57 protein-coding genes and 2 pseudogenes are annotated in these 57,537 nt (G+C 51.0%); 33 read left to right on the top strand and 26 right to left on the bottom strand.

Going from position 1 to position 57,537, the window contains the following annotated elements; genetic code table 11:
• From lapB to yciH, 3 genes are all read left to right on the top strand, one after another.
• Positions 1–1,031: lipopolysaccharide assembly protein LapB (gene lapB, locus QZF50_RS04470; RefSeq protein WP_290388828.1), on the top strand; the 1,031-nt coding region annotated here is incomplete at its 5' end.
• Positions 1,032–1,223: 192 nt separating this feature from the next.
• Positions 1,224–1,961 (top strand): orotidine-5'-phosphate decarboxylase, encoded by a 738-nt coding sequence (pyrF, locus tag QZF50_RS04465; protein ID WP_000176278.1) that lies wholly within the window; start codon positions 1,224–1,226, stop codon positions 1,959–1,961.
• Positions 1,961–2,287, top strand: a complete 327-nt coding sequence (yciH, locus tag QZF50_RS04460) for a stress response translation initiation inhibitor YciH (protein ID WP_001295580.1) — start codon at positions 1,961–1,963, stop codon at positions 2,285–2,287. Before pyrF ends, yciH begins: the two co-directional genes overlap by 1 nt.
• A gap of 125 nt (positions 2,288–2,412) precedes the next feature.
• Here yciH and osmB read toward each other — a convergent pair whose 3' ends face one another.
• The 3 genes from osmB to yciZ all read right to left on the bottom strand — a co-directional run bounded on the left by osmB (position 2,413) and on the right by yciZ (position 3,912).
• Entirely contained in the window at positions 2,413–2,631 is a 219-nt protein-coding gene (osmB, locus tag QZF50_RS04455; protein ID WP_000498253.1) for an osmotically-inducible lipoprotein OsmB, read from the bottom strand.
• Between the two features lie 268 nt (positions 2,632–2,899).
• Positions 2,900–3,649, bottom strand: a complete 750-nt coding sequence (locus tag QZF50_RS04450; protein ID WP_001088621.1) for a DNA-binding transcriptional regulator YciT — start codon at positions 3,647–3,649, stop codon at positions 2,900–2,902.
• Between the two features lie 89 nt (positions 3,650–3,738).
• A complete protein-coding gene (yciZ, locus tag QZF50_RS04445; RefSeq protein ID WP_001288368.1) occupies positions 3,739–3,912 on the bottom strand; it encodes a protein YciZ in 174 nt (57 codons plus the stop codon).
• Between the two features lie 36 nt (positions 3,913–3,948).
• Between yciZ and ymiD the strand changes: the two genes are divergently transcribed.
• Positions 3,949–4,077 (top strand): protein YmiD, encoded by a 129-nt coding sequence (gene ymiD / locus QZF50_RS04440; protein ID WP_211180493.1) that lies wholly within the window; start codon positions 3,949–3,951, stop codon positions 4,075–4,077.
• On the opposite strand, the gene pdeR is transcribed toward ymiD, so the two are convergent.
• Positions 4,059–6,044 carry a cyclic di-GMP phosphodiesterase gene (gene pdeR, locus QZF50_RS04435; RefSeq protein WP_000859953.1) on the bottom strand — a complete coding sequence of 662 codons (1,986 nt, stop codon included), beginning with the start codon at positions 6,042–6,044 and terminating at the stop codon, positions 4,059–4,061. The two genes, ymiD and pdeR, sit on opposite strands and share 19 nt — an antisense overlap.
• Before the next feature lie 53 nt (positions 6,045–6,097).
• Here pdeR and QZF50_RS04430 point away from each other — a divergent pair, with 53 nt between their 5' ends.
• Complete coding sequence (locus QZF50_RS04430; protein WP_000221855.1) at positions 6,098–6,202, top strand: hypothetical protein; 105 nt, start codon at positions 6,098–6,100, stop codon at positions 6,200–6,202.
• 77 nt (positions 6,203–6,279) lie between these two features.
• Here QZF50_RS04430 and rnb read toward each other — a convergent pair whose 3' ends face one another.
• From rnb to puuA, 13 genes are all read right to left on the bottom strand, one after another.
• Positions 6,280–8,214, bottom strand: coding sequence for an exoribonuclease II (gene rnb, locus QZF50_RS04425; RefSeq protein WP_000484982.1), 1,935 nt, complete (start codon positions 8,212–8,214; stop codon positions 6,280–6,282).
• A 67-nt stretch (positions 8,215–8,281) separates the two neighbouring features.
• A complete protein-coding gene (locus tag QZF50_RS04420; RefSeq protein WP_000437858.1) occupies positions 8,282–9,409 on the bottom strand; it encodes a CMD domain-containing protein in 1,128 nt (375 codons plus the stop codon).
• Between the two features lie 144 nt (positions 9,410–9,553).
• Complete coding sequence (gene fabI / locus QZF50_RS04415; RefSeq protein ID WP_000506490.1) at positions 9,554–10,342, bottom strand: enoyl-ACP reductase FabI; 789 nt, start codon at positions 10,340–10,342, stop codon at positions 9,554–9,556.
• A 367-nt stretch (positions 10,343–10,709) separates the two neighbouring features.
• A complete protein-coding gene (locus tag QZF50_RS04410) occupies positions 10,710–11,063 on the bottom strand; it encodes a DUF559 domain-containing protein (protein WP_000968850.1) in 354 nt (117 codons plus the stop codon).
• Between the two features lie 67 nt (positions 11,064–11,130).
• Positions 11,131–11,937: a peptide ABC transporter ATP-binding protein SapF gene (sapF, locus tag QZF50_RS04405; RefSeq protein WP_000573407.1), complete on the bottom strand. Its 807-nt coding sequence runs from the start codon at positions 11,935–11,937 to the stop codon at positions 11,131–11,133.
• Between the two features lies 1 nt (position 11,938).
• Positions 11,939–12,931: a peptide ABC transporter ATP-binding protein SapD gene (gene sapD, locus QZF50_RS04400; RefSeq protein ID WP_001128858.1), complete on the bottom strand. Its 993-nt coding sequence runs from the start codon at positions 12,929–12,931 to the stop codon at positions 11,939–11,941.
• Positions 12,931–13,821, bottom strand: a complete 891-nt coding sequence (gene sapC, locus QZF50_RS04395) for a peptide ABC transporter permease SapC (RefSeq protein ID WP_001146163.1) — start codon at positions 13,819–13,821, stop codon at positions 12,931–12,933. Before sapC ends, sapD begins: the two co-directional genes overlap by 1 nt.
• Positions 13,808–14,773, bottom strand: a complete 966-nt coding sequence (gene sapB, locus QZF50_RS04390) for a putrescine export ABC transporter permease SapB (RefSeq protein WP_000583277.1) — start codon at positions 14,771–14,773, stop codon at positions 13,808–13,810. Before sapB ends, sapC begins: the two co-directional genes overlap by 14 nt.
• Positions 14,770–16,413, bottom strand: coding sequence for an ABC transporter substrate-binding protein SapA (sapA, locus tag QZF50_RS04385; RefSeq protein WP_001250208.1), 1,644 nt, complete (start codon positions 16,411–16,413; stop codon positions 14,770–14,772). Before sapA ends, sapB begins: the two co-directional genes overlap by 4 nt.
• Before the next feature lie 312 nt (positions 16,414–16,725).
• Entirely contained in the window at positions 16,726–16,971 is a 246-nt protein-coding gene (locus QZF50_RS04380; RefSeq protein WP_001015099.1) for a DUF2543 family protein, read from the bottom strand.
• Between the two features lie 133 nt (positions 16,972–17,104).
• On the bottom strand, positions 17,105–18,490 hold the full coding sequence (puuP, locus tag QZF50_RS04375; protein ID WP_000996861.1) for a putrescine/proton symporter PuuP: 1,386 nt from the start codon (positions 18,488–18,490) through the stop codon (positions 17,105–17,107).
• On the bottom strand, positions 18,480–18,644 hold the full coding sequence (locus QZF50_RS04370) for a hypothetical protein (protein WP_122985272.1): 165 nt from the start codon (positions 18,642–18,644) through the stop codon (positions 18,480–18,482). The genes puuP and QZF50_RS04370 overlap by 11 nt, the downstream gene beginning before the upstream one ends.
• Positions 18,645–18,792: 148 nt before the next feature.
• On the bottom strand, positions 18,793–20,211 hold the full coding sequence (gene puuA, locus QZF50_RS04365; RefSeq protein WP_001296746.1) for a glutamate-putrescine ligase: 1,419 nt from the start codon (positions 20,209–20,211) through the stop codon (positions 18,793–18,795).
• 211 nt (positions 20,212–20,422) lie between these two features.
• On the opposite strand from puuA, the gene puuD reads away from it, so the two are divergent.
• The 5 genes from puuD to puuE all read left to right on the top strand — a co-directional run bounded on the left by puuD (position 20,423) and on the right by puuE (position 26,118).
• Positions 20,423–21,187, top strand: a complete 765-nt coding sequence (gene puuD / locus QZF50_RS04360) for a gamma-glutamyl-gamma-aminobutyrate hydrolase (protein WP_001307158.1) — start codon at positions 20,423–20,425, stop codon at positions 21,185–21,187.
• A 26-nt stretch (positions 21,188–21,213) separates the two neighbouring features.
• The gene (gene puuR / locus QZF50_RS04355) at positions 21,214–21,771 is read left to right on the top strand and encodes an HTH-type transcriptional regulator PuuR (RefSeq protein ID WP_001278727.1); all 558 of its coding nucleotides are present in this window, start codon (positions 21,214–21,216) and stop codon (positions 21,769–21,771) included.
• A gap of 274 nt (positions 21,772–22,045) precedes the next feature.
• Positions 22,046–23,533, top strand: a complete 1,488-nt coding sequence (gene puuC / locus QZF50_RS04350; protein ID WP_001471486.1) for an aldehyde dehydrogenase PuuC — start codon at positions 22,046–22,048, stop codon at positions 23,531–23,533.
• A gap of 1 nt (position 23,534) precedes the next feature.
• Complete coding sequence (gene puuB, locus QZF50_RS04345) at positions 23,535–24,815, top strand: gamma-glutamylputrescine oxidase (protein ID WP_001748318.1); 1,281 nt, start codon at positions 23,535–23,537, stop codon at positions 24,813–24,815.
• A 37-nt stretch (positions 24,816–24,852) separates the two neighbouring features.
• A complete protein-coding gene (gene puuE, locus QZF50_RS04340; RefSeq protein WP_000069229.1) occupies positions 24,853–26,118 on the top strand; it encodes a 4-aminobutyrate transaminase in 1,266 nt (421 codons plus the stop codon).
• A 119-nt stretch (positions 26,119–26,237) separates the two neighbouring features.
• On the opposite strand, the gene pspF is transcribed toward puuE, so the two are convergent.
• Positions 26,238–27,215 (bottom strand): phage shock protein operon transcriptional activator, encoded by a 978-nt coding sequence (pspF, locus tag QZF50_RS04335; RefSeq protein WP_000852835.1) that lies wholly within the window; start codon positions 27,213–27,215, stop codon positions 26,238–26,240.
• Between the two features lie 166 nt (positions 27,216–27,381).
• Between pspF and pspA the strand changes: the two genes are divergently transcribed.
• The 16 genes and pseudogenes from pspA to ompG all read left to right on the top strand — a co-directional run bounded on the left by pspA (position 27,382) and on the right by ompG (position 42,156).
• Positions 27,382–28,050: a phage shock protein PspA gene (gene pspA, locus QZF50_RS04330; RefSeq protein ID WP_000511025.1), complete on the top strand. Its 669-nt coding sequence runs from the start codon at positions 27,382–27,384 to the stop codon at positions 28,048–28,050.
• A gap of 53 nt (positions 28,051–28,103) precedes the next feature.
• Positions 28,104–28,328: an envelope stress response membrane protein PspB gene (gene pspB / locus QZF50_RS04325; protein WP_000501046.1), complete on the top strand. Its 225-nt coding sequence runs from the start codon at positions 28,104–28,106 to the stop codon at positions 28,326–28,328.
• Positions 28,328–28,687 carry an envelope stress response membrane protein PspC gene (pspC, locus tag QZF50_RS04320; protein WP_000907387.1) on the top strand — a complete coding sequence of 120 codons (360 nt, stop codon included), beginning with the start codon at positions 28,328–28,330 and terminating at the stop codon, positions 28,685–28,687. Before pspB ends, pspC begins: the two co-directional genes overlap by 1 nt.
• Positions 28,688–28,695: 8 nt before the next feature.
• Positions 28,696–28,917: a phage shock protein PspD gene (gene pspD, locus QZF50_RS04315; protein WP_001295585.1), complete on the top strand. Its 222-nt coding sequence runs from the start codon at positions 28,696–28,698 to the stop codon at positions 28,915–28,917.
• 74 nt (positions 28,918–28,991) lie between these two features.
• Complete coding sequence (pspE, locus tag QZF50_RS04310) at positions 28,992–29,306, top strand: thiosulfate sulfurtransferase PspE (RefSeq protein ID WP_000473109.1); 315 nt, start codon at positions 28,992–28,994, stop codon at positions 29,304–29,306.
• 212 nt (positions 29,307–29,518) lie between these two features.
• Positions 29,519–31,199, top strand: a pseudogene (gene ycjM, locus QZF50_RS04305) (glucosylglycerate phosphorylase).
• A 13-nt stretch (positions 31,200–31,212) separates the two neighbouring features.
• The gene (locus QZF50_RS04300) at positions 31,213–32,505 is read left to right on the top strand and encodes an ABC transporter substrate-binding protein (RefSeq protein ID WP_000597458.1); all 1,293 of its coding nucleotides are present in this window, start codon (positions 31,213–31,215) and stop codon (positions 32,503–32,505) included.
• 20 nt (positions 32,506–32,525) lie between these two features.
• Positions 32,526–33,407 carry a sugar ABC transporter permease gene (locus QZF50_RS04295; RefSeq protein WP_001080790.1) on the top strand — a complete coding sequence of 294 codons (882 nt, stop codon included), beginning with the start codon at positions 32,526–32,528 and terminating at the stop codon, positions 33,405–33,407.
• Complete coding sequence (locus tag QZF50_RS04290; RefSeq protein ID WP_061892265.1) at positions 33,394–34,236, top strand: carbohydrate ABC transporter permease; 843 nt, start codon at positions 33,394–33,396, stop codon at positions 34,234–34,236. The genes QZF50_RS04295 and QZF50_RS04290 overlap by 14 nt, the downstream gene beginning before the upstream one ends.
• A gap of 30 nt (positions 34,237–34,266) precedes the next feature.
• Positions 34,267–35,319: a zinc-binding alcohol dehydrogenase gene (locus QZF50_RS04285; RefSeq protein WP_000737347.1), complete on the top strand. Its 1,053-nt coding sequence runs from the start codon at positions 34,267–34,269 to the stop codon at positions 35,317–35,319.
• Positions 35,320–35,336: 17 nt separating this feature from the next.
• The gene (locus QZF50_RS04280; RefSeq protein WP_000690238.1) at positions 35,337–36,125 is read left to right on the top strand and encodes a sugar phosphate isomerase/epimerase; all 789 of its coding nucleotides are present in this window, start codon (positions 35,337–35,339) and stop codon (positions 36,123–36,125) included.
• A gap of 9 nt (positions 36,126–36,134) precedes the next feature.
• Positions 36,135–37,190 carry a Gfo/Idh/MocA family oxidoreductase gene (locus QZF50_RS04275; protein ID WP_001299974.1) on the top strand — a complete coding sequence of 352 codons (1,056 nt, stop codon included), beginning with the start codon at positions 36,135–36,137 and terminating at the stop codon, positions 37,188–37,190.
• The gene (gene ycjT / locus QZF50_RS04270; protein WP_061892266.1) at positions 37,187–39,454 is read left to right on the top strand and encodes a kojibiose phosphorylase; all 2,268 of its coding nucleotides are present in this window, start codon (positions 37,187–37,189) and stop codon (positions 39,452–39,454) included. Before QZF50_RS04275 ends, ycjT begins: the two co-directional genes overlap by 4 nt.
• On the top strand, positions 39,451–40,110 hold the full coding sequence (pgmB, locus tag QZF50_RS04265) for a beta-phosphoglucomutase (RefSeq protein ID WP_000775799.1): 660 nt from the start codon (positions 39,451–39,453) through the stop codon (positions 40,108–40,110). Before ycjT ends, pgmB begins: the two co-directional genes overlap by 4 nt.
• Before the next feature lie 13 nt (positions 40,111–40,123).
• On the top strand, positions 40,124–41,206 hold the full coding sequence (locus tag QZF50_RS04260) for an ABC transporter ATP-binding protein (RefSeq protein WP_061892267.1): 1,083 nt from the start codon (positions 40,124–40,126) through the stop codon (positions 41,204–41,206).
• Between the two features lie 44 nt (positions 41,207–41,250).
• On the top strand, positions 41,251–42,156 hold the full coding sequence (gene ompG, locus QZF50_RS04255; RefSeq protein WP_061892268.1) for a monomeric porin OmpG: 906 nt from the start codon (positions 41,251–41,253) through the stop codon (positions 42,154–42,156).
• Between the two features lie 110 nt (positions 42,157–42,266).
• Here ompG and QZF50_RS04250 read toward each other — a convergent pair.
• Positions 42,267–43,265: pseudogene (locus tag QZF50_RS04250) on the bottom strand (LacI family DNA-binding transcriptional regulator).
• Positions 43,266–43,419: 154 nt separating this feature from the next.
• Here QZF50_RS04250 and QZF50_RS04245 point away from each other — a divergent pair.
• The 3 genes from QZF50_RS04245 (at position 43,420) to tyrR (ending at position 47,564) form a co-directional block, all read left to right on the top strand.
• Entirely contained in the window at positions 43,420–44,817 is a 1,398-nt protein-coding gene (locus QZF50_RS04245; RefSeq protein WP_000825784.1) for a YcjX family protein, read from the top strand.
• Entirely contained in the window at positions 44,814–45,875 is a 1,062-nt protein-coding gene (locus QZF50_RS04240) for a YcjF family protein (protein ID WP_000138717.1), read from the top strand. Before QZF50_RS04245 ends, QZF50_RS04240 begins: the two co-directional genes overlap by 4 nt.
• Positions 45,876–46,022: 147 nt before the next feature.
• Positions 46,023–47,564 (top strand): transcriptional regulator TyrR, encoded by a 1,542-nt coding sequence (gene tyrR, locus QZF50_RS04235; protein WP_001296763.1) that lies wholly within the window; start codon positions 46,023–46,025, stop codon positions 47,562–47,564.
• A 43-nt stretch (positions 47,565–47,607) separates the two neighbouring features.
• On the opposite strand, the gene tpx is transcribed toward tyrR, so the two are convergent.
• Positions 47,608–48,114, bottom strand: a complete 507-nt coding sequence (gene tpx / locus QZF50_RS04230; protein ID WP_000084384.1) for a thiol peroxidase — start codon at positions 48,112–48,114, stop codon at positions 47,608–47,610.
• Between the two features lie 118 nt (positions 48,115–48,232).
• Here tpx and ycjG point away from each other — a divergent pair, with 118 nt between their 5' ends.
• Positions 48,233–49,198, top strand: a complete 966-nt coding sequence (gene ycjG / locus QZF50_RS04225) for an L-Ala-D/L-Glu epimerase (protein WP_290388827.1) — start codon at positions 48,233–48,235, stop codon at positions 49,196–49,198.
• Here ycjG and mpaA read toward each other — a convergent pair.
• The 4 genes from mpaA to QZF50_RS04205 all read right to left on the bottom strand — a co-directional run bounded on the left by mpaA (position 49,173) and on the right by QZF50_RS04205 (position 52,700).
• Positions 49,173–49,901 (bottom strand): murein tripeptide amidase MpaA, encoded by a 729-nt coding sequence (gene mpaA, locus QZF50_RS04220; RefSeq protein ID WP_000217817.1) that lies wholly within the window; start codon positions 49,899–49,901, stop codon positions 49,173–49,175. The genes ycjG and mpaA overlap by 26 nt on opposite strands.
• Positions 49,902–50,191: 290 nt before the next feature.
• A complete protein-coding gene (locus tag QZF50_RS04215; RefSeq protein WP_000800177.1) occupies positions 50,192–50,830 on the bottom strand; it encodes an SDR family oxidoreductase in 639 nt (212 codons plus the stop codon).
• A 17-nt stretch (positions 50,831–50,847) separates the two neighbouring features.
• A complete protein-coding gene (locus tag QZF50_RS04210) occupies positions 50,848–51,780 on the bottom strand; it encodes an alpha/beta hydrolase (RefSeq protein ID WP_000680602.1) in 933 nt (310 codons plus the stop codon).
• Positions 51,780–52,700 (bottom strand): alpha/beta hydrolase, encoded by a 921-nt coding sequence (locus QZF50_RS04205; RefSeq protein ID WP_001296755.1) that lies wholly within the window; start codon positions 52,698–52,700, stop codon positions 51,780–51,782. The genes QZF50_RS04210 and QZF50_RS04205 overlap by 1 nt, the downstream gene beginning before the upstream one ends.
• Before the next feature lie 137 nt (positions 52,701–52,837).
• Between QZF50_RS04205 and pgrR the strand changes: the two genes are divergently transcribed.
• Positions 52,838–53,737 carry a DNA-binding transcriptional regulator PgrR gene (pgrR, locus tag QZF50_RS04200; protein ID WP_000817693.1) on the top strand — a complete coding sequence of 300 codons (900 nt, stop codon included), beginning with the start codon at positions 52,838–52,840 and terminating at the stop codon, positions 53,735–53,737.
• Positions 53,738–54,073: 336 nt separating this feature from the next.
• Positions 54,074–55,687, top strand: coding sequence for a murein tripeptide ABC transporter substrate-binding protein MppA (mppA, locus tag QZF50_RS04195; RefSeq protein WP_237897910.1), 1,614 nt, complete (start codon positions 54,074–54,076; stop codon positions 55,685–55,687).
• Between the two features lie 50 nt (positions 55,688–55,737).
• Here mppA and ynaI read toward each other — a convergent pair whose 3' ends face one another.
• A complete protein-coding gene (gene ynaI / locus QZF50_RS04190; RefSeq protein ID WP_290388826.1) occupies positions 55,738–56,769 on the bottom strand; it encodes a low conductance mechanosensitive channel YnaI in 1,032 nt (343 codons plus the stop codon).
• A 243-nt stretch (positions 56,770–57,012) separates the two neighbouring features.
• On the opposite strand from ynaI, the gene QZF50_RS04185 reads away from it, so the two are divergent.
• Positions 57,013–57,270, top strand: coding sequence for a DUF2534 family protein (locus QZF50_RS04185; RefSeq protein WP_000605090.1), 258 nt, complete (start codon positions 57,013–57,015; stop codon positions 57,268–57,270).
• A 49-nt stretch (positions 57,271–57,319) separates the two neighbouring features.
• Here QZF50_RS04185 and QZF50_RS04180 read toward each other — a convergent pair.
• Positions 57,320–57,537 (bottom strand): universal stress protein (locus tag QZF50_RS04180; RefSeq protein WP_290388825.1); only part of this gene is annotated, 218 nt, incomplete at its 5' end.

Raw genomic sequence — 57,537 nt, 5'->3', positions numbered from 1 at the left:
TTAGTAATCAACAGGATAAAGCGGTAGACCTGTTTCTCGATATGCTTAAAGAGGATACAGGCACCGTTGAAGCCCACCTTACGCTCGGAAACCTGTTCCGTTCGCGTGGCGAAGTTGATCGCGCTATTCGCATCCATCAGACCCTAATGGAAAGCGCCTCGCTGACCTATGAACAGCGTCTGTTGGCGATTCAACAACTAGGGCGTGATTACATGGCCGCCGGGTTATACGACCGCGCGGAAGACATGTTCAATCAGCTGACCGATGAAACTGACTTCCGCATTGGCGCTCTGCAACAGTTGCTACAAATCTACCAGGCTACCAGTGAGTGGCAGAAAGCAATTGATGTTGCCGAACGCCTGGTGAAGCTGGGTAAAGATAAACAGCGCGTCGAAATTGCCCATTTCTACTGTGAGTTAGCCCTGCAGCATATGGCCAGCGACGATCTCGATCGTGCCATGACCTTGCTAAAAAAAGGGGCGGCGGCAGATAAAAACAGCGCCCGCGTATCCATCATGATGGGACGCGTGTTTATGGCGAAAGGAGAATACGCCAAAGCCGTCGAAAGTTTGCAACGCGTGATATCCCAGGACAGAGAACTGGTCAGCGAAACGCTGGAAATGTTGCAAACCTGCTATCAGCAGTTGGGTAAAACTGCCGAATGGGCAGAATTCCTGCAACGCGCGGTGGAAGAGAACACCGGTGCCGATGCTGAATTGATGCTTGCTGATATCATCGAAGCGCGCGACGGTAGTGAGGCCGCACAGGTCTATATTACGCGCCAGCTTCAGCGTCATCCGACCATGCGTGTGTTCCATAAGTTAATGGATTACCACTTAAATGAAGCGGAAGAAGGGCGTGCCAAAGAGAGCCTGATGGTGCTGCGTGACATGGTTGGCGAAAAGGTACGTAGTAAGCCTCGTTATCGCTGCCAGAAATGTGGTTTTACCGCATACACCCTCTACTGGCATTGTCCGTCTTGTCGGGCCTGGTCAACCATTAAACCGATTCGCGGTCTTGATGGCCTGTAATTTTTAAAAAAATCCTACTTTAGTTACAACATACTAGTTATTGATGTTCCATTGTGCTCCGGCAACGACGGCGCAGAAAAAGCCTGCCAGGGGAAAAATCGCAACTGTTAATTTTTTATTTCCACGGGTAGAATGCTCGCCGTTTACCTGTTTCGCGCCACTTCCGGTGCCCATCATCAAGAAGGTCTGGTCATGACGTTAACTGCTTCATCTTCTTCCCGCGCTGTTACGAATTCTCCTGTGGTTGTTGCCCTTGATTATCATAATCGTGATGACGCGCTGTCCTTTGTCGACAAGATCGACCCACGCGATTGTCGTCTGAAGGTCGGCAAAGAGATGTTTACATTGTTTGGGCCACAGTTTGTGCGCGAACTTCAACAGCGTGGTTTTGATATCTTTCTTGACCTGAAATTCCACGATATTCCTAACACTGCTGCGCACGCTGTCGCTGCTGCAGCTGACTTAGGCGTGTGGATGGTGAATGTTCATGCCTCTGGTGGGGCGCGTATGATGACCGCAGCGCGTGAGGCACTGGTTCCGTTTGGCAAAGATGCACCGCTTTTGATTGCTGTGACAGTGTTGACCAGCATGGAAGCCAGCGACCTGGTCGATCTTGGCATGACACTGTCACCTGCAGATTATGCAGAACGTCTGGCGGCACTGACGCAAAAATGTGGCCTTGATGGTGTGGTGTGTTCTGCTCAGGAAGCTGTGCGCTTTAAACAGGTATTCGGTCAGGAGTTCAAACTGGTTACGCCGGGCATTCGTCCGCAGGGGAGTGAAGCTGGTGACCAGCGCCGCATTATGACGCCAGAACAGGCGTTGTCGGCTGGTGTTGATTATATGGTGATTGGTCGCCCGGTAACGCAATCGGTAGATCCAGCGCAGACGCTGAAAGCGATCAACGCCTCTTTACAGCGGAGTGCATGATGAGTGATTCCAACAGCCGTCTGGTCTACTCAACGGAAACCGGACGTATTGATGAGCCCAAAGCGGCCCCTGTACGCCCTAAAGGCGACGGTGTGGTGCGTATTCAGCGTCAGACCAGTGGACGTAAAGGTAAGGGCGTTTGCCTGATTACCGGTGTCGATCTCGATGATGCCGAACTGACAAAACTTGCAGCGGAACTGAAGAAAAAATGCGGCTGCGGCGGAGCAGTTAAAGATGGAGTTATTGAAATCCAGGGCGATAAGCGTGATTTATTAAAATCACTACTTGAAGCGAAAGGGATGAAGGTAAAACTCGCAGGTGGTTAACATAAAAAGCCACGGATATATCCGTGGCTTTCGAATATTTTACCGTGTGTATTATTCAGTTATTTCGTACTGAACAGAATCAAGCGTATTATAATTGCGAGTCGATAATCGACATTTATTTACGATTATTTACCGACCTGGTGACCAATAACACCACCGACAGCTGCACCACCTAATGTACCCAACGTACTGCCATCGGTCAGTACTGCACCGCCTAATGCCCCTGCACCCGCGCCGATTGCGGTGTTGCGGTCCCGTTTAGACCAGTTAGAACAGGCACTCAGAGACATTGCCAGGGTAATTGCCAGAACAGCCGCGGTCATTTTTTTGCTCGTTACAAACATAATACTCTCTCCTGAATTTATGATTCACGGAAGTAAGCTCTCTATAACTATAATAGCTAAGAATAAGCCTGGTGAAATTATTCCGTGAAATCTGCTCGCGCGCAGGGTTATATCACGCAGGTGATAATGACTTCCTGTTATATCGCTGATAATAATTTTATATCTTGAGAGTGTTAATAACAGGTAAATAGTCTTAATTATCAACCAGGAATCATCTTAGAGCGGATGATTTGCCAAACTGCAAATCATCCGTAGAGAAGGGAAATGGTTAAATGTCAACGACGTGAACGGTGAGTTTACTGTGCTCAAGATGCATCAGATCGCTGGCGCGTATTTTCGAATCGGTAATCACGCGATTGAATCGCTCAACGGGACCGATGGAGTATGAATGTACAGCACCAAATTTCGAGCTGTCAGTCAGGACTATCGCTTCGCACTCTTTTTCCAGCACGGCATTGACCACATCGGTACGCATCATATCGCGACCGGTGAATCCAGTTTCAGGTTGCCAGCCATCAATACCAATAAATGCTTTGCTGAAATGTACTTGCTGGATGCACTGGCGTGTCAAAGGGCCAACCATACTTTCGCTTTTTTTCTGGTACACGCCACCGAGCAAAATGACTTCACAAGGCGCGTCTTTCAGCAAATGCGCAATGTAGCTGCTGACTGTGATGATAGTGACATTTTTCTTCTGTTCGCCCAGAGTCCGGGCGAGCAGGGCATTGCTGCTACCATTTTCGATAAAGATGGTTTCGCCCGGTTGAACCAGTGACGCGGCAAACTCGGCGAGTTCACGCTTCAGCGTATAGTTGCTCATCATACGGGTTTCGACGTCATCACTATCAAGCGAAACTGCAAAGCCATGTGCACGGCGGAGGTAACTCAGTTTTTCGAGGGTGTTGAGATCCTGGCGAATGGTAACTTCAGAAACTCCAGTGGCTTTTGCCAGATCGGTTACGCTAACCTGACCCTGGTCAATGACCATCTGTAGAATAGTTTGTTGTCGGGAATTCATCGCTGTAATTCTTATAACGTTATAATACTAAATAAAAAAATACTGACGCGCCGGGCATCCTCAAATAGGAAAACCTGAAGGCACGATTGTTAAATCTCCCACGGTGCCTTCGGGATGTCTGGCGTAGATTCAGCAACCTGGCGCAAGAGTTCTGCTTTAAGTATCTCGAGATTATGGATCGCAGAGTGGTAATCGCCTGCCACAAGGATATCTAACACAATATCAATACGTTCGGCAACGCGCTGGGCATCAAATTCAGACATCAAGGACATCCTTATAGCAAAAGTGGAAAATGAATAATGCAAAAATTGCCGCTAAAAGAGAAGTGTTTAACAGCAACGGCTAATTATCATCCAGGAATACGATATATAATGACGGGATATAGCGCTAAGTATATATATTCATCTACTTATGCGCGCTTCAGATAGCGTTTATACCAGCGTTCGAAGGCGACGGCGGGCATCGGTTTGGCAAACAAAAATCCTTGCCGCTCATTGATCCCGTTCTTGGTTAAAAAAGCATCTTCCTTTGCACTCTCTACACCTTCGGCGATCACCTGAAGATTCAATGCCTGGGCCACAGCGACGATCGCCCGGACCAGTGACTGCGAGACAGGTTGTTTGTGAATATCTCGAACAAAAACCTGGTCAAGTTTGATGGCATCGATCGGAAAGCGCGCCAGTTGCGAAAGTGAAGAGTAGCCGGTACCAAAATCATCCAGATGCACTTGCGCACCTAGTTGGCTAAATTGTTGAATAACAGACAGTGCCAGTTCATCATTCTCAATCAGACAACTCTCTGTCAGTTCAACATCTATAGGGCAGTATTCAAAATTGAGTTCCTGGAGAACCTGTTTCAGGGCGGTGAAAATGGTTTGATCGGCGAGCTGACGTGCAGAAATATTTACCGCCACTCGCAGGTTAATACCTTTATCCCGCCACTTCGCCACCTGGCGTACGACATCGAGAATCACCCAACGGCCTAAAGGCACAATTAGCCCTGACTCTTCGGCGTAGGAAATGAAGTCCAACGGTGGAATCAACCCACGTTCAGGTGACTGCCAACGTACTAGTGCTTCCAGACTGCGCACTTCGCCACGCCAGGTGATTTTCGGTTGATAGTGAATAACCAACTGATCGTTTTCCAGTGCTTTACGCAAGTTGGTATCCAGCCAGAGATATTCAAATACCCGTTGATTCATTTCTGGGGTAAAAACGCAAAATTGTCCTCGTCCGCCTTCCTTCGCTGTGTACATTGCTGTGTCGGCGTGACGAATAATAGCCGTGCTGTCTGAACCATGTTCGGGAGAGAGTGCAATACCTACTGAACAGCTGGTATAAACTTCAATTAAACCAATGCGAAAGGGGAGCCGTAAGCGGGTCAAAATTCGTGATGCCATTGCTTCCAGCGCGCTTTGTGAGGTGTTGGATGCCAGTACCAGAAACTCATCGCCACCTGGACGCGCCAACACCTGGTCATGTTCGAGACAGCTTAAAATAGCCAATGACACGTCGCGTAATAACTGGTCACCAAACAAATGCCCATAGGCGTCGTTGACCTTTTTGAAATTATCCAAATCAAGATACACAACCCCAACTTTATTGTTATCTGCATGATTAATAGCGTGATCGATTAAATCCTGCATTGCGTTACGATTCGGCAGTCCGGTGATACTGTCGGTATTTGCCAGAATACGCAGTCGCTCCTGAGCGCGGCGCTCTTCGGTAATGTCGGTGCCGGAACAGATTAAAAAAATCTCGTTTTTGCCACTGCCGCTGTGGACAAATTTATTGCGAAACAGAAACAGCCGCTGGCCTTTACGTGTTGGTATCCACAGTTCGACTTCATATGCATTGCCGCTTCGAAAAAATACACGGTTATTGCGCCTGGATGCCGCAGCTTCACGACGGCTCATAAACAGTTTAAACACGCTTTGGCCAATGACGTCGTGTTCTTTCAACCCAGTGTAATCTTCACATAACCGATTGAAGCGTTGGATATTCCCCCGGCTGTCGAGAATCACTATTGCGGAATGTGCTTCAGAAACTACCTGCTCAGCAAAGGAAAGCCCGTGTGATAAATCACGAGCAACCGCCGGTGTGTCATGCCATGCAGACGCGTTGCCAGCCCATTCCCGTTTATTGATTTTTCGTCCTACCAGATGCACAGAAAGATCGCTTTCATCGACGGTCAGACTCATCATCAGGCTGGAGGTGATGACCGTCATTTCCCTGATGCGAGCAGCCTGTTCGGCAGATAACTGCAATGTACGATCAGGTTCTGTGGTTTCGGTGGTAGAAAAGCGCAAAACATCGCTGCTTTCCGTCAACCGCCAGTATGGATTGTGCGATCCGAGAAAGTTGTACAACGTTGTGGACTCCCTAACGGTTTTCATGATGCATATCCTCCGGTTAACAGCGGAGTCCGCGGTTAAATAAAAGGAACAACATGACTTACATGAAATTAACGGCGGCTAAACGCATTGTTTTTTTTATATATTTATTTGTAATCCAGTTTTGGAAAAACGCCAGTTTTCAAACGAAAGTCAGTTAAAAAATCTGCCTGGATATAACGAAGGTAGAGCGGGGAAATAAACGGCCCATCCATGAGGAATGGGCCGTGAAAGGAGATTACGCGACCGGGCGCGCAATAATGCTGCGGGTTTCCATGCGGACTTCGGCAATGGTGACGTCAATAACGTCAGTTACTTTGTAAACCGTTTCACCTTTAATTTGTACAGTGCCGTTTTCCTGGCTGCAAACCAGTTCATCGCGCATAGCGTGTAAGAAAGGTGCCGGAATAAAGGCGATAGCGCCGTTATCAACCAAACGCACACGCATGCCGCCACGGCTGATATCGACAATTTCCGCCGCGAAACGGGTGTCGGTCCCGGCTTTGTCTTTCAGGAAGCGTGCGTATAACCAGTCGCCAACATCACGTTCTGCCATCCGGTTGAGACGGCGACGCTCGGCCATTTGGACAGTGATTTCATCCTGTGGGCGCGTCGCAGTTTCGCCTTTGATAACCGCTTTCAGCAGACGGTGGTTGATCATGTCGCCATATTTACGGATCGGCGAAGTCCAGGTGGCGTATGCTTCCAGACCGAGGCCAAAGTGAGGACCGGGTTCAGTGCTAATTTCAGCAAATGACTGGAAGCGACGAATGCGGCTGTCGAGGAAACCAGTTGGTTGCGCATCCAGTTCACGACGCAGTTTGCAGAAACCGTCCAGCGTGAGCACTTCTTCGGCATCGACATGCAGACCGTGCGTTTTCAGCAACGCTGCCAGCGCGTCGGCATTCGCCGGATCAAAGCCCATATGCACGTTATAGATGCCAAAACCGAGCTTATCGCGCAGTACGCGGGCCGCACAAATGTTAGCGGCAATCATCGCTTCTTCGACGATACGGTTGGCAATGCGACGAGGCTCGGCGACGATATCCAGCACTTCACCTTTTTCACCGAGAATAAAGCGGTAATCCGGGCGATCTTTAAACACCAGTGCGTGGTTATGACGCCACTCGCCGCGGCGTTGGCAAATTTGCGCTAGCAAACGGACTTGTTCGGCAATTGCTTCACTTTCAGGCTGCCAGTCACCGGTATTTTCCAGCCAGTCAGAAACCTGGTCATACACCAGCTTTGCTTTGGATTCGATGGTGGCGGCAAAGAATTCGATATTATCTTCAATGGTGCCATCAGCGGAGAGCGTCATGCGGCATGCCAGTACCGGGCGGACTTCATTGGCGCGCAGTGAGCAGAGATCGTCAGAAAGCTCGCGAGGCAGCATAGGGATGTTGAAGCCAGGCAGATAGTTGGTGAATGCGCGAATTTTCGCGGCTTTGTCCAGCTTGCTGCCTTCAGCAATCCACGCGGTTGGATCGGCAATCGCCACAATCAGCTGAAGTTTGTCATCCGGCAACGCCTTAGCGAAAAGGGCGTCATCCATATCTTCTGTGCTGGCACTGTCGATGGTGACAAAATCCAGCGCGGTCAGATCTTCACGAACCAGACCTTCATCGAGCATTTCGGTAGCGACGCCGTCTGGTGCTTCTTTTTCCAGATTATGGCGCGCAAGGGTAACCCACCACGGTACAAAGTGGTCGTCACCAAAAGTGATGTATTGTGTCAGTTCAGCATAGAAAGAACGATCGCCTTTCAGCGGATGACGGCGCATTTCGGCAACCGCCCAGTCGCCTTCTTTAAACTCGTGGTTCAGGCCACGGGCTGCGCGGCAAGGAATGGCGTCTTTTAAGAGTGGATGATCAGGAACGATGGCCAGACGGTCATTTTTGCCCTGAACTTTACCCACGAAACGAGTCAGGAACGGTTCAACCAGTTCTTCTGGCTCTGCGGATTCACGTTCTTTTTCACTGTGGATCACCGCGATAATTCGGTCGCCATGCATGACTTTTTTCATCTGCGGCGGCGGAATGAAATAACTTTTTTGCGCGTCGACTTCCAGGAAGCCAAAGCCTTTTTCTGTGGCTTTTACCACCCCTTCAGCGCGTGGCGTCTGGGAATGCAGTTGCTGTTTAAGCTGCGCTAGCAGCGGGTTGTCCTGAAACATAATTGTCTATTTTGGTGGCCATTAGAGCGGCTGACAGTTTTACGCGAATCTGTCTGACGCGGCAAGGTTAATATGTCTCACCCAACGCGATTTTTAAGCGATTTATCCAGCCACACAGCCCGCTCCATACCAGCAGATTAATAATCTGCGTTGATGATTTTTCGTGTTCGAGTAAAGGGCTGAACTGGGCGGCGCTAAAGCGATCGGGTGCTCGGGTCAGCCATTGTATCGCCTGAACGGTAGCGTGCTCAACAGAATGACGGTCAGCCCATTGGTTAATTTCATTTTCGCCCTTGCGCAGAAGGGGGCTGATTTTTTTATATTCATTTGATGAATCCATACAGGCGGCAAAACAAGCAGGACTGCCATTTATCCGCGCGCATAACAACGCCGCAAGCTTATTATCCGGCTGTGTATTAACCCGTGTACTGTTTAACAACCTTTCGAGAAGGGAAAGTGAAATAGGGTGGAGAGAGAGTGTTTCGGCCAGTTGGCAAAGTTCTGCTGTTGAACTTTTTGTGTACTCTTCAGGTAGTTTTTCCACCTCATAGCTGCTTCGCCAGCGTATTGATTCATCAGCAAACAGTGACGCGTCGGCGTAGTTTTGTATTTCCAGACCGGGTAACCAGCGTACCGGGTGCCCGAGATAAGCCTGAAATGTCGCAATGGTCCGCGCCTGAAAGCCAATAAAACCAATGATTTGGTTAATGATCACACAGTCCCCGGCAGTAAGACCGACGTCATTCAGATGCTGGCGCGATCGGTTGTCGATAATAGAAGGCGAGCTAGCCAGTTGGCGGGCATATTGCGTGATTTGTGCCAACCTATGATTGCTTTCCCTGGAGGAATCAGGCCCGGGGAGCGGCGTAAGTCGCGCCGAATAGTAGTTACATAACCGCTGGACGCCGCAAACCTGAGCAACCGTCAGGGCCGTAGACAAGCGTTCATAAGCGGTGAAGGTCTGTGAACGGGTCACGGTAAGCTGGTCAGGGAACAATTCCACTGCAAGAACGCGCGCAGGGACCAGCCATGAAAGGAAGGGAGCCAGCGTTTCTTCATCAAGGATCACGTCGAGCAGAAAGGGATCGCTGACCTTTGCGGCTTCCGGGACCAGAGGCAGAACGTCATACTCCGCAGTACTGGATTGCGTTTCATGATACCAGTGGCTTTTGCCGGTGATGTGGCGTTGTTCCATGGGCGCTCCTTGGTCGTAAAGGAAATCGTTATCCTGACGCAAGGCGGGAAGGGGAGAAAGACGGATCGGCGATAACAAATATCAGAAAGGTATAACAGAGATAACGGGCGGCAGAACGCCGCCCAATATTTACCAACAGAATGATTATTTCAATTCGAGTTCGTTCATTGCAGCGATGCTGAAACCGCCGTCAACGTGGACCACTTCACCGGAGATACCGGCAGAGAGATCGGAGCACAGGAATGCCGCGGAGTTACCCACATCTTCAATAGTAACGGTACGGCGAATCGGGGTAACGGCTTCGCAATGAGCCAGCATTTTGCGGAAGTCTTTGATACCGGAGGCCGCCAGAGTACGGATCGGACCAGCAGAGATGGCGTTAACACGCACACCTTCCGGACCCATCGCGTTCGCCATATAGCGCACGTTCGCTTCCAGAGACGCTTTTGCCAGACCCATAACGTTGTAGTTCGGGATAGCGCGCTCAGCGCCAAGGTAGGAAAGGGTCAGCAGGGCAGAACCCGGATTCAGCATGGAGCGGCAAGCTTTTGCCATTGCAACGAAGCTGTAGGAGCTGATGTCGTGGGCAATTTTGAAGCCTTCACGGGTAACGGCGTTAACATAGTCACCATCCAGCTGATCGCCAGGTGCAAAACCAATAGAGTGTACGAAACCGTCAAATTTCGGCCAAACTTTCCCCAGTTCAGCGAACATGGTGTCGATGCTGGCATCTTCTGCAACATCGCACTGCAGAACGATGTCAGAACCCAATTGAGCGGCAAATTCTTCTACGCGGCCTTTCAGTTTGTCGTTCTGGTAGGTGAATGCCAGTTCAGCTCCTTCGCGGTGCATCGCCTGAGCGATACCGTAGGCGATGGATAGTTTGCTGGCAACACCGGTTACCAGAATGCGCTTACCGGAAAGAAAACCCATAGCTTTAATCCTTATTGTTGATGCTTGTTGTGCCTGAAAATCAGGCGATTCGTCGTTTTAGTAAACAGTACGAACAGATAAACGGTTATTATAATCAACCTGGCTGTGAGTAGCTATAGTTGCCAGGTCCGACCGGAGCAGGCTGCGGCAGGGTGGGCGCTTTTCCCCTTACCCTAACCCTCTCCCCAGAGGGGCGAGGGGACCATATTGTGCAAATATTGTTACCCCAGCAACAAACAGGCTCATACAGCCCCTAACCCTTTTATGGCGATGGCTGGGATGGTTCAGACCTTGCCGAATATTCTCCAGCACTGTCTCCATGTTTTCACCACAACAGCTATTCGGCTCGGTCGGCCCCCTCGCCCTTTCAGGGTGAGGGTGACCGGCGGTTCAGTTCCTGCAGAATAATCTCCAGCACCGCCTCCTCATTACAATCAATCTCGTTATGCCAGAAACGCAGCACGGTCCAGCTCTGCGACTCAAGCCAGCTAGTGCGCCTGGTATCATAGGCAACTGCCAAATCATGCTGCCCACCATCCAGCTCAACGACTACGCGCGCCGAGCAGCAAGCAAAATCGAGAATGTAGCTCCCCACCGGATGTTGACGGCGAAATTTGAAATCACCAAAACGTCGGCTGCGAAGATATCGCCAGAGCTTTCGTTCCTGCAAAGTGAGATTGCGTCTTAAATCACGCGCATTTGATTTTATTTTATCCATCACCTCATTCTGACAAGATTTAATCTCTTGTCAGAATGAGGTGGATAATCTGGAAGGAGGATTCAGAAAATTAGCGATCTTTACGCCACGCATCCGCTGTCAATGCTTCGCCAAAGTGCCCGGCAATCAGCCGTTTGGTGAGTTCATGCAGCGGCGATGCCAGCACATCCGCGGTGCTGCCTCGCTCGACAACCTCGCCCTGATGCATCACCAGCACCTGGTCGCTAATGTGCTTCATCATTCCGATATGCTGGGTAACATAAATATACGAAATGCCCTGTTTTTCCTGTAATTCCAGCATCAGATTAATCAACTGCGAACGCATCGACATATCCAGTGAAGCGAGGGCTTCATCGGCAATAATGACTTTTGGGCGCAATATCAGCGCGCGCGCCAGACCCAGACGCTGTTTTTGTCCGGGTGCCAACATATGCGGATAGTAACTGACGTGATCCGGTAGCAGCCCAACCATACGCATCGTTTCAATAATCTGTTTGCGACGCTGTTCCGGTTCCAGGTCGGTGTTCAGGCGCAGTGGAAAATCCAGAATTTGCGAGATACGTTGACGGGGATTCAACGAGGTCGAAGGATCCTGAAAAATCATGCGAATACGCTGACTGCGGAAGGAATAATCGCCAAAATGCAGTGGATGATCGTCAATCAATAACTCGCCGCTGGTAGGCTCTATCATTCCCGCCAGCATTTTTGCCAGCGTGGATTTACCCGAACCATTCTCGCCAATAATCGCCAGTGTCTGGCCTTCACGTAGCGTAAAGCTCAAGGGTTTTACCGCTTCTACGGTCTGACGACGAAACCAGCCGGTCCGGTAGCGGAACGTTTTACTTAAATTACGCACTTCAAGCAGCGTTTCGATCATCTCACTCTTTCTCCATGTTCAGCGGGAAATGACAGGCATAGAGATGATTTTTCGCCCCCGTCAAACGTGGCGTCACAATGCATTCTCGTTGTGCATACGGGCAACGTGGCCCCAGACGACAACCAATCGGTAACTGTTCCAGCAGTGGGATAGCGCCGGGCAGCGTATTGAGGCGACTTTTATGCGGCATCGCGCTGCCGAAGTCTGGTATCGCGCGGATCAGCGCCTGGGTATAAGGATGATGTGGCATCGTCACCAACTCCTTACTCGGCGCGGTTTCCACTGTTTGACCGCAGTAAAGCACGTTAATTTTATCCGCCCATTGGCTAAGCATTTGTAAGTCATGGCTGATAAGCAAAATAGTGGTATTGCTGTTTTGGTTGAGACGCGTCAGCAGGCGAAAGATTTGCGCCTGGGTTGTTGGCTCCATTGAGTTGGTCGGTTCGTCAGCAATCAGCAGACGCGGTTGATTCGCCAGTGCAATGGCTATCATCACTTTCTGACATTCACCTTCGGTCAACTCATAGGGAAAACTGCGCATCGCATCTTTGTGATCTTTAATCCCCACGCGGTGCAGCAGTTCAATGGCACGGCGTTTGCGCCAGCCAAAACGCTGCCACCAACGGCCTTTATAGGTCCAGGCTGGGATGTTTTGCATCAACTGGCGACCCACACGTTCTGAAGGGTCAAGACACGACTGCGGTTCCTGGAAAATCATCGACACGTTATGGCCAACCAGTTTGCGCCGTTCGCGTGCGGAGAGACGCAGCAAATCGATATCATCAAAACGCATACGGTCAGCAGTAACACGCCAGTTATCTTTATTCACCCCACAAATCGCTTTCGCAATCAAACTCTTGCCGGAACCGGATTCACCAACAAGACCGCGGATTTCACCTTCGGTTAAGGTCATACTTACCCGGTCGACGGCTTTAACCCACTCATCACCGGTTTTAAATTCAATGGTCAGGTTACGAATATCGAGTAATGGCATTATTCCACCCCCGCAATAATCGCACGACGAACGCCATCGCCAAGGAGGTTAACCAACAACACGCTAATCATAATTGCCGCACCTGGCAGCATGACAGTCCACGGGGCGACATAAATCAGTTCCAGCGCATCACCGAGCATCGCTCCCCATTCAGGCGAGGGGAGTTGTGCGCCGAGATCGAGAAAGCCCAGCGCGGCGATATCGAGAATTGCCATCGACAGTGCGCGGGTGATCTCGGTGACCAGCCCGGCGGTGATGTTTGGCATCACAGCAAACCAGAGAATATTCAGCGTTGATGCGCCATCCAGACGGGCGGCGATAACGTACTCTTTTTCCAGTTCGTCATGCACCATGCTGTAAATCGAACGTACCATACGCGGCAGCAATGCCAGCCAGACAGCAAACATAGCGTGGGACAAACTCGGTCCGGCAAACGCTACAACGATAATTGCCAACAGCAGCGAAGGGATCGCCAGTAAGGTATCCAGAATATGGTTAAGCACCGCTGAGCGTAGGCCGTGCGTCGCCCCGGCGAAGGTGCCCAGTACCAGGCCACAGATCGTCGCGGCAAGCGTCACCACAAATGCGCCACCCACGGTTGGCGCAGCTCCGCTCAGTAAACGGCTTAAAACATCGCGTCCGAGGTCGTCAGTCCCCAGGAAGAAAGAAACTTCGCCATAGCGCGACCATGACGGCGGCAATAATTGATAACCGAGAAATTGCTGGTCGATGCCGTAAGGCGCAAACCAGCCGCCAAAAATACACAGTACAGCCAGCCCCGCGCAGCCGTACAGGCCGACCATCGCAGAGGCGTCACTATAAAATTTGCGCCAGGCGGTACGCAGCGTGCCCGGCGGGCGCTTTTCGCTGTATACGCTATCGTAAGGCATACCATTCCTTATGTTTCAGAGGGTTAGCCATGGCACCCAAAATATCAGAAATCACGTTAACAATAATGACCAGTGAGCCACACACCATCACTCCGGCGGAAATGGCTGCGTAATCCTGCTGGCGGATGGCGTTAATTAACCAGCGCCCTAAACCCGGCCAGCTAAAAACCATTTCGGTGATCATCGCCAGCGTCAGCATGGTGGAAAACTGTAAGCCCAGGCGAGGAATAACCGGCGGTAACGCGTTATGCAGAACGTGGCGACGCAAAATAGTAAAGCGCGACAAACCGCGGGTCGCCGCCGCTTTTACATAGTTCTGGTCATACACTTCGATAGTGCTGATACGCATCAGGCGGATCACTTCAGTTGTTGGCGCAACCGACAGGGTGATCACGGGCAATATCATATGGCGGATTGCGCTCATGATCATTTCATCCCGCCATGGTGAGTCCGAAAGCCAGGCATCAATCAACGCAAAACCGGTAATCGGTTTCACTTCGTAGAGCAGATCGAAACGCCCTGAAACGGGCAACCAACCTAGCGTGAGTGAACAAAACAGCGTCAACAGAAGCGCCAGCCAGAACACCGGGATTGAAAAGCCCAGTAAGGCGATGGCGTTGATCAAGTTATCCTGCCACTTATGGCGCGTAATCCCGGCAATCATCCCCACGGGGATGCCAACAATCAGCGCAAAACCGAAGGCGAGGATGCACAGTTCCATCGTCGCCGGGAAGACCTCTTTTAACTGTTCGGCAATTGGTTGACCGTTAATGCTGGAAACACCAAAATCCCAGTGGATCAGGCCATTAAACCAGAACACCCAGGCATTCCACAGTGACGCGCCTTGTAACGGCGCGTGTGGAGTGAAATAGCTCAAACTGAAGCCAACGAAGGTCAGCAGGAACAAGGTAACAATCAATAACAAAATGCGGCGTAAGGTGAAGATAATCATGGCTTTTTCACCTCATCCTGTTTCTCGCGATACACCCCAGCAAAGGAGGCGTTACCAAACGGGCTAAGTACCAGACCTTTGATATCGTACCGATAGGCCTGCAAACGCAATGACGACGCCAGCGGCAAAATGGGCAATTCCTGCGCCAGAATACTCTGCGCTTCGTCATAGGCTTCAATACGCGCTGCCAGCTGCTGCGAGGAGAGCGCCTTACGCAACACGCTGTCGAATTTCGGATCGCACCAGTGGGCGAGGTTGGTCTGTGAATGAATTGCCGCGCAGCTCAGTAAAGGACGGAAGAAACTGTCCGGGTCGTTACTGTCCGTCGCCCAACCGGATAACGTCAGATCATGGCTCATATCCATCAACCGCGCCTCCTGAAAGCGACCTTCTACCGGCACAATCACCACTTTTACGCCAACCTGCGCCATATCCGCCTGAATCAGTTCGGCAGTTTTCAGTGGACTGGGGTTCCACGCCTGCGAACGTGTGGGCACCCACAGTTTCAGCGTTAAATTTTCCAGCCCCAACGACTTCAACTGTTCGCGCGATTTCGCCGGATCGTATTCAGTAATTTTAGCCTCGTTGTCATAGGCCCACGAGGCGCGCGGTAAAATAGAGGCCGCCGTTTCAGCCGTACCATAATAGATGGATTGCATCAGGCGCTGGTTATTAATCGCCAGTGCCAGCGCATGGCGGACAGCGGGATTATTTAGCGGCGGTTTGGCGGTGTTAAATGCCAGATAGGCGACGTTCATCCCGGGACGCAGCGTTAAACGCAAGCGCGGGTCGTCACGCAAAATGGATAGCTGGCTGGCAGCAGGCCAGGCCAGAACGTCGCATTCACCAGTCAGGAGTTTCGACAGACGTCCGGTGCCGCCGGAGCCTAAATCCACCACCACCTGCGGCATTAACGGTTTACCGCGCCAGAAGTCATCATGACGTTGTAGGCGAATAAATTGCCCGGCGCGGTATTCCGACAACTGATACGGACCGGTGCCGACCGGTTGACGGTCGAGTTGCTCCTGGCGATCTTCTTTCTCTAACTTCCGGGCATATTCTGCCGACATGACCGAAGCATAATGGGTTGCGAGGTGCCACAAAAAAGAAGCATCCGGCTGGGCGAGTCGGAACTCAACGGTATGATTATCCAGTTTGCGGACGCTTTTCACGTTATCGGCAAATTGCAGGCTGTCGAAGTAGGGGAAGTTGCTGCCGTTGACGTTATGCCACGGGTTGTTGCGGTCAAAAATTCGCTGGAAGGTAAACACCACATCGTCGGCATTCATTTTACGAGTGGGAGTAAACCAGTCGGTTTTTTGAAACGGAACATCGCGACGCAGGTGGAAGCGATAGGTCGCGCCGTTGTCGAGTACTTCCCAGCTTTCGGCAAGTTCCGGCATCAGGCGATAGGTATAGGGATCGACATCCAGCAGTCGATCATAAAACTGGGCGGCAAGGGTATCGACAATTAACCCACTGCTCGCTTTGGATGGGTTAAAGGTGTTGACTTGCCCGCTGACGCAATAGACAAAACCGCTGTCGCGGATATCAGCATGCGGGGGGGATTCAGGCGCGGCGATTGCCTGACCACTCACAAGTCCAGCAATCACCAAAAGAGACGATAATACCTGGCGCATAATATTAAGGGATTTTATGTAAAGAGGCTATCTTACTAATATTTAATGACATTTGCCATTACCGTTTGTGTTCAGGGGTCGTAATGAGGGCCGTGTGGTTGGTCGTTGAACAGGTGGCGTCGCCATCTGTTCAACATTCGTACCCGTGATTTCTCTATAACTATAACTCACAGAACAACTTAGCGAGGAGCAGAGCGGTACGATCGTGAGAAACCCATTAAAGCACGCTGCAGTGCGTGTCATTGTTAGCCGGATGCGGCGTGAACGCTTTATCCGGACAACGATACTGACCGATCGTCTGCAATTAAATAATTACTCATTACCCCATTGATTCAAAAACTCTGCGATCTCATCAATGCGTACGGGATTAATCCCCGCTTCAGCAGCCATTTCATGTTGGGCTTCTTCGCTGATCTCTTCATTGTTCATCAAACGGGTGAGCAGTAACTGGAAGTAGTGGGCCAGCGGTGTGCGTTCAGCGTCTGCGACAGGCTCTGCGCATTCGGTCGCGTACTCATCGGCAATATCAAAATATTTTAGCGGGATATCGTGGTTCATTATTTGCCCCTGGGGTTAATGCGCTAAGCATAAGGGCGGATGATAGCACTCGTGATCCGGGTCATACATCTTTTTATAGTTAATGGCGCGGCGCATTACCCTCAGGCAGGATAATGCGGCGCGCATCCGACTATTACGTTTCGCTCACTGGCGTTCTGTCACCTTCGTACAGCGGCACTTTGCGATAGCGGCGGATCAGATACCACAAATATGCGCCGCCTAACGAAGCCCATACCAGACCCAGCGTCAGCGAGGTGGCTTCGAGGTTAATCCACAGCACGCCCACCGTCAGCGCGCCAACCAGCGGCATTAATAAATAGTGGAAGTGTTCCTTCCAGCTTTTATTCATTCCTTTGCGCCGCCAGAAGTGGTTGAACACCGACAGGTTAACGAAGGTAAACGCTACCAACGCGCCGAAGTTAATTAACGCTGTGGCGGTAACTAAATCGAAGAACAGCGCCGACATCGCGACAATCCCGACCATAATGACGTTCAGTGCCGGAGTCCGCCATTTCGGATGCACATAGCCAAACACGCGCTCCGGAAACACATTGTCGCGCCCCATCACATACAGCAGACGTGACACGCTGGCATGTGAGGCCAGGCCAGACGCTAACGTGTTCACAAACGTGGTGCAAAGGAAAATCGACTGGAACAGCTTACCGCCGACGTAGAGTGCAATTTCAGGCAGTGCGGCGTCCGGGTCTTTAAAGCGGCTGATATCGGGAAAGAACAGCTGCATAAAGAACGACGCCGCGATAAAGATAACGCCGCCGTATACCGCCGTCAGGAAGATGGCTTTCGGGATCACGCGTGCGGCGTCCGGCGTCTCTTCCGAAAGCGTGGTCACCGCATCGAAACCGAGGAACGAGAAACAGACAATCGTCGCACCGGTAATAATCGGGATCAGGTGCGCGTTCTCGCTGATAAACGGCTGAAGTGACCAGACGGTGCCAACGCCTTCTCCTTTATGCAGTCCCTGAACCACCAGGAAGATAAACACCACCATGATGGAGATTTGCACCAGTACAAACAGGGTATTGAAGTTAGCGACCAGGTTGACGCTCTTCAGATTCGCGGCGGTTAAAATGGCGACGAAGGTTACCACCCACACCCACGGCGGCACTTCCGGGAAGAGGGCGGAGAGATAGATTTTCGCCAACAAAACGTTGATCATTGGCAAAAAGAGATAATCCAGCAGTGATGACCAGCCGACCATAAATCCGACGTGCGGATTAATCGACTTTTGCGCGTAGGTATAGGCCGAACCGGCCTCCGGAAACTGGCGAACCAGTTTGCCGTAGCTGATAGCGGTAAACAGCACGCCCGCCAGCGCCAGCAAATAGGACGCCGGAACGTGACCGTCGCTAATGCCGGAGACAATACCAAAAGTATCAAATACGGTCATCGGCGTGAGATAGGCCAGACCCATCATTACCACCTGCCACAATTTCAGTGATTTTCGCAGACGGGTTTTGCCGGGTTGCGCAGCAATATTCAGTGGTGAATTAATAGCCATAATTGCTGCCTCCCCTGCGTAATAAGGTTTGCGGTCGTGTCAACCTGAAATCAAACCTGTTTAGCAAGGGAAGCAAAGGGGGCGGAGTCCAGTCAGTAGCAGGAGGGGCGCATACGCAGCCACCCTCGCCATGCGGGGATTTAATCATCGGCATCATCTCATTTCCTCGTCACAGTCTTAATCGTTAACGGAAGCCCGTTGCCGCCTGCGCTCCATAACGCGACATCCGGGAAATGTCTGGATTACCAGCAAATGTCAGGCCTGGCTCCGCTCAGGCCGATGAAACAACCCCGCATGGGGAATTACGCGTTTTTCAACATCCACTCAATTTCTGTTTCTGTGATGAGGCGCTCAAACTGCAACAGCTCATCATTTTTACAGGCGTGATACACATGGCAAAACCGTTCGCCTAAATAGCGGCGCAGGTGATCATTCTCGATAAACTCACCCAGGGCATCGCTCTGGCGAATCGGGAAGGGTAAGCCTTCCTGTTCCAGCCCGTTGCCTTCGACTTCTTCCTGCAACGGCAGCTCGTTATCAAGGCCATGCAAAATACCGGCAAAAATCGCTGCCATCACCAGATATGGGTTGGCATCGGCACCCGCCACGCGATATTCCACGCGGTGATTATGACGGTCGCCGCACGGAATACGCAGGGCGACGGTGCGGTTGTTATGGCCCCACGACGCCTGCGTCGGCACATACATTCCCGGCTGGAAGCGGCGATACGAGTTCACGTTTGGTGCCAGCAACGCCATTGATGACGGCATCAGGTCAATCATCCCGGCGAGCATCTTTTTCAGCAGCGGCGAATCTTCGCCTTCCGCGTCAGAAAGCACGTTCTCGCCACGGTTATTTTGCATACTGATATGGATATGCATTCCGCTGCCCGCGTGCTCTTCATACGGCTTCGCCATAAAAGTGGCGTGCATCTTATGCTTTTCTGCCATCAGACGCACCAGGCGTTTTAGCGCCAGCGCATCATCGCAGGCTTCCAGCACGTTATCGGTATGGTAAAGGTTGATTTCAAACTGACCCGGCGAGGCTTCGGCGACCGCACCGTCGGCGGGAATTAACTGTAACTGCGCCAGTTCATCAATATCATTGAGCACATCGGCGAAGTGGTTGAGGTTATCAACGGAGTAAACCTGGCTTTGTGTATTGCGGTCATCGGTGCCGGGCGCGCAGGGCGGTTGCAGATACCCTTCAGCGTCGCGCTGACGATCCAGTAAATAGAACTCCAGCTCTACCGCTACAACCGGGAACAATCCGCGCTGGCGTAGCTGCTGCCACAGGCGGTTAAGAACGTTCCGCGGCTCAACGTCAAAGGGAGCGCCATCTTCATCGACCATGGTCAGGAGCATCTGACCGATAAACTCTGGATCGGCGGCAGAAGGGGTTAAGGAACCGAGAACAGGAACACAAGTACGATCCGGCTCGCCCATTTCCTGACCCAGACCCGCTTCTTCTACTACGTTGCCCAGAATATCCATTGCAAACACCGAGGCCGGGAAATAACACCCTTTCTCCAACTTCTTCAGGCTTGAAACAGGGATACGTTTTCCACGGAAGCAACCATTCAAATCAGTAAGTAAAACATCAACATATTGCGTATTCGGGTAGCGCTCCAGGTAGCGTTTCACTTCCTGCGTAAAGGCGCTACCCCGCCTCTCTTCTGACTGCTGAACAAAGTTCTCTACTTCAACGATATTGGTTTCCATGATTCTTCGCCTTTGGTTTGTTTTCCGCTCGTTATCAAAGCGTAAAATATAATGACCACCATTCGAATCTGTATGCAAACTAAATGTTTGTCAAATGTTAAATTGAGTTTGCAAAAATGAAAACCCACTGCTAGATTGAAAAAATATTGAACATAAAGGTCATTTAAACCGCAGTAATGGCGATAATTTAGTCCACTTTGTGAGATTGAGCATGGAAAATATAATGAACAATCCGGTTATCGGTGTCGTAATGTGCAGGAACAGGCTTAAGGGTCATGCGACCCAGACTCTGCAAGAAAAGTACCTGAATGCCATCATCCACGCAGGCGGCTTGCCAATTGCGCTACCACATGCGCTGGCGGAACCGTCATTACTTGAACAACTTTTGCCGAAACTCGATGGCATTTATCTTCCTGGTAGTCCCAGCAATGTGCAGCCGCACCTATATGGTGAAAACGGCGATGAGCCTGACGCCGATCCCGGGCGTGATCTTCTGAGCATGGCGTTAATTAATGCCGCACTCGAAAGGCGCATCCCCATTTTCGCCATCTGCCGGGGTTTACAGGAACTGGTGGTGGCAACCGGTGGTTCGTTGCATCGCAAGCTGTGCGAACAGCCTGAATTGCTGGAACATCGGGAAGATCCCGAACTGCCGGTGGAACAGCAATATGCACCGTCGCATGAAGTTCAGGTTGAAGAGGGGGGATTACTGTCTGCGTTGTTACCTGAATGTAGCAACTTTTGGGTAAACTCTCTGCATGGGCAAGGGGCGAAGGTCGTTAGCCCACGGTTGCGTGTTGAAGCTCGCTCGCCGGATGGCTTAGTTGAGGCGGTTAGCGTCATCAATCATCCTTTTGCGCTGGGCGTACAGTGGCACCCGGAATGGAACAGTAGCGAGTACGCGCTTTCGCGTATATTGTTCGAGGGCTTTATCACCGCTTGTCAGCACCATATCGCTGAAAAACAGCGACTCTGACCACTACAGTTTAAGGAAATGCAAATATGAGTGATGAGGGACTGGCGCCAGGAAAACGCTTGTCGGAAATCCGCCAGCAGCAGGGGCTTTCACAACGTCGTGCCGCCGAACTCTCCGGGCTGACTCACAGTGCTATCAGTACGATAGAACAAGATAAAGTCAGCCCTGCCATCAGTACGCTGCAAAAGCTGCTGAAGGTGTATGGTCTGTCACTCTCGGAATTCTTTTCCGAGCCGGAAAAACCTGATGAGCCGCAGGTCGTCATTAATCAGGACGACTTAATTGAGATGGGCAGTCAGGGTGTGTCAATGAAGCTGGTTCATAACGGTAACCCGAATCGCACGCTGGCGATGATCTTTGAAACGTACCAGCCGGGCACAACCACTGGGGAAAGAATTAAGCATCAGGGTGAGGAAATAGGCACAGTACTGGAAGGTGAAATTGTTCTGACGATTAATGGTCAGGATTACCACCTCGTCGCGGGGCAAAGTTATGCCATTAATACCGGCATACCGCACAGTTTCAGTAATACGTCGGCAGGTATTTGCCGAATTATCAGCGCCCATACGCCCACCACGTTTTAATCTTTTTGTTCTGTAAGCCGGGTAAGCGCAATGCGCCCGGCAATCTATACACAAAATCATTCAAGTTGCATCAAGGCGGCAAGTGAGCGAATCCCGATGAGCTTACTCAGGTAAGTGATTCGGGGGAGCGAACGCAGCCAAGGCAGAGGCGGCTTGAAGGATGAAGTGTATATAAAGAATGTCGCCAGAAATAAACGGGCATACGGCCCGGGGATCTCTGCGCCCTGACGTTCACAAACTGCATATATCTGATAGACGTGAAACAGGAGTCATAATGAATTTTCATCATCTGGCTTACTGGCAGGATAAAGCGTTAAGTCTCGCCATTGAAAACCGCTTATTTATTAACGGTGAATATACTGCTGCGGCGGAAAATGAAACCTTTGAAACCGTTGATCCGGTCACCCAGGCACCGCTGGCGAAAATTGCCCGCGGCAAGAGCGTCGATATCGACCGTGCGGTGAGCGCAGCACGCGGCGTATTTGAACGCGGCGACTGGTCACTCTCTTCTCCGGCTAAACGTAAAGCGGTACTGAATAAACTCGCCGATTTAATGGAAGCCCACGCCGAAGAGCTGGCACTGCTGGAAACTCTCGACACCGGCAAACCGATTCGTCACAGTCTGCGTGATGATATTCCCGGCGCGGCGCGCGCCATTCGCTGGTACGCCGAAGCGATCGACAAAGTGTATGGCGAAGTGGCGACCACCAGTAGCCATGAGCTGGCGATGATCGTGCGTGAACCGGTCGGCGTGATTGCCGCCATCGTGCCGTGGAACTTCCCGCTGTTGCTGACTTGCTGGAAACTCGGCCCGGCGCTGGCGGCGGGAAACAGCGTGATTCTAAAACCGTCTGAAAAATCACCGCTCAGTGCGATTCGTCTCGCGGGGCTGGCGAAAGAAGCAGGCTTGCCGGATGGTGTGTTGAACGTGGTGACGGGTTTTGGTCATGAAGCGGGGCAGGCGCTGTCGCGTCATAACGATATCGACGCCATTGCCTTTACCGGTTCAACCCGTACCGGGAAACAGCTGCTGAAAGATGCGGGCGACAGCAACATGAAACGCGTCTGGCTGGAAGCGGGCGGCAAAAGCGCCAACCTCGTTTTCGCCGATTGTCCGGATCTGCAAAAAGCGGCAAGCGCCACCGCCGCAGGCATCTTCTACAACCAGGGCCAGGTGTGCATCGCCGGAACGCGTTTGTTGCTGGAAGAGAGCATCGCCGATGAATTCTTAGCCCTGTTAAAACAGCAGGCGCAAAACTGGCAGCCGGGCCATCCACTTGATCCCGCAACCACCATGGGCACCTTAATCGACTGCGCCCACGCCGACTCGGTCCATAGCTTTATTCGTGAGGGCGAAGGCAAAGGGCAACTGCTGCTGGATGGTCGTAACGCTGAGCTGGCTGCCGCCATCGGCCCGACCATCTTTGTGGATGTGGACCCTAATGCGTCCTTAAGTCGCGAAGAGATTTTCGGTCCGGTGCTGGTGGTCACGCGTTTCTCATCAGAAGACCAGGCGCTACAGCTTGCCAACGACAGCCAGTACGGCCTTGGCGCGGCGGTATGGACGCGCGACCTCTCCCGCGCCCACCGCATGAGCCGTCGCCTGAAAGCCGGTTCCGTCTTCGTCAATAACTACAACGACGGCGATATGACCGTGCCGTTTGGCGGCTATAAGCAGAGCGGCAACGGTCGAGACAAATCCCTGCATGCCCTTGAAAAATTCACCGAACTGAAAACCATCTGGATAAGCCTGGAGGCCTGAAATGACCGAACATACCAGCAGTTACTACGCCGCCAGTGCGAATAAATACGCGCCATTCGACACGCTGAATGAGTCGATTTCCTGCGACGTTTGCGTGGTCGGCGGCGGCTATACCGGGCTCTCTTCCGCGCTGCATCTGGCGGAAGCGGGCTTTGACGTGGTGGTTCTTGAAGCCTCACGCATCGGCTTCGGCGCAAGCGGACGCAATGGCGGGCAGCTTGTGAACTCCTACAGCCGCGACATCGACGTGATCGAAAAAAACTACGGCATGGACACCGCCCGTATGCTCGGCAGCATGATGTTCGAGGGTGGCGAGATCATCCGCGAACGTATCAAACGTTATCAGATTGACTGCGACTATCGTCCCGGCGGTCTGTTTGTGGCGATGAATGATAAACAACTCGCCACACTCGAAGAGCAGAAAGAGAACTGGGAACGCTACGGCAATAAACAGCTGGAGCTGCTGGACGCCAACGCTATTCGCCGCGAGGTCGCCAGCGATCGCTACACTGGTGCGCTGCTGGATCACAGCGGTGGGCATATTCATCCGCTAAACCTCGCCATTGGCGAAGCGGACGCCATCCGCCTCAACGGCGGGCGCGTGTATGAACTTTCTGCCGTGACGCAGATCCAGCACACCACGCCAGCCGTTGTGCGAACTGCCAAAGGTCAGGTGACGGCGAAGTATGTGATTGTCGCCGGGAATGCGTATCTGGGCGATAAAGTAGAGCCGGAACTGGCGAAACGCAGCATGCCGTGCGGCACGCAGGTGATCACCACCGAACGGCTGTCGGAAGATTTAGCCCGTTCGCTGATCCCGAAAAACTACTGTGTGGAAGACTGTAACTATCTGCTTGATTACTACCGTCTTACCGCCGACAACCGCCTGCTGTACGGCGGCGGCGTGGTCTACGGCGCGCGCGCCCCGGATGACGTTGAGCGCCTTGTGGTGCCGAAACTGCTGAAAACCTTCCCGCAGCTGAAGGGCGTGAAAATTGATTACCGCTGGACGGGCAACTTCCTGCTGACCCTGTCGCGTATGCCGCAGTTTGGTCGCCTCGATACCAACATCTATTACATGCAGGGCTACAGCGGCCACGGCGTGACCTGTACTCATCTAGCCGGACGTTTGATTGCCGAACTGCTGCGCGGCGACGCCGAACGTTTCGATGCCTTCGCCAATCTGCCGCATTACCCGTTCCCCGGCGGGCGCACGCTGCGTGTGCCGTTTACCGCGATGGGCGCGGCGTATTACAGCCTGCGCGATCGTCTGGGCGTTTAATTTCCGATTAACCGTGAAGAGTCAAAAGGTGTGAAACATGAGCAACAATGAATTCCATCAGCGTCGTCTTTCTGCCACCCCGCGCGGGGTTGGCGTGATGTGTAACTTCTTCGCCCAGTCGGCTGAAAACGCCACGCTGAAGGATGTTGAGGGCAACGAGTACATCGATTTCGCCGCAGGCATTGCGGTGCTGAATACCGGACATCGCCACCCTGATCTGGTCGCGGCGGTGGAGCAGCAACTGCAACAGTTTACCCACACCGCGTATCAGATTGTGCCGTATGAAAGCTACGTCACCCTGGCGGAGAAAATCAACGCCCTTGCCCCGGTGAGCGGGCAGGCCAAAACCGCGTTCTTCACCACCGGTGCGGAAGCGGTGGAAAACGCGGTGAAAATTGCTCGCGCCCATACCGGACGCCCTGGCGTGATTGCGTTTAGCGGCGGCTTTCACGGTCGTACGTATATGACCATGGCGCTGACCGGAAAAGTTGCGCCGTACAAAATCGGCTTCGGCCCGTTCCCTGGTTCGGTGTATCACGTACCTTATCCGTCAGATTTACACGGCATTTCAACACAGGACTCCCTCGACGCCATCGAACGCTTGTTTAAATCAGACATCGAAGCGAAGCAGGTGGCGGCGATTATTTTCGAACCGGTGCAGGGCGAGGGCGGTTTCAACGTTGCGCCAAAAGAGCTGGTTGCCGCTATTCGCCGCCTGTGCGACGAGCACGGTATTGTGATGATTGCTGATGAAGTGCAAAGCGGCTTTGCGCGTACCGGTAAGCTGTTTGCCATGGATCATTACGCCGATAAGCCGGATTTAATGACGATGGCGAAAAGCCTCGCGGGCGGGATGCCGCTTTCGGGCGTGGTCGGTAACGCGAATATTATGGACGCACCCGCGCCGGGCGGGCTTGGCGGCACCTACGCCGGTAACCCGCTGGCGGTGGCTGCCGCGCACGCGGTGCTCAATATTATCGACAAAGAATCACTCTGCGAACGCGCGAATCAACTGGGCCAGCGTCTTAAAAACACGTTGATTGATGCCAAAGAAAGCGTTCCGGCCATTGCTGCGGTACGCGGCCTGGGGTCGATGATTGCGGTAGAGTTTAACGATCCGCAAACGGGCGAGCCGTCAGCGGCGATTGCACAGAAAATCCAGCAACGCGCGCTGGCGCAGGGGCTGCTCCTGCTGACCTGTGGCGCATACGGCAACGTGATTCGCTTCCTGTATCCGCTGACCATCCCGGATGCGCAATTCGATGCGGCAATGAAAATTTTGCAGGATGCGCTGAGCGATTAATAGCCCAACGCAATAATGTCTGATGCGCTGCGCTTATCAGGCCTGCAAACGACGTATTGATTATGTATGCCGAATAAAGCATTCACGCCGCATCCGGCAAGTTGTATTGCTCAACTTCGCTAAATCTGGTGCTTTTTCAACAACGCGCGGAACTGATGATAAGTTAACCCCAGTAATTCAGCCGCGCGCTTCTGGTTATATTTCCCTTGTTGCAAACTGAGTTGCAGCAACTCTTTTTCCTGCTGCATCTGAAACTCACGTAAATCCAGCGGCAGTGTTGGAAGCGAGGTGGTTTCTGAAACGGCGATAGCGTCTTCAGGCGGACGCCGTTTAAAGGGATCAATAATGATGTCATCAAGCGGATAATCGCTGGTGCCGTGGCGATACACTGAACGTTCCACCACGTTTTTCAATTCACGAATATTTCCCGGCCAACGATAATTCAGCAATGTTTCTCTGGCGCGCTCCGTAAACCCCGGGAACAGAGGCAGCTTGATTTCCCGACACATCTGGATGGCAAAGTGTTCTGCCATCAACATTATGTCGCTTTCGCGCTCGCGCAGTGGTGGCAGTTGTACAACATCAAAAGCCAGTCGGTCGAGCAGGTCAGCGCGAAAAGTGCCTTCATTGACCATCGCCGGGAGATCGGCATTCGTCGCGCATACCAACCGCACATTCACCTGCAATGGCTGGCTGCCGCCAACGCGCTCCAGTTCACCGTACTCAATCACGCGCAATAATTTCTCCTGCACCATCATCGGTGCCGTAGCGAGTTCATCAAGAAATAGCGTACCGCCGTCGGCACGTTCAAATCTCCCTGGATGACGTTTTTGCGCACCGGTAAACGCCCCCGCTTCGTGACCAAACAGTTCGGAATCCAGCAGATTTTCATTTAACGCCGCGCAGTTAAGGGAAATAAACGGCCCTTGCCAACGGGAGGAGAGATAATGCAGGCGGCTGGCAATCAGCTCTTTACCGGTGCCGCGTTCGCCGATGATGAGCACCGGTTTGTCCAGCGGTGCGAGATGCGAAACCTGTTCCAGCACTTCGAGAAAGCTGTTCGCCTCACCAAGTAAATTATCTTTGTATTCTGCCATGATGAAATTCGCCACTTGTTAGTGTAATTCGCTAACTCATCCTGGCATGTTGCTGTTGATTCTTCAATCAGATCTTTATAAATCAAAAAGATAAAAAATTGGCACGCAAATTGTATTAACAGTTCAGCAGGACAATCCTGAACGCAGAAATCAAGAGGACAACATTATGGGTATTTTTTCTCGCTTTGCCGACATCGTGAATGCCAACATCAACGCTCTGTTAGAGAAAGCGGAAGATCCACAGAAACTGGTTCGTCTGATGATCCAGGAGATGGAAGATACACTGGTTGAAGTACGTTCTACTTCGGCGCGCGCGTTGGCAGAAAAGAAACAGCTGACTCGCCGTATTGAACAAGCGTCGGCGCGTGAAGTTGAATGGCAGGAAAAAGCCGAACTGGCGCTGCTGAAAGAGAGAGAGGATCTGGCACGTGCAGCGTTAATTGAAAAACAGAAACTGACCGATCTGATTAAGTCCCTGGAACATGAAGTGACGCTGGTGGACGATACGCTGGCACGCATGAAGAAAGAGATTGGCGAGCTGGAAAACAAATTGAGCGAAACACGCGCTCGCCAGCAGGCATTGATGTTACGTCATCAGGCGGCAAACTCGTCGCGCGATGTGCGTCGTCAGCTGGACAGTGGCAAACTGGATGAAGCAATGGCTCGTTTCGAATCTTTCGAACGTCGTATTGACCAGATGGAAGCGGAAGCAGAAAGCCACAGCTTCGGTAAACAAAAATCGCTGGACGATCAGTTTGCCGAACTGAAAGCCGATGATGCAATCAGCGAACAACTGGCACAATTAAAAGCCAAAATGAAGCAAGACAATCAATAATAACATCCAGGCGGCGTCCGAACGCGCCGCCGCTCATCGTCTAAGGAGTACTTATGGGCGCGCTATTTCTGGCTATTCCGTTAACCATTTTTGTGCTGTTTGTTTTACCGATCTGGTTATGGCTGCATTACAGCAATCGTTCTGGTCGCAGTGAATTGTCGCAAAGTGAGCAGCAGCGATTAGCGCAACTGGCTGATGAAGCAAAACGGATGCGCGAACGTATTCAGGCGCTGGAATCTATTCTTGATGCAGAACATCCGAACTGGAGGGATCGCTAATGGCGGGCATTAATCTCAATAAAAAATTATGGCGTATTCCACAGCAGGGCATGGTCCGCGGCGTCTGCGCCGGGATTGCCAACTATTTTGATGTACCGGTAAAACTGGTGCGTATCCTGGTGGTGCTGTCGATTTTCTTCGGTCTGGCGCTGTTTACCCTGGTTGCTTACATCATTTTGTCATTTGCGCTTGATCCAATGCCGGACAACATGGCCTTTGGTGAGCAGCTACCTTCCAGCAGCGAATTGCTGGATGAAGTCGACCGTGAACTGGCGGCAAGTGAAACGCGTTTACGCGAGATGGAACGTTATGTCACTTCCGATACTTTCACGTTACGTAGCCGTTTCCGTCAACTGTGAGGAAAGTTATGAATACTCGCTGGCAACAGGCCGGGCAAAAGGTAAAGCCTGGTTTCAAATTAGCAGGCAAGCTGGTACTTCTTACCGCACTGCGCTATGGCCCGGCGGGTGTGGCGGGCTGGGCGATAAAATCAGTTGCTCGCCGACCGCTGAAAATGTTGCTGGCTGTGGCGCTGGAACCGCTGTTAAGTCGGGCTGCTAATAAACTGGCACAGCGTTATAAAAGGTGAGGGGAGTTTCGCAAAAATTGTTAAATCTCAGGCGTATAATGGATGGCAATTTTCATCCATAGAAGGACGCTTACATGTTTAAAAAAGGCTTACTTGCTCTGGCACTGGTGTTTTCACTGCCCGTTTTCGCCGCTGAACACTGGATCGATGTTCGTGTTCCAGAGCAGTATCAGCAAGAGCACGTTCAGGGGGCCATCAATATTCCCCTGAAGGAAGTGAAAGAGCGCATTGCCACCGCCGTTCCGGATAAAAACGACACCGTGAAAGTGTATTGCAATGCCGGACGCCAGTCAGGGCAAGCAAAAGAGATCCTTAGCGAGATGGGATATACCCACGTTGAGAACGCCGGTGGCCTGAAAGACATCGCAATGCCGAAGGTCAAAGGTTAAAAGAATTCACCATGAGCGGCGCTTATGCGCCGTTTTTTTTTCTGTCACACCTTATTTACATCCCCATAGATTATTTGCGTCAGCTCACAAATACGCTTTTTCCCTGGTAAAAAATGATTTTCTGCGTGACTAAAACCCTTGTGCTCAATTGACAGTTTATTTTCTGCGGAGTAGTCTCTCGTTTCATGGGACCGCTACCACGGAAAGGCAACATGAAACAGAAAATTACGGATTACCTGGACGAAATCTACGGTGGAACATTTACCGCAACTCATTTACAGAAACTTGTAACGCGTCTTGAGAGTGCGAAACGATTAATTACACAGCGACGTAAAAAACACTGGGATGAAAGTGATGTCGTGTTAATTACCTATGCCGATCAATTTCACAGCAATGATTTAAAACCATTACCCACATTTAATCATGTTTTACCATCAATGGCTGCAAAGCATTTTTTCACATGTTCATTTGTTGCCGTTTTATCCATGGTCATCTGATGATGGCTTTTCGGTAATTGATTATCATCAGGTCGCCAGTGAAGCGGGGGAGTGGCAGGATATTCAGCAACTCGGTGAATGCAGTCATTTAATGTTTGATTTTGTCTGCAACCATATGTCGGCAAAAAGTGAATGGTTTAAAAACTATTTACAACAGCATCCAGGTTTTGAAGATTTTTTTATTGCCGTTGACCCGCAAACCGATCTCAGCGCCGTCACTCGCCCGCGTGCGTTACCGTTATTAACGCCATTCCAGATGCGCGATCATTCAACGCGCCATTTATGGACCACCTTTAGTGACGATCAAATTGACCTGAATTACCGTAGCCCTGAAGTGTTGCTGGCGATGGTGGATGTTTTACTCTGTTACCTTGCGAAAGGTGCTGAGTATGTCCGCCTGGATGCCGTTGGCTTTATGTGGAAAGAGCCGGGAAAAAGCTGCATCCATCTGGAAAAAACACATCTGATTATCAAACTGTTACGGTCGATTATTGATAACGTTGCGCCAGGTACAGTGATCATTACCGAGACCAATGTTCCGCATAAAGACAACATTGCTTACTTTGGCGCAGGCGATGACGAAGCACATATGGTGTACCAGTTCTCGCTGCCGCCACTGGTGCTGCATGCGGTGCAAAAACAGAACGTTGAGGCGCTTTGTGCGTGGGCGCAAAACCTGACACTACCTTCCAGCAACACCACCTGGTTTAACTTCCTCGCCTCTCACGATGGCATCGGGCTAAACCCGCTACGGGGCTTGTTGCCTGAAAGCGAAATATTAGAGCTGGTCGAGGCGTTACAGCAGGAAGGTGCATTAGTAAACTGGAAAAATAATCCCGACGGTACACGCAGTCCGTATGAAATAAATGTGACCTATATGGATGCGTTAAGCCGCCGTGAGAGTAGCGATGAAGAACGTTGCGCCAGGTTTATTCTCGCCCATGCGATTTTGTTAAGTTTCCCCGGTGTGCCAGCGATATATATTCAAAGTATTCTTGGCTCGCGTAATGATTACGCAGGTGTCGAAAAACTCGGATATAACCGTGCGATTAACCGTAAAAAATATCACAGTAAAGAGATAACCCGAGAACTGAACGATGAAGCTACATTAAGGCATGCGGTATATCATGAGTTGTCGCGTTTAATTACACTTCGTCGCAGCCATAACGAGTTTCATCCGGATAATAATTTTACCATCGATACGATTAATTCATCCGTAATGCGTATTCAAAGAAGTAACGCTGATGGTAATTGTCTGACTGGATTGTTTAATGTCAGTAAAAATATTCAGCATGTAAATATTACTAATCTGCATGGTCGGGATCTGATTAGTGAAGTTGATATATTGGGTAATGAAATAACGCTGCGCCCCTGGCAGGTTATGTGGATTAAATAAAAAGGAACATCTCATGATTAAATCAAAAATCGTGCTGTTATCAGCACTGGTTTCCTGCGCCCTGATTTCAGGCTGTAAAGAAGAAAATAAAACGAATGTATCCATCGAATTTATGCATTCTTCGGTGGAGCAGGAGCGCCAGGCCGTTATCAGTAAATTGATTGCCCGTTTTGAAAAAGAAAACCCTGGCATCACCGTTAAGCAAGTGCCCGTGGAAGAAGATGCCTATAACACTAAAGTCATTACTCTTTCACGTAGCGGTTCGCTGCCGGAAGTGATCGAAACCAGCCATGACTACGCCAAAGTGATGGACAAAGAGCAGCTTATCGATCGCAAAGCGGTTGCCACAGTCATCAGCAACGTTGGTGAAGGCGCGTTTTACGATGGCGTACTGCGTATTGTGCGTACCGAAGATGGTAGCGCATGGACCGGTGTTCCTGTCAGCGCCTGGATTGGCGGTATCTGGTATCGCAAAGATGTGCTGGCAAAAGCGGGGCTTGAGGAGCCGAAAAACTGGCAACAGCTGCTGGACGTTGCACAGAAACTGAATGACCCGGCGAATAAAAAATACGGCATTGCGCTGCCTACAGCAGAAAGCGTGTTGACGGAACAATCCTTCTCCCAGTTTGCGTTATCCAACCAGGCTAACGTCTTTAACGCCGAAGGCAAAATCACCCTTGATACACCAGAGATGATGCAGGCACTGACCTATTACCGCGACCTTGCTGCCAACACTATGCCGGGTTCTAACGACATCATGGAAGTGAAAGACGCCTTTATGAACGGCACCGCGCCGATGGCGATTTACTCCACCTATATCCTTCCGGCTGTGATTAAAGAAGGCGACCCGAAAAACGTCGGTTTCGTGGTGCCAACCGAGAAAAACTCTGCGGTCTACGGCATGTTGACCTCGCTGACCATTACCGCCGGGCAAAAGACCGAAGAGACGGAAGCAGCTGAAAAATTTGTCACCTTTATGGAGCAGGCAGACAACATTGCCGACTGGGTGATGATGTCGCCAGGTGCTGCGCTGCCGGTGAATAAAGCGGTTGTCACTACCGCCACCTGGAAAGACAACGACGTTATTAAGGCGCTGGGTGAACTACCGAATCAGCTAATCGGTGAACTGCCAAATATTCAGGTCTTTGGTGCAGTAGGGGATAAAAACTTTACCCGCATGGGTGATGTGACGGGTTCTGGCGTGGTGAGCTCCATGGTGCATAACGTCACCGTGGGTAAAGCCGATCTCCCTGGCACGCTGCAAGCGAGCCAGAAAAAGCTGGATGAACTGATCGAACAGCACTAAACCCAGGACAGGAATCCGCAATGAACAGGCTTTTTTCAGGTCGTTCCGATATGCCCTTTGCGCTGCTGCTTCTCGCGCCCAGCTTATTACTGCTGGGTGGTCTGGTGGCCTGGCCAATGGTGTCGAATATCGAAATCAGTTTTTTACGTCTGCCGCTCAATCCCAACATCGAGTCAACCTTTGTTGGGGTGAGTAACTATGTGCGTATCCTCTCCGATCCCGGCTTCTGGCACTCGCTGTGGATGACGGTCTGGTATACCGCGCTGGTGGTGGCGGGCAGCACCGTGCTCGGGCTGGCAGTGGCGATGTTTTTCAACCGCGAGTTCCGCCTGCGCAAAACCGCGCGTTCGCTGGTGATCCTCTCCTACGTAACGCCGTCCATTTCGCTGGTGTTTGCCTGGAAATACATGTTCAACAACGGCTACGGCATTGTGAACTACCTCGGCGTCGATCTTCTGCATCTCTATGAGCAGGCACCGCTGTGGTTCGATAATCCGGGCAGTAGCTTTGTGCTGGTGGTGCTGTTCGCCATCTGGCGCTACTTCCCGTATGCCTTTATCTCGTTTCTGGCGATTTTGCAGACCATCGACAAATCGCTGTACGAAGCGGCAGAGATGGATGGCGCTAATGCCTGGCAACGGTTTCGTATCGTCACGCTGCCCGCGATTATGCCGGTCCTGGCGACGGTGGTGACCCTGCGCACCATCTGGATGTTCTACATGTTCGCGGATGTTTATTTGCTGACGACCAAGGTCGATATTCTCGGTGTATATCTCTACAAAACCGCCTTTGCCTTTAATGATTTAGGAAAAGCGGCGGCGATCTCGGTGGTGCTCTTCATCATTATTTTCGCTGTCATTCTGCTGACCAGGAAACGGGTGAACCTCAATGGCAACAAATAAACGCACACTCAGTCGCATCGGTTTTTACTGCGGGCTGGCGCTGTTTCTCATCATCACGCTGTTTCCATTTTTTGTGATGCTGATGACCTCGTTCAAGGGCGCGAAAGAGGCGATCTCACTGCATCCTACGCTGCTGCCGCAGCAGTGGACGCTGGAGCATTACGTCGACATTTTTAACCCGATGATTTTCCCGTTTGTCGACTACTTCCGTAACAGTCTGGTGGTGTCTGTGGTTTCATCCGTGGTGGCGGTATTCCTCGGCATTCTTGGGGCTTACGCGCTTTCCCGCCTGCGCTTTAAAGGTCGGATGACCATCAACGCCAACTTTTACACGGTGTATATGTTCTCTGGCATTTTGCTGGTGGTGCCGCTGTTCAAAATCATCACCGCGCTGGGCATTTACGACACTGAGATGGCGCTGATCATCACCATGGTGACGCAAACTCTGCCCACCGCCGTGTTTATGCTGAAAAGCTACTTCGACACCATCCCCGATGAGATCGAAGAAGCGGCGATGATGGATGGCCTCAACCGTCTGCAAATTATCTTCCGCATCACCGTGCCGTTGGCGATGTCCGGGCTGATATCCGTGTTCGTCTACTGCTTTATGGTGGCGTGGAACGACTATCTGTTTGCGTCGATCTTCCTCTCCAGCGCCAGCAATTTCACCTTACCGGTGGGCCTGAACGCGCTGTTCAGTACGCCAGATTACATCTGGGGACGGATGATGGCGGCCTCACTGGTGACCGCATTGCCGGTGGTGATTATGTATGCGCTTTCGGAACGTTTTATTAAGAGTGGTTTGACCGCCGGTGGCGTGAAGGGCTAAAGCGGCCAGTTTCTTTACAAGGAGTTTTAAATGAAAAAGTTAGTAGCCACAGCACCGCGTGTTGCTGCGCTGGTTGAGTATGAAGATCGGGCGATTTTAGCCAATGAAGTGAAAATCCGCGTGCGTTTCGGCGCACCGAAACACGGAACGGAAGTGGTCGACTTCCGCGCCGCCAGCCCGTTTATCGATGAAGACTTTAACGGCGAATGGCAGATGTTCACTCCGCGTCCGGCAGATGCGCCGCGCGGCATTGAGTTTGGCAAATTCCAGCTTGGCAACATGGTGGTTGGCGACATTATCGAGTGCGGCAGCGACGTTACCGACTACGCGGTGGGCGACAGCGTATGCGGCTACGGCCCGCTCTCCGAGACGGTCATCATTAACGCGGTGAATAACTACAAGCTGCGCAAAATGCCGCAAGGCAGCTCGTGGAAAAACGCCGTTTGTTACGACCCGGCGCAGTTTGCCATGAGCGGCGTGCGCGATGCCAACGTGCGCGTGGGTGATTTTGTTGTGGTGGTAGGGCTTGGCGCGATTGGTCAAATTGCCATTCAACTGGCGAAACGCGCTGGCGCGTCGGTGGTGATTGGCGTCGATCCTATCGCCCATCGCTGTGATATTGCCCGTCGCCACGGCGCGGATTTCTGCCTTAACCCCATTGGCACTGACGTAGGAAAAGAGATCAAAACGCTGACCGGCAAGCAGGGTGCCGATGTGATTATCGAAACCAGCGGTTACGCCGACGCGCTGCAATCGGCGCTGCGTGGCCTTGCTTATGGCGGCACCATCTCTTATGTCGCGTTTGCCAAACCATTTGCTGAAGGTTTTAACCTCGGACGCGAAGCGCATTTCAATAACGCCAAAATTGTTTTCTCCCGCGCGTGCAGCGAACCGAACCCGGATTATCCGCGCTGGAGCCGTAAGCGTATTGAAGAAACCTGCTGGGAACTGCTGATGAACGGTTATCTCAATTGCGAAGATTTAATCGACCCGGTAGTGACCTTTGCCAATAGCCCGGAAAGCTACATGCAGTATGTCGATCAGCATCCGGAACAGAGCATCAAAATGGGCGTTACGTTTTAATTCAAAGGAATGAAAAAATGAAAATAGGCACACAGAATCAGGCATTCTTTCCGGAAAACATTCTGGAGAAATTTCGTTATATCAAAGAGATGGGCTTCGATGGTTTTGAGATTGACGGCAAACTGCTGGTCAACAATCTCGAAGAAGTCAAAGCAGCAATCAAAGAAACCGGTTTACCGGTGACCACCGCCTGCGGTGGCTATGACGGTTGGATTGGCGACTTTATCGAAGAGCGTCGTCTTAATGGCTTAAAGCAGATCGAACGCATTCTCGAAGCGCTGGCAGAAGTGGGGGGTAAAGGTATCGTCGTTCCGGCAGCGTGGGGCATGTTTACCTTCCGCTTACCGCCGATGACCTCGCCGCGTAGCCTGGACGGCGACCGCAAAATGGTGAGTGATTCCCTGCACGTACTGGAACAGGTCGCCGCGCGTACCGGAACCGTGGTGTATCTCGAACCGTTAAACCGCTATCAGGATCATATGATCAACACCCTCGCCGATGCCCGCCGTTACATCGTCGAAAACGATCTTAAACATGTACAGATTATCGGCGATTTCTATCACATGAATATCGAAGAAGATAACCTGGCGCAGGCGCTGCATGACAACCGCGACCTGCTCGGTCATGTGCATATTGCGGATAACCATCGCTACCAGCCGGGCAGCGGCACCCTGGATTTCCACGCGCTGTTTGAACAGCTGCGCGCGGATAACTATCAGGGCTATGTAGTGTACGAAGGGCGTATCCGGGCGGAAGATCCTGCCCAGGCGTACCGTGATTCGTTGGCCTGGTTGCGTACCTGCTAAGAGGTCTTTGTGAAAAGTGCAATGACAAGCTCTCCGCTGCGGGTCGCGATAATAGGCGCAGGCCAGGTGGCGGATAAGGTTCATGCTTCGTACTACTGCACCCGCAACGATCTGGAACTGGTGGCTGTCTGTGACAGCCGCCTTTCCCAGGCGCAGGCGCTGGCAGATAAATACGGTAATGCATCCGTGTGGGACGATCCGCAGGCCATGCTGCTGGCGGTGAAACCTGATGTGGTTAGCGTCTGCTCACCTAACCGTTTTCATTACGAACATACCCTGATGGCACTGGAAGCGGGCTGCCATGTGATGTGCGAAAAACCGCCCGCCATGACGCCAGAACAGGCGCGGGAAATGTGCGATACCGCGCGCAAACTGGGCAAGGTGCTGGCCTACGACTTTCACCACCGTTTTGCGCTCGATACGCAACAGCTGCGTGAACAGGTGACCAACGGCGTTTTGGGAGAGATTTACGTTACCACCGCCCGCGCCCTGCGTCGCTGCGGCGTTCCCGGCTGGGGTGTCTTTACCAATAAAGAACTGCAGGGTGGTGGCCCGCTTATCGACATCGGCATTCATATGCTGGATGCGGCGATGTATGTGCTGGGCTTTCCGGCGGTGAAAAGCGTGAATGCGCATAGCTTTCAAAAGATCGGCACGCAAAAGAGCTGCGGTCAATTTGGCGAGTGGGATCCGGCAACTTACAGCGTCGAAGATTCGTTATTTGGCACCATTGAATTTCATAACGGCGGCATTCTGTGGCTGGAAACGTCATTTGCACTCAACATCCGCGAACAGTCGATTATGAACGTCAGCTTTTGTGGTGATAAAGCCGGTGCGACGCTGTTTCCAGCACATATCTACACCGATAACAACGGTGAATTAATGACGCTGATGCAACGGGAACTGGCAGACGACAACCGCCATTTGCGCAGCATGGAAGCCTTTATCAATCACGTACAGGGCAAGCCCGTGATGATAGCCGACGCCGAGCAGGGGTACATCATCCAGCAACTGGTGGCGGCGTTGTATCAATCCGCAGAAACAGGGACGCGTGTGGAATTATGACCAGGCCAGTAACGTTATCAGAACCCCATTTCAGCCAGCATACCCTGAACAAGTATGCATCGCTGATGGCGCAGGGGAACGGCTATCTTGGGCTTCGCGCCAGCCATGAAGAAGATTACACGCGCCAGACGCGAGGGATGTATCTGGCGGGGCTGTATCATCGGGCGGGAAAAGGTGAAATCAACGAACTGGTGAACCTGCCTGATATCTTGGGGATGGAGATTGCCATAAATGGTGAGGTTTTCTCGTTATCCCGCGAAGCCTGGCAGCGTGAACTTGACTTTGCCAGTGGAGAATTACGCCGTAGCGTTGTCTGGCGTACCAGCAACGGCACAGGTTACACCATCGCCAGCCGTCGCTTTGTTTCGGCAGACCAACTGCCGCTCATTGTGCTGGAAATCACTATTACGCCACTGGACGCCGACGCGTCAGTGCTGATTTCAACAGGTATCGGCGCCACGCAAACCAACCACGGTCGCCAACATCTCGACGAAACCCAGGTGCGGGTGTTTGGTCAGCATCTGATGCAGGGGATCTACACCACCCAGGATGGACGCAGTGATGTGGCCATCAGCTGTTGCTGTATGGTGAGCGGTGATGTGCAGCAATGCTATACCGCCAAAGAGCGCCGTTTGCAGCAACATACCAGTGCGCAGCTTCATGCAGGCGAGACAGTGACGTTGCAAAAACTGGTGTGGATCGACTGGCGGGATGACAGGCAAGCCGTTTTAGACGAGTGGGGCAGCGCGTCGCTTCGCCAGCTTGAAATGTGCGCGCAGCAGAGTTACGACCAACTTCTTGCAGTATCAACAGAAAACTGGCGTCAATGGTGGCAGAAACGTCGTATCACGGTAAATGGCGGCGAAGCGCACGATCAGCAAGCGTTAGATTATGCGCTTTATCATCTGCGCATCATGACGCCTGCCCACGACGAGCGCAGCAGCATTGCGGCAAAAGGCTTAACCGGCGAAGGCTACAAAGGCCACGTTTTCTGGGATACAGAAGTATTTTTGTTACCGTTTCATCTGTTTAGCGATCCGACGGTTGCCCGAAGTTTACTGCGTTATCGCTGGCACAACTTGCCAGGCGCGCAGGAGAAAGCGCGACGCAACGGCTGGCAGGGCGCGCTATTTCCGTGGGAAAGCGCGCGCAGCGGCGAAGAAGAGACGCCGGAATTTGCCGCCATTAACATTCGCACCGGGCTGCGGCAAAAAGTGGCCTCGGCGCAGGCGGAACATCATCTGGTGGCCGATATCGCCTGGGCGGTTATTCAATACTGGCAGACCACGGGGGATGAAAGTTTCATTGCGCATGAAGGCATGGCGCTACTTCTGGAAACTGCAAAGTTCTGGATTAGCCGCGCGGTGAGGGTTAACGACCGTCTGGAAATTCATGATGTTATTGGGCCTGACGAATATACCGAACATGTCAATAATAACGCCTTCACCAGCTATATGGCGTATTACAACGTCCAGCAGGCGCTGAGTATTGCCCGCCAGTTTGGCTGTAGCGACGATGCGTTTATCCATCGCGCCGAAATGTTCCTTAAAGAACTGCGGCTGCCAGAAATTCAGCCCGACGGCGTTTTGCCGCAGGATGATTCGTTTATGGCTAAGCCGGCGATTAATCTGGCGAAATACAAAGCGGCGGCGGGGAAGCAAACCATTCTGCTGGATTATTCACGCGCAGAAGTGAACGAGATGCAAATCCTCAAACAAGCTGATGTGGTGATGCTCAATTACATGCTGCCGGAGCAGTTCTCAGTGGCATCGTGTCTTGCCAATCTGCAATTTTATGAACCGCGCACTATTCACGACTCGTCATTAAGTAAAGCAATCCACGGCATTGTTGCCGCACGCTGTGGCCTGCTGACCCAAAGTTATCAGTTCTGGCGCGAGGGGACTGAAATCGATCTTGGTGCTGATCCGCATAGTTGTGATGATGGTATCCATGCTGCCGCAACTGGCGCTATCTGGCTGGGGGCGATTCAGGGTTTTGCCGGGGTGAGCGTGCGTGACGGTGAATTGCATCTCAATCCGGCGTTACCTGAGCAGTGGCAACAGTTGTCTTTCCCTCTGTTCTGGCAGGGCTGCGAATTACAGGTCACTCTTGACGCGCAGCGTATTGCGATTCGAACTTCTGCGCCCGTTTCACTGCGTTTGAACGGTCAGCTTATATCCGTGGCTGAAGAATCTGTTTTCTGTTTGGGTGATTTTATTTTGCCCTTCAATGGGACCGCTACCACACATCAGGAGGATGAATGAAACTGCAAGGGGTAATTTTCGATCTGGATGGTGTAATCACCGATACCGCGCATCTGCATTTCCAGGCGTGGCAGCAGATTGCCGCTGAAATTGGCATCAGCATTGATGCGCAGTTTAACGAATCCCTAAAAGGGATCAGCCGCGATGAGTCTCTGCGGCGCATTCTGCAACACGGGGGCAAAGAGGGCGACTTTAACTCGCAGGAGAGGGCGCAACTGGCGTATCGCAAAAATCTGCTCTATGTCCACTCACTGCGCGAGTTGACGGTCAGCGCTGTTCTACCCGGCATTCGCTCTTTGCTGGCAGATCTCCGTGCACAGCAGATCCCGGTTGGGCTGGCTTCTGTCTCCCTGAATGCGCCGACGATTTTAGCGGCGCTGGAGCTGCGCGAGTTTTTCACCTTCTGCGCGGATGCTTCCCAACTTAAAAACTCGAAACCGGACCCGGAAATCTTTCTCGCCGCCTGTGCCGGGCTGGGCGTGCCGCCGCAGGCATGTATCGGCATTGAAGATGCGCAGGCGGGCATTGACGCCATTAACGCCAGCGGTATGCGCTCGGTGGGGATCGGCGCGGGCTTAACCGGGGCGCAATTACTGTTGCCTTCAACGGACTCTCTGACCTGGTCGCGGTTATCGGCCTTCTGGCAAAACGTATAGCAAAGGAATCAACATGGCTCAGCTTTCGTTACAACATATTCAAAAAATCTACGATAACCAGGTGCATGTGGTGAAGGACTTCAACCTGGAAATTGCCGATAAAGAGTTCATCGTGTTTGTCGGCCCGTCGGGCTGCGGTAAGTCGACCACCCTGCGCATGATTGCCGGGCTTGAGGAGATCAGCGGCGGCGATCTGTTGATCGACGGCAAACGAATGAATGACGTTCCAGCCAAAGCACGCAATATAGCGATGGTGTTCCAGAACTACGCGTTGTATCCGCATATGACGGTTTACGACAACATGGCGTTTGGCCTGAAGATGCAAAAAATCGCCAAAGAGGTGATTGATGAGCGGGTGAACTGGGCGGCGCAAATTCTCGGCCTGCGTGAGTACCTGAAACGCAAGCCGGGCGCGCTTTCCGGCGGGCAACGCCAGCGTGTGGCGCTCGGGCGGGCGATTGTGCGCGAAGCGGGCGTGTTTTTAATGGATGAACCGCTCTCTAACCTTGATGCCAAGCTGCGCGTGCAAATGCGCGCAGAGATCAGCAAGCTACACCAGAAGCTGAATACCACCATGATCTACGTGACCCACGATCAGACCGAAGCGATGACCATGGCGACGCGGATTGTGATTATGAAGGATGGGATTGTTCAGCAAGTTGGTGCGCCGAAAACGGTTTATAACCAACCAGCGAATATGTTTGTTGCCGGATTTATTGGATCACCGGCGATGAATTTTATTCGTGGCACGATCGATGGCGATAAATTCGTTACGGAAACGCTTAAATTAACCATTCCCGAAGAGAAATTAGCGGTTCTGAAAACACAGGGAAGTTTGCATAAGCCCATCGTGATGGGAATACGTCCGGAAGATATTCATCCGGACGCGCAAGAGGAAAATAACATTTCCGCCAAAATTAGCGTGGCAGAATTAACCGGTGCGGAATTTATGCTCTACACCACGATTGGGGGGCACGAGTTAGTGGTCCGTGCTGGTGCGTTAAATGATTATCATGCAGGAGAAAATATCACTATTCATTTTGATATGACGAAATGTCATTTCTTTGATGCAGAAACGGAAATAGCACTTCGCTAAATACAGGGGGAAGGCATTCCCCCAGAATAATACAAGGAACAATAATGAAAAAGTTATTACCCTGTACCGCACTGGTGATGTGTGCGGGAATGGCCTGCGCACAGGCCGAGGAAAAGAACGACTGGCACTTTAATATCGGCGCGATGTACGAAATAGGAAACGTCGAGGGTTATGGCGAAGATATGGATGGGCTGGCGGAGCCTTCAGTCTATTTTAATGCCGCCAACGGGCCGTGGAGAATTGCTCTGGCCTATTATCAGGAAGGGCCGGTAGATTATAGCGCGGGTAAACGTGGAACGTGGTTTGATCGCCCGGAGCTGGAGGTGCATTATCAGTTCCTCGAAAACGATGATTTCAGTTTCGGCCTGACCGGCGGTTTCCGTAATTATGGTTATCACTACGTTGATGAACCGGGTAAAGACACGGCGAATATGCAGCGCTGGAAAATCGCGCCAGACTGGGATGTGAAACTGACTGACGATTTACGTTTCAACGGTTGGTTGTCGATGTATAAATTTGCCAACGATCTGAACACGACCGGTTACGCTGATACCCGAGTCGAAACGGAAACAGGCCTGCAATATACCTTCAACGAAACGGTTGCCTTGCGAGTGAACTATTATCTCGAGCGCGGCTTTAATATGGACGACAGCCGCAATAACGGTGAGTTTTCTACGCAAGAAATTCGCGCCTATTTGCTGCTGACGCTCGGCAACCACTCGGTGACGCCGTATACGCGCATTGGGCTGGATCGCTGGAGTAACTGGGACTGGCAGGATGATATTGAACGTGAAGGCCATGATTTTAACCGTGTAGGTTTATTTTACGGTTATGATTTCCAGAACGGGCTTTCCGTTTCGCTGGAATACGCGTTTGAGTGGCAGGATCACGACGAAGGCGACAGCGATAAATTCCATTATGCAGGTGTCGGCGTAAATTACTCGTTCTGATAATGGGCTAAATTGCCGGATGCGGCACGAGTACTTTATCCGAACTATAAATGTAGGCCGGATAAGATGCGCTAGCATCGCATCCGGCATTCAGGCAAGGTAGCTGGTATTTATTTCAGCGTCATATGCGTGGCAACGGTAATATTCTGTGGTGACGGTTTTCCAGAAATTAAGCGGAATAATAACTCACAGCTTTGTTGACCTAACTCCTGTGTTGGGATATCAATACCGCCTGGCGCAGGCGTTAAAATAAACGACAGCGTTTCATTACTATAACCCACCACCGCTAACTGCTGCGGAATAGCAATATTTTTCTCTGCCGCCGCACGATAAATGCTCATTAATTTCAGGCTGTCAGTGGCAAACACTGCCTCAGGCAACGGTGACTGGCTTCATAATTCCCGCGCGGCTTGCAGTGCTGTTTCATGGGTATAACCGCCGTCAACAATCCATTCATCACGCACTGCAATATTATGCGCAGCCAGGCTCTGCTTATAACCATTTACCCGATCCACTGAAACATGGACATCAAGCGGAGCATGCAGGCAGGCAATATTTTGATGCCCACTTTCAATTAATGCATCGGTCAACGCAATGCTGTCGCCAAAATTATCGGTATCGACAGAATAAACATGGGCATATTGACCTTCAACTTTGCCAATCACCACGACAGGAATATCGTATTTATCAAGTTGGGCAAAAAATGACTCATCCGCTGGCGAACTTAGCATAATAATGCCTTTAATCATTTTCTGCTTAATTTTGCTTTCACATTTTTGTAAGTCTTCTGCCGGATTGTGCGACGTCTGCAAGATCACGTCGAAACCTTCCTCTTCAGCTTTGGCGGTGATGGCATGCAAAACTTCAGAGAAAAACGGATTACCCGCCGTAGTTTTGGTCGAACGGGTAGAAATCACCATAATGGCATCAAAACCCGAAGAGGTCAGCGCGCGGGCCAGCTTGTTTGGCTGATACTGTAATTCTTCAATGGCCCGTAACACTTTTTCGCGCGCTTCCGGGGAGATATTAGTTTGCTTATTCAGCACGCGTGATACGGTGGATTTTGATACGCCTGCAACCCTGGCAATATCATAAATAGTAGGGGACATAGGTCAGGAACTCCGTCCGAACGTGAATGCTGCACATCTTATGGAGTTCGCCCGTCGATGACAACACGGGCAGTTGATAATCAATGGCCTGGCCCCCACATTCATATCCTTACGAATGATTTTTTTCTGGTCTTCAGAGCAGCACAGGACAGCAATGAAGCGACTTAAAAATGAACTTAATGCGCTGGTGAATCGGGGTGTCGACAGACATCTGCGCCTCGCCGTAACCGGACTAAGCCGCAGCGGCAAAACAGCGTTTATCACTGCGATGGTCAATCAGTTGCTCAATATTCACGCCGGAGCACGCTTGCCGCTGTTAAGCGCGGTGCGTGAAGAGCGCCTGCTGGGCGTAAAACGCATTCCTCAGCGTGACTTTGGCATTCCGCGCTTCACATATGATGAAGGACTGGCGCAGTTATATGGCGATCCTCCCGCCTGGCCGACGCCAACGCGCGGCGTCAGTGAAATCCGCCTGGCGCTACGTTTTAAATCGAACGATTCGCTGCTACGCCACTTCAAGGACACCTCCACGCTGTATCTGGAGATTGTGGATTATCCCGGCGAATGGTTGCTCGACCTGCCGATGCTGGCGCAGGACTATTTAAGCTGGTCACGCCAGATGACGGGCTTACTCAATGGTCAGCGCGGCGAATGGTCGGTCAAATGGCGAATGATGTGCGAAGGGCTGGACCCGCTAGCGCCTGCCGACGAAAACCGGCTGGCAGACATTGCCGCCGCGTGGACCGATTATCTCCACCACTGTAAACAGCAGGGGCTGCACTTTATTCAGCCTGGGCGCTTTGTCTTGCCGGGAGATATGGCAGGTGCGCCCGCGCTGCAATTCTTCCCGTGGCCGGATGTCGATGCCTGGGGCGAGTCCAAACTGGCGCAGGCCGATAAGCACACCAATGCCGGAATGCTGCGCGAGCGGTTTAATTATTACTGCGAGAAGGTGGTGAAGGGGTTCTATAAGAATCATTTTCTGCGCTTTGACCGCCAGATTGTGCTGGTTGATTGCCTGCAACCTCTCAACAGTGGGCCACAGGCATTTAATGATATGCGTCTGGCACTGACGCAGCTGATGCAAAGTTTCCACTACGGGCAGCGTACCTTGTTCCGGCGTTTGTTTTCGCCGGTTATCGATAAGCTATTGTTTGCTGCCACTAAAGCGGACCATGTGACCATCGATCAGCACGCCAATATGGTTTCATTACTGCAACAACTGATTCAGGATGCCTGGCAAAATGCGGCGTTTGAAGGGATTAGTATGGATTGCCTGGGGCTGGCCTCGGTGCAGGCGACCACCAGCGGCATTATTGACGTCAACGGCGAGAAAATTCCGGCATTGCGCGGTAACCGGCTCAGCGATGGTGCGCCACTCACCGTTTATCCCGGTGAAGTTCCTGCGCGTTTGCCCGGTCAGGCGTTCTGGGACAAGCAAGGGTTCCAGTTTGAAGCGTTTCGCCCGCAGGTGATGGATGTCGACAAACCGCTGCCGCATATTCGTCTTGATGCCGCGCTTGAATTTTTAATAGGAGATAAATTGCGATGACCGAACCGTTAAAACCACGTATTGATTTCGACGGTCCGCTGGAGGTCGATCAGAATCCAAAATTCAGGGCGCAGCAGACCTTTGACGAAAATCAGGCGCAAAATTTTGCCCCGGCCACGCTCGATGAAGCGCCTGAAGAAGAGGGGCAAGTTGAAGCGGTAATGGATGCAGCGTTACGTCCGAAACGCAGCCTGTGGCGCAAAATGGTGATGGGCGGGCTGGCTCTGTTTGGCGCAAGCGTTGTCGGGCAGGGTGTACAGTGGACAATGAATGCCTGGCAAACTCAGGACTGGGTGGCGCTGGGTGGATGTGCCGCTGGGGCATTGATTATCGGCGCTGGCGTAGGTTCTGTGGTAACAGAGTGGCGGCGCTTATGGCGCTTGCGACAGCGCGCCCATGAACGCGACGAAGCGCGCGATTTGTTGCACAGCCACGGCACGGGCAAAGGCCGCGCATTTTGCGAAAAACTGGCGCAGCAGGCGGGTATTGATCAGTCTCATCCAGCGCTGCAACGCTGGTATGCCTCAATCCATGAAACGCAAAACGACCGTGAAGTGGTCAGTTTGTATGCGCATTTGGTCCAGCCAGTTTTAGATGCCCAGGCGCGGCGCGAAATCAGCCGTTCGGCGGCGGAATCAACGTTGATGATTGCGGTCAGCCCGCTGGCGTTGGTCGATATGGCGTTTATCGCCTGGCGCAATCTGCGTTTAATTAATCGCATCGCCACGCTGTATGGCATTGAACTGGGGTATTACAGCCGTTTGCGTCTGTTTAAGCTGGTATTGCTGAATATCGCTTTTGCCGGAGCCAGCGAACTGGTGCGCGAAGTGGGGATGGACTGGATGTCGCAAGATCTCGCTGCTCGTTTGTCTACCCGCGCAGCTCAGGGAATTGGTGCTGGACTTCTGACGGCACGACTCGGGATTAAAGCTATGGAGCTTTGCCGCCCGCTGCCGTGGATTGACGATGACAAACCTCGCCTCGGGGATTTCCGTCGTCAGCTTATCGGTCAGGTGAAAGAAACGCTGCAAAAAGGCAAAACGCCCAGCGAAAAATAATGCAATATCGGGTGCTGACCGGATATCTTTACGCCGAAGTGCCCGTTTTTCCGTCTTTGTGTCAATGATTGTTGACAGAAACCTTCCTGCTATCCAAATAGTGTCATATCATCATATTAATTGTTCTTTTTTCAGGTGAAGGTTCCCATGCGTCTGGAAGTCTTTTGTGAAGACCGACTCGGTCTGACCCGCGAATTACTCGATCTACTCGTGCTAAGAGGCATTGATTTACGCGGTATTGAGATTGATCCCATTGGGCGAATCTACCTCAATTTTGCTGAACTGGAGTTTGAGAGTTTCAGCAGTCTGATGGCCGAAATACGCCGTATTGCAGGTGTTACCGATGTGCGTACTGTCCCGTGGATGCCTTCCGAACGTGAGCATCTGGCGTTGAGCGCGTTACTGGAGGCGTTGCCCGAACCTGTGCTCTCTGTCGATATGAAAAGCAAAGTGGATATGGCGAACCCGGCGAGCTGTCAGCTTTTTGCGCAAAAATTGGATCGCCTGCGCAACCATACCGCCGCACAATTGATTAACGGCTTTAATTTTTTACGTTGGCTGGAAAGCGAACCGCAAGATTCCCATAACGAGCATGTCGTTATTAATGGGCAGAATTTCCTGATGGAGATTACGCCTGTTTATCTTCAGGATGAAAATGATCAACACGTCCTGACCGGTGCGGTGGTGATGTTGCGATCAACGATTCGTATGGGCCGCCAGTTGCAAAATGTCGCCGCCCAGGACGTCAGCGCCTTCAGTCAAATTGTCGCCGTCAGCCCGAAAATGAAGCATGTTGTCGAACAGGCGCAGAAACTGGCGATGCTAAGCGCGCCGCTGCTGATTACGGGTGACACAGGTACAGGTAAAGATCTCTTTGCCTACGCCTGCCATCAGGCAAGCCCCAGAGCGGGCAAACCTTACCTGGCGCTGAACTGTGCGTCTATACCGGAAGATGCGGTCGAGAGTGAACTGTTTGGTCATGCTCCGGAAGGGAAGAAAGGATTCTTTGAGCAGGCGAACGGTGGTTCGGTGCTGTTGGATGAAATAGGGGAAATGTCACCACGGATGCAGGCGAAATTACTGCGTTTCCTTAATGATGGCACTTTCCGTCGGGTTGGCGAAGACCATGAGGTGCATGTCGATGTGCGGGTGATTTGCGCTACGCAGAAGAATCTGGTCGAACTGGTGCAAAAAGGCATGTTCCGTGAAGATCTCTATTATCGTCTGAACGTGTTGACGCTCAATCTGCCGCCGCTACGTGACTGTCCGCAGGACATCATGCCGTTAACTGAGCTGTTCGTCGCCCGCTTTGCCGACGAGCAGGGCGTGCCGCGTCCGAAACTGGCCGCTGACCTGAATACTGTACTTACGCGATATGCGTGGCCGGGAAATGTGCGGCAGTTAAAGAACGCTATCTATCGCGCACTGACACAACTGGACGGTTATGAGCTGCGTCCACAGGATATTTTGTTGCCGGATTATGACGCCGCAACGGTAGCCGTGGGCGAAGATGCGATGGAAGGTTCGCTGGACGAAATCACCAGCCGTTTTGAACGCTCGGTATTAACCCAGCTTTATCGCAATTATCCCAGCACGCGCAAACTGGCAAAACGTCTCGGCGTTTCACATACCGCGATTGCCAATAAGTTGCGGGAATATGGCTTAAGCCAGAAGAAGAACGAAGAGTAAGCGCGAATATGCCTGATGGTGCAACACCATCAGGCATATTAACTTATGCTTTCAGTACAGCCAGAGCTGCTTCGTAATCCGGCTCGGTGGTGATTTCATCCACCAGCTGGCTGAAAATCACATTGTCATTTTCGTCAATAACCACAACGGCACGCGCTGCCAGACCTTTCAGTGGGCCATCAGCAATTGCCACACCGAAGGCTTGCAGAAATTCAGCGTTACGGAAAGTGGAGAGGGTGATAACGTTGTTCAGACCTTCTGCGCCGCAGAAACGAGACTGGGCGAACGGCAGATCGGCAGAGATACACAGCACAACGGTGTTGTCGATCTCGGTTGCCAGTTGGTTAAACTTACGTACTGATGCGGCGCAAACTCCGGTATCAATACTCGGGAAAATGTTCAGCACTTTGCGTTTACCCGCAAACTGACCGAGGGTGACGTCAGACAGATCTTTTGCTACGAGAGTAAAAGTCTGCGCTTTGCTACCCGCCTGCGGGATGGAATTGGCGACTGTAACCGGGTTGCCCTGGAAATGAACGGTTTGTGACATGATTATCTTTCCTGTTTACATATAGTTAACGTCACACCTAGTTTATGCTAACTGTCAATAACACAGCAAACGCTATTTGCGCTTAATCCGCAGACCACCGCGACAAAAAGGAGTAAAGATGAGAAACGTTAAGGTATTCGAGGAAGCCTGGCCCTTACATACCCCGTTTGTGATTGCCCGGGGAAGTCGCAGTGAAGCGCGCGTGGTGGTGGTTGAACTGGAAGAAGAGGGTATTAAAGGCACCGGCGAATGCACGCCGTATCCGCGTTATGGGGAAAGTGATGCCTCGGTAATGGCGCAAATTATGAGCGTCGTGTCGCAATTAGAGAAAGGGCTGACACGGGAGGAGTTGCAAAAAATTCTCCCTGCCGGCGCAGCACGTAATGCGCTGGATTGTGCATTGTGGGATCTGGCCGCGCGAAAACAGCAGCAATCGCTGGCTGATTTGATCGGCATAACGCTTCCCGAGACAGTTATCACTGCACAGACGGTAGTCATCGGTACGCCTGATCAGATGGCCAATAGTGCATCAACACTCTGGCAGGCTGGCGCGAAATTACTGAAAGTGAAGCTGGATAACCATCTTATTAGTGAGCGGATGGTGGCAATTCGCACAGCTGTGCCCGATGCCACGCTGATCGTTGATGCAAATGAATCCTGGCGTGCAGAAGGGTTGGCGGCGCGTTGCCAGCTATTGGCGGATTTAGGCGTTGCGATGCTTGAACAACCGCTTCCTGCGCAGGACGATGCGGCACTGGAGAATTTTATTCATCCGTTACCGATTTGTGCTGATGAAAGTTGTCATACTCGTAGCAATCTGAAGGCGCTGAAAGGGCGCTATGAGATGGTTAACATTAAGCTCGATAAAACCGGGGGGCTGACGGAAGCGCTGGCGCTGGCGACTGAAGCGCGTGCACAAGGTTTTCGTCTGATGCTGGGCTGCATGTTGTGTACCTCTCGTGCCATTAGCGCCGCTTTACCGCTGGTGCCGCAGGTCAGTTTCGCCGATCTTGACGGACCGACCTGGCTGGCGGTAGATGTGGAACCGGCGCTTCAGTTCACGACGGGCGAATTGCATCTTTAGGATGCCAGCGCAGCAAGTTTGCCATCGCAAAGAGATATTTTTCGCTGGCTTCGTCGGAGGAGATGGGCGGAAACTCTGCGGTGATGCAATGCAAGTTGAGATCTGCACACCAACTGCCGAAAGAGCCAGGCGTTTCATAACCGACGCTGGTTACCAGAGGCAATTCAAACGCCTGGGCCAGCCATTCGCCTAATTCGCTGTGTCTGGGATCTTCAATACAGGCCAGTGGATCGTGGAATGAGACCACCCAGGCAGGTTGAATGCGGTGTATAAGCTGGCACAGCGCCTGGGTTTCAGGTTCTGAGCCAGGTTTGTCACCTGTCAGTAATACGACATCACGTTCTTCAGCGGCGCTGTTCCAGCGATAAACCGTTTCACCTTCCTTCCAGTTCGCCGCCGGAAAGTTTCTGTTTAAATCCACACCATTAGCATTGGCCCGTAACCCCAGCTGGCAGCCGTCAGGATTCACACACAGCACCACATGATGGCGGCGCAAAGAAGGTGTCAAAGTCCGCAGAGCACAGGAGAGCGTGACGACCGAAGAGTTTTCATCACCGTGAGTGCCAGCCAGAATCAAACCACTTTCGCGACTGGCTGCAGTGGCCGGAAACCAGATTAACGGCGCGCCCAATAATGAACGTCCGTAATGTTCTGTTCCGGGCGGAAATGCGCCGCGTTCGGCGCGTGGGCGGTTTACGGTCATGATCGTCTCTGGTTCAGGAAGTATTACAGGCAGTGTTGTGCAAATTTTGCGGATTATCAAATCCTTTTCTTCAACGCTATGTCATCGATCTTGTATCACTTTTTTGCCGGAAGTTGTTTGCATTTTCATTGATGTGCAGATATTAGAATTGTCGTAATGTTATATACATGGCGTATTTTATTCTTACTGGTTCTACACATGTTAATCGCATCGGATTGATCAGTTCACCTTAATAAGTTTAATAAATCGTACTGCACATAGTACAGTACGATGGTAGTTATGTAATTGATTTACATGAAGAATGGCTTATCACCATCAGTACCAGGTTGATTGATGCCTATATTCTCACCAATGTGTTTCTCAGGTTTATCGATGATATCTGTGATTAATGCTGCGACACTCTTACGTGATACGATCGTACCTTTGAATGGTTCATTGCGTGAGGTAAGCTCATAATCAATAATATCTTCATCAGTCAGCCAGGCAGGGCGAAGAATTGTATATTCCAGTCCAGAAGCCTCAATTGCATCCGCAGCCCTGCGGAATGGTTTTAGGGGCTCACCAATAACTGCATTATTCCATTCGCCAAATTTTCCTGGAACTTCATCATAAATACCGAGGGAAAGAACAAAGATCAGACGTTTAACATCACAGGCTTTCATCGCAGCGATCACTGAATTTGCCTGAATATCTAAATCTTCCCCCGTAAGGTTGGCATACACAACGTCCTGTCCCTGCATGGCCTGCTTCAGTGCTGCATGATTCAGTACATCTCCCATAATAATCTTGCTATTAGTTGGATAGGGTTTGTGGATTTTTGCTGGCTGACGGGCAAATAAAGTTTGTTTAATGGTTTGTTTATCTGCCAGTTGATTAATCACATGGCGGGCTATCTGACCGCCAGCACCAAGAATCAGTACATTTTTCATAATATTTCTCATGAAACTTATCCCAGATGGGTGTTGAAAAAAGGAATAACTTTTTCCAGCGCCTCCTGAACTGCTTCCGGTTTGTCATACAGTTCATAATGTGAGAAATCGGGTAATGAAACTAACTGACGATCCTGCGAAACCATCGCCCGGCCATAGACTTCCAGTCCATCACGATAAGCACCGAAGGCACCGACTTTTTCACCAACTACTACCATCACCGGCTGAGTCAGTAACACTTCAGTAAATGCGAAGGCATCCCAGGCCAGCGTTTTCTGTGCATGTGAGAACAACATTTTTGTCGCACCTCCCGGTTGTTGCCCGCGTGGTGTTTTATAGTAGTCAGTTGCTTCATAAACATCGCGTTCGGTCAGTCCATGGGCTTTTGCTGCATCCAGGCTGGCGGGAAGTAATTCGTTGATCTGTAATTCTCCACCACGAGCCTCTTTGGTTCGTTGCGACGCCATTGCATTCAATGCGCCAATCGGATCGTAATTGCTGAAACCTTCCCGAAAAAGACGCCCGATATTAACACCCGTAATACTCACTACTGCTTTAATTCGTTTTTCTGTCAGCGCGGCATTAATGGCATAGCCACCACCCCCACACACTCCCAGCACGCCAATACGTTCAGCATTAACATATGGCAGAGTTACTGCATAATCGATAACACGGCTAATATCCTCTACGCGCTGTGTCGGATCTTCTATCCAGCGAGGCTCCCCACCAGATTCTCCCTGGAAACTGGCGTCATAAGCGAGAACGAGATAGCCTTTTTCAGCCAATGCTTTGCCATAGATATTGCCAGACGTCTGCTCCTTACAACTGCCAAAAGGATGGACGCTGATAATCGCCGGATACTGTTTTGACTCATCAAAATTTGGTGGAAACTGAATATTGGCAGCAATATGCCAGGCCATATCACTATTGCGGATTTGAATATGTTTCATTACAGAGTTTCCTCAAAGAACGGAGCTAATACTGAAATTGCTTCAGCCACATAGGCTTTGCCGTCATAAAGATCCATATGGTTTGCGCCTTCAACAATGTGATAGCGTTTATCCTGGCTTGATGCCCGATCGTACAGGTCGTCACTCATCCATTTGCTCCCTGCCTGGCTGCCCGCCACAATCTGCATCGGCTGAGTCAGGTACACTTCCGCCATATGGTAAGCATCATAGGTAATAATCTGGTTAAGGCTGCGCAAAGTAGCGTAACCCGGTGCTGTTGGATACTGCGCGCGAGGGGTGTGGTAATACTCCCAGGCCTGACGCAGTTCTTCGTTCGGCGCATCGGACTCCTTCATTGGTGCCAGTGGCATAATGGCGTATTCTCCGCTGCTAATATCGCTGGTTCTGGCGTTTGAACCCGCTTCAACGTATGGCAGGGCATCAATAGATTTCACATTGTTTTCCCAACCATTACGGAACATCGAACCAATATTGACCGCACTAACGGTACCGATGGCCTTGATGCGGCGATCCTGAATTGCAGCATTGGCTGTATATCCTGCACCGGCACAAATTCCCATCGCACCAATTCGGGTATTGTCGACATAAGAAAGCGTTGTCAGGTAATCAATCACGGCACTGATGTCTTCAGTACGAATGTATGGGTTTTCTAACTGACGCGGCTCGCCGCCACTTTCACCTTGATAAGATGCGTCATAAGCAATAGTGACAAATCCCTTTTCCGCCAGTTTTTTGGCATAGGTTCCGGCCGTTTGTTCTTTAACGCCCCCACCTGGGTGAGATACCACAATTGCCTGATACTGACGGGTTTCATCAAATTTTGGAGGGAAATAGATCACTGCAGACAAAGAGATGGTTGGATTATTGCTGTTAGTGAAGCTGACTTTATTATTCATCATTCCGTTCCTCATGGAGTTGTCGGTTCGTTTTAACGGTTGGTGATATCACTATAGATATTGATCATTAAGTTGATTAGACCCAAAATCATGACTAGACCTATCATTTAAATGATTAATAGATTGCATGGAGATACTGAATGAAGCGTGAAGAAATCGCTGATCTGATGGCGTTTGTCGTCGTTGCAGAGGAGCGTAGCTTCACTCGTGCAGCAGCCCGCCTGAGCATGGCGCAGTCAGCTTTAAGCCAGATAGTGCGTCGTATAGAAGAACGATTGGGATTGCGGCTTCTGACGCGAACCACGCGCAGCGTTGTTCCAACTGAAGCGGGCGAGCATCTTTTGTCTGTTCTTGGCCCTATGTTGCATGACATAGATTCAGCCCTGGCATCCCTGAGCGAGCTGCAGAACCGCCCATCCGGGACAATACGTATTACTACTGTAGAACATGCAGCAAAAACGATATTGTTACCAGCAATGCGCACATTCCTGAAATCGCATCCTGAAATTGATATTCAGCTCACCATTGATTATGGTTTGACCGATGTCGTTTCTGAACGTTTTGATGCAGGCGTCCGTCTGGGTGGGGAGATGGATAAAGATATGATCGCCATTCGAATCGGGCCAGATATACCAATGGCTATTGTTGGCTCACCGGATTATTTTTCTCGCCGAAGTGTTCCAACGTCAGTGTCACAATTAATAGATCATCAGGCAATTAATTTGTATCTTCCCACATCGGGTACAGCAAATCGCTGGAGATTAATACGCGGTGGACGTGAAGTTCGTGTTCGCATGGAAGGTCAGCTTTTACTGAATACGATAGACCTGATCATTGATGCTGCAATTGATGGGCATGGATTGGCGTATCTACCTTATGATCAGGTTGAGCGGGCTATTAAAGAAAAAAAACTGATACGTGTTTTGGATAAATTCACACCAGATTTACCCGGTTATCACCTGTACTATCCACACCGTCGACATGCTGGCTCGGCATTCTCATTATTTATAGATAGGCTGAAGTATAAAGGTGCTGTTTAGCACTACTTGCTGATACATTAATTTAATTTCTCTCTTAACGTATTCTCAGTTCCTTTCAACGTTTTGGTTATTTTTTATTCTTCGTACAATGGCGACAGATGCTGATTATGATACCGAAAACTGGTTTGAACGTGCGAAGCCTGAACGTAGTGTTCGGTGTTCTATGTGCTTTACCGCATTTTGGCGTCGATTATTTACACTAAATCTGATTTAATATATTGATACATAAAACATTTTATGCTTCCTGTGTCACTTTTTTGATGGAAGTTGTTTGCATTTCTTTAAGGCGAAACAAATAATTACGCATCAATTTTAATGTCGGTTAGAGGGAAACTTATGAAGCACTCTGTTTCAGTCACGTGTTGTGCGCTGTTGGTCAGCAGCATTTCTCTTTCGTATGCTGCAGAAGTTCCGAGCGGCACAGTACTGGCAGAGAAGCAGGAGCTGGTGCGCCACATTAAAGATGAGCCTGCGTCGCTGGATCCCGCTAAAGCCGTGGGCCTGCCAGAGATTCAGGTCATTCGCGATCTGTTTGAAGGACTGGTGAATCAGAACGAGAAAGGGGAGATTGTCCCCGGCGTTGCGACTCAGTGGAAAAGTAATGACAACCGTATCTGGACTTTTACCCTGCGCGATAACGCAAAATGGGCGGATGGCACACCGGTAACGGCGCAAGATTTTGTCTACAGCTGGCAACGTCTGGTGGACCCGAAAACGCTATCGCCATTTGCATGGTTTGCCGCGCTGGCGGGAATCAACAACGCACAGGCGATTATTGATGGTAAAGCTACGCCTGACCAGCTTGGCGTCACCGCAGTTGATGCCCATACCTTGAAAATTCAGCTTGATAAACCGTTGCCGTGGTTTGTGAATTTAACCGCTAACTTTGCCTTCTTCCCGGTGCAAAAAGCCAACGTAGAAAGCGGTAAAGAGTGGACGAAACCCGGAAATCTGATCGGCAATGGCGCTTATGTTCTTAAAGAACGCGTAGTCAATGAAAAACTGGTCGTGGTACCGAATACCCATTATTGGGATAACGCCAAAACGGTACTGCAAAAAGTGACCTTCCTGCCAATTAATCAGGAATCCGCAGCCACTAAGCGTTACCTCGCGGGGGATATTGATATCACCGAATCCTTCCCGAAAAATATGTATCAGAAGCTGTCGAAGGATATTCCGGGGCAGGTTTATACGCCGCCGCAGCTCGGGACCTATTATTATGCGTTTAACACGCAAAAAGGGCCGACGGCAGATCAGCGCGTTCGTCTGGCATTAAGTATGACGATAGATCGCCGCCTGATGACCGAAAAAGTATTAGGGACGGGCGAAAAGCCAGCGTGGCATTTTACACCAGATGTTACCGCCGGATTTACGCCGGAACCTTCGCCGTTTGAACAAATGAGTCAGGAAGAACTGAATGCGCAGGCAAAAACTTTGTTGAGCGCAGCTGGTTATGGTCCGCAAAAACCGCTGAAGCTGACGCTTTTGTATAACACTTCAGAAAACCATCAAAAAATTGCGATTGCTGTAGCATCGATGTGGAAAAAGAACCTTGGCGTAGATGTTAAATTGCAAAATCAGGAATGGAAAACCTATATCGATAGCCGTAACACCGGCAATTTTGATGTTATCCGCGCCTCATGGGTGGGGGATTATAATGAACCCTCCACTTTCCTGACATTATTAACGTCAACGCATTCAGGAAATATTTCACGCTTTAACAATCCGGCATACGACAAAGTTCTGGCCCAGGCATCGACGGAAAATACCGTTAAAGCGCGTAATGCCGATTACAACGCGGCAGAAAAAATCCTCATGGAGCAAGCACCGATTGCACCAATTTATCAATATACCAATGGACGATTAATCAAGCCGTGGCTGAAAGGTTATCCCATTAATAACCCGGAAGATGTGGCGTACAGCCGGACTATGTATATTGTGAAGCATTGATGTGATGGGAACTGGCGTTACCCTTGTGGATAACGCCAGTGATGTCTGATTTAGCGCCCCTGTTCCTGCGGTGTAATGTTATCCATATACAGCGTCTGGCTGGGGAAGGCAAAGTCCGCGCCGTGTGACTGCACAATATCGATAATCTTCAAATAAACGTCTTGCTGTGCAGCAAGCCATTCAGCCCATACCGTGGTTTTGGTAAAGCAATAAACCATAATATTCAATGACGAGTCGGCAAACTGGTTGAAATAAACCAGTAAGGTTTGTCGCTGGTCGATGGCCGGGTGATTTTTCAGCATCTCACGTACGGCTTCGACAATAACGCCCACTTTTGCCGCATCCTCATAACGTAAACCAATGGTCGTGGTAATGCGGCGGTTGGTCATTCGTCCTGGGTTTTCTACGCTGATCGACGAAAACAGCGAGTTCGGTACGTACAATGGACGATTATCAAAGGTCGTAATTTTGGTAATTCGCCAGCCAATTTCCGCTACTGTACCTTCGATATTTCTGTCCGGTGAACGGATCCAGTCGCCAATACTGAAAGGACGGTCGAAATAGAGCATGATCCCGGAAAAGAAATTACTCAGAATATCTTTACCGGCCATACCGACAGCCAGACCACCAATACCACCAAAGGTCAGCAAGCCAGAAAGGCTCATGCCGAAATGTTCGCCATAAAGCAGAACAAGCACCACAATAATGGTGATTTTGATAATGCGCGACATAATCCGCGCACTGGTGATATCGCGACCTTTTTTAATCTGCTGTTTATCAAACTGATTAATCAGCAAAAATAGCTTAATCGTCAGAATAACCGCAATCAGGGACGTACAGATAAAATCGATAACGCCTGGGGTGATAAATTTGAGTTTATAGTTTTCTATAACATAATTAATAATGCTACCAACAGCACTGATAATTATGGTGTAGATTAAAAATTGCACCGCATGGAATAAAAAACCTTTTCTTTTACGATTTCCGCGGCGAAACCAAAAGCTCATCAGAATCAATGCTGCGCAGCTACCGAAAATAATGACCAGATTAAGCGCATTATTTGTAAACAGTTCAGCGATCATTGTTTTATCAGGCTCCTCCAGATAATTGTCGTCATGCCGGAAACCCCTGGCGGGGCTATTTTACCGCGACAATTCATTCAGATCATCAATAGTCAGGGAAGGAAGTAGCAACATTAGCTAACTAATCAATGCGTTGATTGTAAATCCAGCTAAGAGGTGAGGTTTTCAGAGCAGACAACGGTGAAATGTCATGGTATTGTTACGTTTAGGTAACAAGAAATTTGTCTGCACAAGGATTACATCATGATTATGGCGAAACTGAAGTCAGCGAAAGGGAAGAAATTTCTCTTTGGTTTGTTGGCGGTTTTCATTATTGCGGCGTCGGTTGTGACTCGCGCGACTATCGGCGGCGTTATAGAACAGTACAATATTCCGCTGTCTGAGTGGACGACATCAATGTATGTGATTCAGTCATCGATGATTTTTGTTTATAGCCTGGTCTTTACTGTGTTGCTGGCAATCCCGTTGGGAATTTATTTCCTTGGCGGCGAAGAGCAGTAAGTAAAAAATAGGCCCGATAACTCGGGCCTTGTCAGTTATTGAAGAGTCGTTAATCGTCTTCTTCGTCATCCAGTTCAACGGGTGTCTGATACTGGTCAGGTTTAATGACCAACAGATCGCAGCGAAGATGATCAATCACCTGTTCCGCCGTGTTGCCGAGGAATGCTGCTGAAATACCGGTGCGTCCTACCGTGCCCAGAACCACAATCCCCGCCTGTAAGTGTTCCGCCAAATCAGGAATCACCTCTTCTGGCAGACCTTTTTCTA

Origin of the sequence: uncultured Escherichia sp. (assembly GCF_948475835.1) — a bacterium.
GTDB lineage: Bacteria > Pseudomonadota > Gammaproteobacteria > Enterobacterales > Enterobacteriaceae > ECMA0423.
This window is presented reverse-complemented; position numbering and strand designations above follow the sequence as displayed.

Coding starts and splice junctions, on each gene's coding strand:
- ycjT (WP_061892266.1), top strand. CDS start 37,187: ATGACCAGGCCAGTAACGTTATCAGAACCCCATTTCAGCCAGCATACC.
- pgmB (WP_000775799.1), top strand. CDS start 39,451: ATGAAACTGCAAGGGGTAATTTTCGATCTGGATGGTGTAATCACCGAT.
- pspC (WP_000907387.1), top strand. CDS start 28,328: ATGGCGGGCATTAATCTCAATAAAAAATTATGGCGTATTCCACAGCAG.
- puuA (WP_001296746.1), bottom strand. CDS start 20,211: ATGGAAACCAATATCGTTGAAGTAGAGAACTTTGTTCAGCAGTCAGAA.
- puuE (WP_000069229.1), top strand. CDS start 24,853: ATGAGCAACAATGAATTCCATCAGCGTCGTCTTTCTGCCACCCCGCGC.
- QZF50_RS04205 (WP_001296755.1), bottom strand. CDS start 52,700: ATGATGAATAATAAAGTCAGCTTCACTAACAGCAATAATCCAACCATC.
- QZF50_RS04420 (WP_000437858.1), bottom strand. CDS start 9,409: ATGGAACAACGCCACATCACCGGCAAAAGCCACTGGTATCATGAAACG.
- puuP (WP_000996861.1), bottom strand. CDS start 18,490: ATGGCTATTAATTCACCACTGAATATTGCTGCGCAACCCGGCAAAACC.
- ompG (WP_061892268.1), top strand. CDS start 41,251: ATGAAAAAGTTATTACCCTGTACCGCACTGGTGATGTGTGCGGGAATG.
- pspB (WP_000501046.1), top strand. CDS start 28,104: ATGGGCGCGCTATTTCTGGCTATTCCGTTAACCATTTTTGTGCTGTTT.
- yciZ (WP_001288368.1), bottom strand. CDS start 3,912: ATGTCTGAATTTGATGCCCAGCGCGTTGCCGAACGTATTGATATTGTG.
- ycjG (WP_290388827.1), top strand. CDS start 48,233: ATGAGAAACGTTAAGGTATTCGAGGAAGCCTGGCCCTTACATACCCCG.
- QZF50_RS04430 (WP_000221855.1), top strand. CDS start 6,098: ATGACTTACATGAAATTAACGGCGGCTAAACGCATTGTTTTTTTTATA.
- QZF50_RS04380 (WP_001015099.1), bottom strand. CDS start 16,971: ATGAACCACGATATCCCGCTAAAATATTTTGATATTGCCGATGAGTAC.
- ymiD (WP_211180493.1), top strand. CDS start 3,949: ATGCAAAAATTGCCGCTAAAAGAGAAGTGTTTAACAGCAACGGCTAAT.
- puuB (WP_001748318.1), top strand. CDS start 23,535: ATGACCGAACATACCAGCAGTTACTACGCCGCCAGTGCGAATAAATAC.
- mppA (WP_237897910.1), top strand. CDS start 54,074: ATGAAGCACTCTGTTTCAGTCACGTGTTGTGCGCTGTTGGTCAGCAGC.
- tpx (WP_000084384.1), bottom strand. CDS start 48,114: ATGTCACAAACCGTTCATTTCCAGGGCAACCCGGTTACAGTCGCCAAT.
- sapC (WP_001146163.1), bottom strand. CDS start 13,821: ATGCCTTACGATAGCGTATACAGCGAAAAGCGCCCGCCGGGCACGCTG.
- sapD (WP_001128858.1), bottom strand. CDS start 12,931: ATGCCATTACTCGATATTCGTAACCTGACCATTGAATTTAAAACCGGT.
- pgrR (WP_000817693.1), top strand. CDS start 52,838: ATGAAGCGTGAAGAAATCGCTGATCTGATGGCGTTTGTCGTCGTTGCA.
- QZF50_RS04260 (WP_061892267.1), top strand. CDS start 40,124: ATGGCTCAGCTTTCGTTACAACATATTCAAAAAATCTACGATAACCAG.
- sapF (WP_000573407.1), bottom strand. CDS start 11,937: ATGATCGAAACGCTGCTTGAAGTGCGTAATTTAAGTAAAACGTTCCGC.
- QZF50_RS04280 (WP_000690238.1), top strand. CDS start 35,337: ATGAAAATAGGCACACAGAATCAGGCATTCTTTCCGGAAAACATTCTG.
- QZF50_RS04450 (WP_001088621.1), bottom strand. CDS start 3,649: ATGAATTCCCGACAACAAACTATTCTACAGATGGTCATTGACCAGGGT.
- QZF50_RS04240 (WP_000138717.1), top strand. CDS start 44,814: ATGACCGAACCGTTAAAACCACGTATTGATTTCGACGGTCCGCTGGAG.
- pyrF (WP_000176278.1), top strand. CDS start 1,224: ATGACGTTAACTGCTTCATCTTCTTCCCGCGCTGTTACGAATTCTCCT.
- puuD (WP_001307158.1), top strand. CDS start 20,423: ATGGAAAATATAATGAACAATCCGGTTATCGGTGTCGTAATGTGCAGG.
- puuR (WP_001278727.1), top strand. CDS start 21,214: ATGAGTGATGAGGGACTGGCGCCAGGAAAACGCTTGTCGGAAATCCGC.
- pspF (WP_000852835.1), bottom strand. CDS start 27,215: ATGGCAGAATACAAAGATAATTTACTTGGTGAGGCGAACAGCTTTCTC.
- yciH (WP_001295580.1), top strand. CDS start 1,961: ATGAGTGATTCCAACAGCCGTCTGGTCTACTCAACGGAAACCGGACGT.
- QZF50_RS04370 (WP_122985272.1), bottom strand. CDS start 18,644: ATGCCGATGATTAAATCCCCGCATGGCGAGGGTGGCTGCGTATGCGCC.
- rnb (WP_000484982.1), bottom strand. CDS start 8,214: ATGTTTCAGGACAACCCGCTGCTAGCGCAGCTTAAACAGCAACTGCAT.
- QZF50_RS04300 (WP_000597458.1), top strand. CDS start 31,213: ATGATTAAATCAAAAATCGTGCTGTTATCAGCACTGGTTTCCTGCGCC.
- QZF50_RS04285 (WP_000737347.1), top strand. CDS start 34,267: ATGAAAAAGTTAGTAGCCACAGCACCGCGTGTTGCTGCGCTGGTTGAG.
- pdeR (WP_000859953.1), bottom strand. CDS start 6,044: ATGAAAACCGTTAGGGAGTCCACAACGTTGTACAACTTTCTCGGATCG.
- puuC (WP_001471486.1), top strand. CDS start 22,046: ATGAATTTTCATCATCTGGCTTACTGGCAGGATAAAGCGTTAAGTCTC.
- QZF50_RS04185 (WP_000605090.1), top strand. CDS start 57,013: ATGATTATGGCGAAACTGAAGTCAGCGAAAGGGAAGAAATTTCTCTTT.
- pspD (WP_001295585.1), top strand. CDS start 28,696: ATGAATACTCGCTGGCAACAGGCCGGGCAAAAGGTAAAGCCTGGTTTC.
- pspE (WP_000473109.1), top strand. CDS start 28,992: ATGTTTAAAAAAGGCTTACTTGCTCTGGCACTGGTGTTTTCACTGCCC.
- ynaI (WP_290388826.1), bottom strand. CDS start 56,769: ATGATCGCTGAACTGTTTACAAATAATGCGCTTAATCTGGTCATTATT.
- mpaA (WP_000217817.1), bottom strand. CDS start 49,901: ATGACCGTAAACCGCCCACGCGCCGAACGCGGCGCATTTCCGCCCGGA.
- fabI (WP_000506490.1), bottom strand. CDS start 10,342: ATGGGTTTTCTTTCCGGTAAGCGCATTCTGGTAACCGGTGTTGCCAGC.
- QZF50_RS04210 (WP_000680602.1), bottom strand. CDS start 51,780: ATGAAACATATTCAAATCCGCAATAGTGATATGGCCTGGCATATTGCT.
- sapA (WP_001250208.1), bottom strand. CDS start 16,413: ATGCGCCAGGTATTATCGTCTCTTTTGGTGATTGCTGGACTTGTGAGT.
- QZF50_RS04295 (WP_001080790.1), top strand. CDS start 32,526: ATGAACAGGCTTTTTTCAGGTCGTTCCGATATGCCCTTTGCGCTGCTG.
- osmB (WP_000498253.1), bottom strand. CDS start 2,631: ATGTTTGTAACGAGCAAAAAAATGACCGCGGCTGTTCTGGCAATTACC.
- QZF50_RS04290 (WP_061892265.1), top strand. CDS start 33,394: ATGGCAACAAATAAACGCACACTCAGTCGCATCGGTTTTTACTGCGGG.
- sapB (WP_000583277.1), bottom strand. CDS start 14,773: ATGATTATCTTCACCTTACGCCGCATTTTGTTATTGATTGTTACCTTG.
- pspA (WP_000511025.1), top strand. CDS start 27,382: ATGGGTATTTTTTCTCGCTTTGCCGACATCGTGAATGCCAACATCAAC.
- QZF50_RS04245 (WP_000825784.1), top strand. CDS start 43,420: ATGAAGCGACTTAAAAATGAACTTAATGCGCTGGTGAATCGGGGTGTC.
- QZF50_RS04215 (WP_000800177.1), bottom strand. CDS start 50,830: ATGAAAAATGTACTGATTCTTGGTGCTGGCGGTCAGATAGCCCGCCAT.
- tyrR (WP_001296763.1), top strand. CDS start 46,023: ATGCGTCTGGAAGTCTTTTGTGAAGACCGACTCGGTCTGACCCGCGAA.